The 55273-nt window shown below is 71.9% G+C and carries 52 protein-coding genes and 1 pseudogene (1 of these 53 running past the window's edge); 31 read left to right on the top strand and 22 right to left on the bottom strand.

What is annotated here, in order from left to right; all coding sequences use genetic code 11:
• Positions 1–202: 202 nt before the first annotated feature.
• A complete protein-coding gene (locus tag ACZ7G3_RS04080; RefSeq protein WP_470923094.1) occupies positions 203–1009 on the bottom strand; it encodes an NERD domain-containing protein in 807 nt (268 codons plus the stop codon).
• 227 nt (positions 1010–1236) lie between these two features.
• On the opposite strand from ACZ7G3_RS04080, the gene ACZ7G3_RS04075 reads away from it, so the two are divergent.
• The 5 genes from ACZ7G3_RS04075 (at position 1237) to ACZ7G3_RS04055 (ending at position 6785) form a co-directional block, all read left to right on the top strand.
• Complete coding sequence (locus ACZ7G3_RS04075; protein ID WP_470923093.1) at positions 1237–2016, top strand: hypothetical protein; 780 nt, start codon at positions 1237–1239, stop codon at positions 2014–2016.
• Positions 2017–2084: 68 nt separating this feature from the next.
• Positions 2085–3263: an ATP-binding protein gene (locus ACZ7G3_RS04070; protein ID WP_470923197.1), complete on the top strand. Its 1179-nt coding sequence runs from the start codon at positions 2085–2087 to the stop codon at positions 3261–3263.
• Positions 3264–3417: 154 nt separating this feature from the next.
• Positions 3418–3885 (top strand): SH3 domain-containing protein, encoded by a 468-nt coding sequence (locus ACZ7G3_RS04065; protein WP_470923092.1) that lies wholly within the window; start codon positions 3418–3420, stop codon positions 3883–3885.
• Positions 3886–3928: 43 nt separating this feature from the next.
• Positions 3929–5311: an FtsW/RodA/SpoVE family cell cycle protein gene (locus ACZ7G3_RS04060; protein ID WP_470923091.1), complete on the top strand. Its 1383-nt coding sequence runs from the start codon at positions 3929–3931 to the stop codon at positions 5309–5311.
• Positions 5312–5327: 16 nt separating this feature from the next.
• Positions 5328–6785, top strand: a complete 1458-nt coding sequence (locus tag ACZ7G3_RS04055) for a penicillin-binding transpeptidase domain-containing protein (protein ID WP_470923090.1) — start codon at positions 5328–5330, stop codon at positions 6783–6785.
• 115 nt (positions 6786–6900) lie between these two features.
• Here the strand turns inward: ACZ7G3_RS04055 and ACZ7G3_RS04050 are convergent.
• A pseudogene (locus tag ACZ7G3_RS04050) lies at positions 6901–7502 on the bottom strand (Uma2 family endonuclease).
• A gap of 232 nt (positions 7503–7734) precedes the next feature.
• On the opposite strand from ACZ7G3_RS04050, the gene ACZ7G3_RS04045 reads away from it, so the two are divergent.
• The 4 genes from ACZ7G3_RS04045 (at position 7735) to ACZ7G3_RS04030 (ending at position 11068) form a co-directional block, all read left to right on the top strand.
• Positions 7735–8673, top strand: a complete 939-nt coding sequence (locus tag ACZ7G3_RS04045; protein ID WP_426599796.1) for an AurF N-oxygenase family protein — start codon at positions 7735–7737, stop codon at positions 8671–8673.
• Positions 8674–8709: 36 nt separating this feature from the next.
• Positions 8710–9363 (top strand): TetR/AcrR family transcriptional regulator, encoded by a 654-nt coding sequence (locus ACZ7G3_RS04040; RefSeq protein WP_470923089.1) that lies wholly within the window; start codon positions 8710–8712, stop codon positions 9361–9363.
• Positions 9364–9478: 115 nt separating this feature from the next.
• Positions 9479–9802, top strand: coding sequence for a hypothetical protein (locus ACZ7G3_RS04035; RefSeq protein ID WP_426599798.1), 324 nt, complete (start codon positions 9479–9481; stop codon positions 9800–9802).
• A gap of 105 nt (positions 9803–9907) precedes the next feature.
• Complete coding sequence (locus ACZ7G3_RS04030) at positions 9908–11068, top strand: C40 family peptidase (protein ID WP_470923088.1); 1161 nt, start codon at positions 9908–9910, stop codon at positions 11066–11068.
• Here the strand turns inward: ACZ7G3_RS04030 and ACZ7G3_RS04025 are convergent.
• The 5 genes from ACZ7G3_RS04025 to ACZ7G3_RS04005 are packed head-to-tail and all read right to left on the bottom strand — an operon-like array spanning position 11032 to position 17048.
• Positions 11032–12294, bottom strand: a complete 1263-nt coding sequence (locus ACZ7G3_RS04025; RefSeq protein WP_470923087.1) for a styrene monooxygenase/indole monooxygenase family protein — start codon at positions 12292–12294, stop codon at positions 11032–11034. The genes ACZ7G3_RS04030 and ACZ7G3_RS04025 overlap by 37 nt on opposite strands.
• Before the next feature lie 15 nt (positions 12295–12309).
• Positions 12310–12951, bottom strand: coding sequence for a GTP-binding protein (locus ACZ7G3_RS04020; protein WP_426599801.1), 642 nt, complete (start codon positions 12949–12951; stop codon positions 12310–12312).
• A complete protein-coding gene (locus ACZ7G3_RS04015) occupies positions 12932–13492 on the bottom strand; it encodes a DUF742 domain-containing protein (RefSeq protein ID WP_470923086.1) in 561 nt (186 codons plus the stop codon). The genes ACZ7G3_RS04020 and ACZ7G3_RS04015 overlap by 20 nt, the downstream gene beginning before the upstream one ends.
• Positions 13489–13992, bottom strand: a complete 504-nt coding sequence (locus ACZ7G3_RS04010; protein ID WP_470923085.1) for a roadblock/LC7 domain-containing protein — start codon at positions 13990–13992, stop codon at positions 13489–13491. The genes ACZ7G3_RS04015 and ACZ7G3_RS04010 overlap by 4 nt, the downstream gene beginning before the upstream one ends.
• On the bottom strand, positions 13989–17048 hold the full coding sequence (locus tag ACZ7G3_RS04005; RefSeq protein ID WP_470923084.1) for a sensor histidine kinase: 3060 nt from the start codon (positions 17046–17048) through the stop codon (positions 13989–13991). The genes ACZ7G3_RS04010 and ACZ7G3_RS04005 overlap by 4 nt, the downstream gene beginning before the upstream one ends.
• A gap of 440 nt (positions 17049–17488) precedes the next feature.
• On the opposite strand from ACZ7G3_RS04005, the gene ACZ7G3_RS04000 reads away from it, so the two are divergent.
• On the top strand, positions 17489–18280 hold the full coding sequence (locus ACZ7G3_RS04000; RefSeq protein WP_470923083.1) for a protein phosphatase 2C domain-containing protein: 792 nt from the start codon (positions 17489–17491) through the stop codon (positions 18278–18280).
• A gap of 363 nt (positions 18281–18643) precedes the next feature.
• Here the strand turns inward: ACZ7G3_RS04000 and ACZ7G3_RS03995 are convergent, their stop codons facing one another.
• Positions 18644–19138, bottom strand: a complete 495-nt coding sequence (locus ACZ7G3_RS03995; RefSeq protein ID WP_426522433.1) for a MarR family winged helix-turn-helix transcriptional regulator — start codon at positions 19136–19138, stop codon at positions 18644–18646.
• 241 nt (positions 19139–19379) lie between these two features.
• Between ACZ7G3_RS03995 and ACZ7G3_RS03990 the strand changes: the two genes are divergently transcribed.
• The gene (locus ACZ7G3_RS03990; RefSeq protein ID WP_426599806.1) at positions 19380–20207 is read left to right on the top strand and encodes a lysozyme; all 828 of its coding nucleotides are present in this window, start codon (positions 19380–19382) and stop codon (positions 20205–20207) included.
• A gap of 90 nt (positions 20208–20297) precedes the next feature.
• On the opposite strand, the gene lon is transcribed toward ACZ7G3_RS03990, so the two are convergent.
• Entirely contained in the window at positions 20298–22742 is a 2445-nt protein-coding gene (lon, locus tag ACZ7G3_RS03985) for an endopeptidase La (protein WP_470923082.1), read from the bottom strand.
• Positions 22743–22960: 218 nt separating this feature from the next.
• On the opposite strand from lon, the gene ACZ7G3_RS03980 reads away from it, so the two are divergent.
• The 5 genes from ACZ7G3_RS03980 (at position 22961) to ACZ7G3_RS03960 (ending at position 30220) form a co-directional block, all read left to right on the top strand.
• On the top strand, positions 22961–23683 hold the full coding sequence (locus tag ACZ7G3_RS03980; protein WP_470923081.1) for a spermidine synthase: 723 nt from the start codon (positions 22961–22963) through the stop codon (positions 23681–23683).
• Between the two features lie 122 nt (positions 23684–23805).
• Positions 23806–24546, top strand: coding sequence for a response regulator transcription factor (locus tag ACZ7G3_RS03975; RefSeq protein ID WP_279559812.1), 741 nt, complete (start codon positions 23806–23808; stop codon positions 24544–24546).
• Entirely contained in the window at positions 24543–25667 is a 1125-nt protein-coding gene (locus ACZ7G3_RS03970; protein WP_426599809.1) for a sensor histidine kinase, read from the top strand. The genes ACZ7G3_RS03975 and ACZ7G3_RS03970 overlap by 4 nt, the downstream gene beginning before the upstream one ends.
• A gap of 295 nt (positions 25668–25962) precedes the next feature.
• Entirely contained in the window at positions 25963–29796 is a 3834-nt protein-coding gene (locus ACZ7G3_RS03965; RefSeq protein WP_470923080.1) for a multifunctional oxoglutarate decarboxylase/oxoglutarate dehydrogenase thiamine pyrophosphate-binding subunit/dihydrolipoyllysine-residue succinyltransferase subunit, read from the top strand.
• A gap of 241 nt (positions 29797–30037) precedes the next feature.
• Positions 30038–30220 carry a DUF6104 family protein gene (locus ACZ7G3_RS03960; protein ID WP_005312030.1) on the top strand — a complete coding sequence of 61 codons (183 nt, stop codon included), beginning with the start codon at positions 30038–30040 and terminating at the stop codon, positions 30218–30220.
• A 36-nt stretch (positions 30221–30256) separates the two neighbouring features.
• On the opposite strand, the gene ACZ7G3_RS03955 is transcribed toward ACZ7G3_RS03960, so the two are convergent.
• On the bottom strand, positions 30257–31066 hold the full coding sequence (locus ACZ7G3_RS03955; protein ID WP_470923079.1) for a hypothetical protein: 810 nt from the start codon (positions 31064–31066) through the stop codon (positions 30257–30259).
• A 147-nt stretch (positions 31067–31213) separates the two neighbouring features.
• Here ACZ7G3_RS03955 and ACZ7G3_RS03950 point away from each other — a divergent pair, with 147 nt between their 5' ends.
• Entirely contained in the window at positions 31214–32164 is a 951-nt protein-coding gene (locus tag ACZ7G3_RS03950; protein WP_470923196.1) for a DUF4097 family beta strand repeat-containing protein, read from the top strand.
• Position 32165: 1 nt separating this feature from the next.
• Entirely contained in the window at positions 32166–33233 is a 1068-nt protein-coding gene (locus ACZ7G3_RS03945) for a PadR family transcriptional regulator (RefSeq protein ID WP_470923078.1), read from the top strand.
• A gap of 86 nt (positions 33234–33319) precedes the next feature.
• Here the strand turns inward: ACZ7G3_RS03945 and ACZ7G3_RS03940 are convergent, their stop codons facing one another.
• Both ACZ7G3_RS03940 and ACZ7G3_RS03935 read right to left on the bottom strand, forming a co-directional pair.
• Entirely contained in the window at positions 33320–33883 is a 564-nt protein-coding gene (locus ACZ7G3_RS03940; RefSeq protein WP_470923077.1) for a Clp protease N-terminal domain-containing protein, read from the bottom strand.
• The gene (locus tag ACZ7G3_RS03935; protein ID WP_426600974.1) at positions 33883–34092 is read right to left on the bottom strand and encodes a helix-turn-helix domain-containing protein; all 210 of its coding nucleotides are present in this window, start codon (positions 34090–34092) and stop codon (positions 33883–33885) included. Before ACZ7G3_RS03935 ends, ACZ7G3_RS03940 begins: the two co-directional genes overlap by 1 nt.
• 100 nt (positions 34093–34192) lie before the next feature.
• Here ACZ7G3_RS03935 and ACZ7G3_RS03930 point away from each other — a divergent pair, with 100 nt between their 5' ends.
• Complete coding sequence (locus ACZ7G3_RS03930) at positions 34193–34324, top strand: hypothetical protein (RefSeq protein ID WP_470923076.1); 132 nt, start codon at positions 34193–34195, stop codon at positions 34322–34324.
• On the opposite strand, the gene ACZ7G3_RS03925 is transcribed toward ACZ7G3_RS03930, so the two are convergent.
• On the bottom strand, positions 34311–35276 hold the full coding sequence (locus ACZ7G3_RS03925) for a zinc-binding dehydrogenase (protein WP_426600977.1): 966 nt from the start codon (positions 35274–35276) through the stop codon (positions 34311–34313). The genes ACZ7G3_RS03930 and ACZ7G3_RS03925 overlap by 14 nt on opposite strands.
• A 280-nt stretch (positions 35277–35556) precedes the next feature.
• Positions 35557–36786 carry an NAD(P)-dependent malic enzyme gene (locus ACZ7G3_RS03920; RefSeq protein WP_470923075.1) on the bottom strand — a complete coding sequence of 410 codons (1230 nt, stop codon included), beginning with the start codon at positions 36784–36786 and terminating at the stop codon, positions 35557–35559.
• Between the two features lie 642 nt (positions 36787–37428).
• On the opposite strand from ACZ7G3_RS03920, the gene ACZ7G3_RS03915 reads away from it, so the two are divergent.
• Genes ACZ7G3_RS03915 through ACZ7G3_RS03905 form a run of 3 tightly spaced genes read left to right on the top strand, consistent with a single transcriptional unit; the run spans position 37429 to position 40141 of the window.
• A complete protein-coding gene (locus ACZ7G3_RS03915) occupies positions 37429–38394 on the top strand; it encodes an ABC transporter substrate-binding protein (RefSeq protein ID WP_470923074.1) in 966 nt (321 codons plus the stop codon).
• A gap of 38 nt (positions 38395–38432) precedes the next feature.
• Complete coding sequence (locus ACZ7G3_RS03910; protein ID WP_470923073.1) at positions 38433–39371, top strand: amino acid ABC transporter permease; 939 nt, start codon at positions 38433–38435, stop codon at positions 39369–39371.
• Entirely contained in the window at positions 39368–40141 is a 774-nt protein-coding gene (locus ACZ7G3_RS03905; protein ID WP_426600982.1) for an amino acid ABC transporter ATP-binding protein, read from the top strand. The genes ACZ7G3_RS03910 and ACZ7G3_RS03905 overlap by 4 nt, the downstream gene beginning before the upstream one ends.
• Before the next feature lie 89 nt (positions 40142–40230).
• On the opposite strand, the gene ACZ7G3_RS03900 is transcribed toward ACZ7G3_RS03905, so the two are convergent.
• Positions 40231–41007, bottom strand: coding sequence for a class I SAM-dependent methyltransferase (locus ACZ7G3_RS03900; protein ID WP_470923072.1), 777 nt, complete (start codon positions 41005–41007; stop codon positions 40231–40233).
• Between the two features lie 111 nt (positions 41008–41118).
• Here ACZ7G3_RS03900 and ACZ7G3_RS03895 point away from each other — a divergent pair, with 111 nt between their 5' ends.
• Entirely contained in the window at positions 41119–41742 is a 624-nt protein-coding gene (locus ACZ7G3_RS03895) for a CGNR zinc finger domain-containing protein (RefSeq protein ID WP_426600985.1), read from the top strand.
• On the opposite strand, the gene sodX is transcribed toward ACZ7G3_RS03895, so the two are convergent.
• Positions 41652–42083, bottom strand: a complete 432-nt coding sequence (gene sodX / locus ACZ7G3_RS03890; protein WP_426600987.1) for a nickel-type superoxide dismutase maturation protease — start codon at positions 42081–42083, stop codon at positions 41652–41654. The genes ACZ7G3_RS03895 and sodX overlap by 91 nt on opposite strands.
• 145 nt (positions 42084–42228) lie before the next feature.
• Between sodX and sodN the strand changes: the two genes are divergently transcribed.
• On the top strand, positions 42229–42624 hold the full coding sequence (gene sodN, locus ACZ7G3_RS03885) for a superoxide dismutase, Ni (protein WP_077796552.1): 396 nt from the start codon (positions 42229–42231) through the stop codon (positions 42622–42624).
• 483 nt (positions 42625–43107) lie between these two features.
• On the opposite strand, the gene ACZ7G3_RS03880 is transcribed toward sodN, so the two are convergent.
• From ACZ7G3_RS03880 to ACZ7G3_RS03870, 3 genes are all read right to left on the bottom strand, one after another.
• Entirely contained in the window at positions 43108–43692 is a 585-nt protein-coding gene (locus tag ACZ7G3_RS03880; protein ID WP_470923195.1) for a dihydrofolate reductase family protein, read from the bottom strand.
• A 468-nt stretch (positions 43693–44160) separates the two neighbouring features.
• Positions 44161–45321 (bottom strand): family 2 encapsulin nanocompartment cargo protein polyprenyl transferase, encoded by a 1161-nt coding sequence (locus tag ACZ7G3_RS03875; protein ID WP_470923071.1) that lies wholly within the window; start codon positions 45319–45321, stop codon positions 44161–44163.
• Positions 45322–45408: 87 nt separating this feature from the next.
• Positions 45409–46815, bottom strand: coding sequence for a family 2B encapsulin nanocompartment shell protein (locus ACZ7G3_RS03870; protein ID WP_426600990.1), 1407 nt, complete (start codon positions 46813–46815; stop codon positions 45409–45411).
• Positions 46816–47167: 352 nt separating this feature from the next.
• Here ACZ7G3_RS03870 and ACZ7G3_RS03865 point away from each other — a divergent pair, with 352 nt between their 5' ends.
• A complete protein-coding gene (locus tag ACZ7G3_RS03865; protein ID WP_426601092.1) occupies positions 47168–47746 on the top strand; it encodes an N-acetylmuramoyl-L-alanine amidase in 579 nt (192 codons plus the stop codon).
• A gap of 37 nt (positions 47747–47783) precedes the next feature.
• The gene (locus ACZ7G3_RS03860) at positions 47784–48695 is read left to right on the top strand and encodes a 1-aminocyclopropane-1-carboxylate deaminase/D-cysteine desulfhydrase (protein ID WP_470923070.1); all 912 of its coding nucleotides are present in this window, start codon (positions 47784–47786) and stop codon (positions 48693–48695) included.
• Positions 48696–49044: 349 nt separating this feature from the next.
• On the opposite strand, the gene ACZ7G3_RS03855 is transcribed toward ACZ7G3_RS03860, so the two are convergent.
• Positions 49045–50637 carry a Na+/H+ antiporter gene (locus ACZ7G3_RS03855; protein ID WP_470923069.1) on the bottom strand — a complete coding sequence of 531 codons (1593 nt, stop codon included), beginning with the start codon at positions 50635–50637 and terminating at the stop codon, positions 49045–49047.
• 59 nt (positions 50638–50696) lie between these two features.
• On the opposite strand from ACZ7G3_RS03855, the gene ACZ7G3_RS03850 reads away from it, so the two are divergent.
• From ACZ7G3_RS03850 to ACZ7G3_RS03840, 3 genes are all read left to right on the top strand, one after another.
• On the top strand, positions 50697–50957 hold the full coding sequence (locus tag ACZ7G3_RS03850; RefSeq protein WP_470923068.1) for a UBP-type zinc finger domain-containing protein: 261 nt from the start codon (positions 50697–50699) through the stop codon (positions 50955–50957).
• A 249-nt stretch (positions 50958–51206) separates the two neighbouring features.
• Positions 51207–51620 (top strand): ATP-binding protein, encoded by a 414-nt coding sequence (locus tag ACZ7G3_RS03845; RefSeq protein ID WP_003973726.1) that lies wholly within the window; start codon positions 51207–51209, stop codon positions 51618–51620.
• A complete protein-coding gene (locus ACZ7G3_RS03840; RefSeq protein WP_470923067.1) occupies positions 51617–52702 on the top strand; it encodes an RNA polymerase sigma factor SigF in 1086 nt (361 codons plus the stop codon). Before ACZ7G3_RS03845 ends, ACZ7G3_RS03840 begins: the two co-directional genes overlap by 4 nt.
• A 58-nt stretch (positions 52703–52760) precedes the next feature.
• Here the strand turns inward: ACZ7G3_RS03840 and ACZ7G3_RS03835 are convergent, their stop codons facing one another.
• Positions 52761–53207 (bottom strand): hypothetical protein, encoded by a 447-nt coding sequence (locus ACZ7G3_RS03835; RefSeq protein ID WP_470923066.1) that lies wholly within the window; start codon positions 53205–53207, stop codon positions 52761–52763.
• A 145-nt stretch (positions 53208–53352) separates the two neighbouring features.
• On the opposite strand from ACZ7G3_RS03835, the gene ACZ7G3_RS03830 reads away from it, so the two are divergent.
• Together ACZ7G3_RS03830 and ACZ7G3_RS03825 are read left to right on the top strand one after the other, a co-directional pair.
• Positions 53353–54321 carry a diacylglycerol/lipid kinase family protein gene (locus ACZ7G3_RS03830; protein WP_470923065.1) on the top strand — a complete coding sequence of 323 codons (969 nt, stop codon included), beginning with the start codon at positions 53353–53355 and terminating at the stop codon, positions 54319–54321.
• Positions 54322–54642: 321 nt separating this feature from the next.
• Positions 54643–54900: a WhiB family transcriptional regulator gene (locus tag ACZ7G3_RS03825; protein WP_003973730.1), complete on the top strand. Its 258-nt coding sequence runs from the start codon at positions 54643–54645 to the stop codon at positions 54898–54900.
• 219 nt (positions 54901–55119) lie between these two features.
• Here the strand turns inward: ACZ7G3_RS03825 and ACZ7G3_RS03820 are convergent, their stop codons facing one another.
• A protein-coding gene (locus tag ACZ7G3_RS03820; protein ID WP_426600999.1) for a sensor histidine kinase crosses the window boundary here: on the bottom strand, positions 55120–55273 show its final stretch. It continues 1322 nt past the right edge of the window; only the last 154 of its 1476 coding nucleotides appear in the window; the start codon falls outside the window, past its right edge; its stop codon occupies positions 55120–55122.

Raw genomic sequence — 55273 nt, 5'->3', positions numbered from 1 at the left:
CCACCCACCCGCGACCCGAGACCCCAGCCCCTGCCGCCCACCCTCGACCCGCGACCCCAGCCCCTGCCGCCCACCACCGACCAGCGACCCGCAACCCCAGCCCCGACCGCCCACCCGCAACCCGCGACCCGAGGCCCGCACCCCCAACCCCGACCGCCCGCCCGAGCCCTCCGACCGCCCGGCCCTCGCCCGCGTCGGTCTCTCAGACGCGCGTCCAGGTGGCGCGGTCCCGGGCCATGGCGTGCAGGGCCTCCACGTCCGCCGGTTTGAGCATCCCGCCCAGGCGGGCGAGGTCCGGCAGCTCCGCGTCGGTGAGGACGCGGACCGAGCGGGGCGCGGCCGTGACGGCCACGTGCGCCGGGTCGACGAGGGCGAGGACGGGGTGCACCTCGGCCGTCAGGGCGTGGGAGGCCCGGTCGGCGTCGGCGCGGACCCGGCGCAGCAGCGGGAGCGGTTCGCGGCGGCCCAGCGCGACCAGCGGGTCGGTGATGTGGACGCGCTGCCTGCGGGCGGGCAGCGCGTGGACGGCGTAGAGACCGCCGGGGCCGATCACCAGGTGGTGGACGCGGTCGCCGCCGGGCAGCGGAACGGAGTGCAGGGTGTGCCAGCCGGCGCCGTCGAGGCGGTCGAGGGCCGCTCCCGCAGCCTGCTCGGCCGCCAGCGCCCGGCGACGCGGATCGGATCGCCGCAGCCGGTGGGCGGGGCCGGGGTCGCGTTCCAGGGAGATCAGGAGCGCCTCACCGGGCCGGTTGGGGGCGAGGTCGTCGTCCGGGTGCAGGGAGAGCCGGGCCAGCTCTGCGGGGGTCGGGACGGGAGGCGGGCCGACCGTGACCGGGCCGGTGAGGAAGGGGCCCAGGGCTTCGAGCACCTCGTCCTCGCGGTCCTCTCTCAGCAGGTTGACCCGGGCCGTCTCACGGTCGTACCAGGCGACGTTCCCGCCGTCCGGGAGGCAGACGTACAGCCGTTCCCGGCCGTGCCGCCAGGTCGGTATGACGCGCAGTCCGTTCATGCATCATCACCCCACGACCATGGGAACAGGCGAGGCGCTGCGGGGGCAAGAAGCCGGATACCTCCCGGGGGGGGCGGGCGGCCCCTCGGGGCGGGAACCCGGAAGCGTGGAGTGCCACACGGGCGTTCGGTGGCCCGATGCGTCGACACGCGGGCAAAATGGACGCCCGTACGTCTCGAACAGTACGTACAGGCCGCCAGTGACGATCACCGAACCCCAGGAGTGCAGTGCTCCCGAGCCGCCGTGGGCGCCCCGCCCGCGCCCACACCGCCCTCGCGCTGCTCCTGGCGACCGCGGCGGCCGGTGTGCTGGCCGCCTGCGGTGACTCGGGCGGGCTGCGCAGCGCGGGCGCGACACCGGCCGCGCAGAGCCCGGCCCGGCTCTGGCCCGACCTGACGCCGGCGTCGAGTCCGGCCTACGACATCGGCGAGGTGGACAACGAGGTCGTCAAGGGCGTGGCCGTGCCCGGCGGCGACATCCGCGAGGCGGATCCGGTGGCCGCCGTACGGGCCGAGATCACCGCGCATCCGGACGACTACGAGGGCGACGGGGCGCCGTACCGCGAAACGGCCCGCCGGATGGCGGACTGCGGCGCGGCCGGCGCCGTCGGTGCCGAGGGCGAAGGCGAGGGCGAGGGCGAGGACGGCCGGTGCCCGGTGCTCAGGCCGTACTACCGCGACCTGACCGGCGACGGGCGCCCCGAGATGACCCTGGGGTTCCGCCTGCTGCCCGAGCAGCTGACCGCCGTGCGCGTCTACACGGCCGAGAAGGACCGGCTGGTGCGGGTCATGTCGTACGACGACGCCGTGAGCGCGGTGGAACTGGCCGGGCGGGCGGTGATCGTCCGGTCGCCGTCGGAGGTCGCGGGCTACGAGTACCGGCTGCGGTGGACGTGGGACCCCGACCAGCGGGCCATGCTGCTCACGAGCGACGAGATGCTGCGCACGGACGACGGCGGGAAGCACACGAAGCGTCCGTCCGCGTCCCCGTCGGCGAGCGCCCGGTGAGGTTCTGGTTCGTCCTCCCCCGTTGGGCCGGTCCGCTCGCGGTGAAGGCCGCCGTCTTCATCACCGTGATGTGCTGTGCGCTCGCCGCGCTGCTCGGCGTCCTGGTGCACGTCTCGGTGACCGACCAGACCGTGGGCCAGGCCCGCGACGACGCCCTGTCCCGGCTGGGCGAGGCGACGCGGGCGTACGAGGCCGGGGACCCGCTGCGGCGGGGCGCCGGCGTCGATCCGCCGGGGGTGCCGGAGCGGCTGCGGGAGCTGGCCGCCTCGGGCCGGCGCGGCACGATGGTCACCGAGCACGACGGGCGCCCCACGATGTGGGCGGCGGGCCCCGCCGAGGGCGGCCGGATCCTCGCCGTACGGGTCGACCACACGCAGGGACAGCGCACCATCGACGGCCTGGACGGCGCCATCGTGTGGTCGTCGGCGCTGGCGATCGGGGCGACGCTGCTGGTCGGCGCGTTCGCCGTGACGCGGGTGACGCGCCGGCTGCACGCGACGGCGCGGGTGGCGCGGCGGATCAGCGCGGGCGACCTCGACGCGCGCGTCGACGACCCCCGGGCGAAGGATCCGACGCGCCCGCAGGACGAGGTGGCCTCGGTCGCCGCCGCGCTGGACTCCATGGCGTCGTCGCTGCAGGGCAAGCTGCTCGCCGAGCAGCGGTTCACCGCGGACGTGGCGCACGAGCTGCGCACCCCGCTCACCGGCCTGCACGCGGCGGCCGAGCTGCTGCCGCCGGGCCGCCCGACCGAACTGGTCCAGGACCGGGTGGCGGCCCTGCGCACGCTCACCGAGGACCTGCTGGAGATCTCCCGGCTGGAGAGCGGGCGGGAGCGGCTGGAGGTGGACCCGGAGGCGCTGGGCGCGCTGGCCGGGCGGGTGGTCCGGGGCTCCGGTACCGACACGCGCGTGGACGTCGTACGGGACGCGCGGGTGGAGACGGACCGGCGGCGGCTGGAACGGGTGCTCGGCAACCTCGTCGCGAACGCGCACCGGCACGGGCGGGCGCCGGTGGTACTGACCGTGGACGGGCCGGTGATCACCGTCCGGGACCACGGGGACGGCTATCCGGAGTACCTCCTCGCCCACGGGCCGCAGCGGTTCCGCACCGAGGGCGGGTCGAAGGGGCACGGGCTCGGGCTGACCATCGCCCTGGGGCAGGCGGAGGTGCTCGGCGCCCGGCTGGAGTTCACGAATCCGCCGGGCGGCGGAGCCCTGGCGACCCTGACCCTGCCTCAGCAGCCCTGACCCGCCCCTGGCGACCGGGCGGTTCCCGGCTGTTCCCGGCGGTTCCCGGCTGTTCCCCGATGGCGCAGTGCGGCGGGCGGTTCGTACGGTTCGCTCCTAATGTGGCGGTTAGTCAGCCGAAGATCAGATCCGTTCGCTCCCGGGAGGTACTCCCATGTCCTTGCTGTCCGCGCTGTCCCCGCGCTCACCACTCCTGCGCGGCCTCGCCACCGCCGTCGCCGCCGGCGCGCTCGCCACCGCCGTCGCCGTCACACCCGCCGTCGCGAACGACGAGTGGGGCGGCGGGGACTCCGGTTCCGGCAGCACCACCGCCAACCCCTCCGGAGGGAACGGAGGCGGGAACGGCGGCGACGAGTGGGGCGGCGGGAACGACGGCCGCCAGGAGCAGGGCCGCTACCGGGGCGTCGTCACGGCCGACCGGCTCGCCCTGCGCACCTCACCGGCCCGCGGCGCGGACGTCATCCGGTACGCCCGCCGGGGCGAGACCGTCCACATCTACTGCAAGACCCCCGGCGACAAGGTGAAGGGCAATCCCCTCTGGTACCTCCTCACGGACGGCACCTGGGCCTGGGGCGCGGCCCGCTACATCGACAACATCGGTCCCGCGCCGCGCTGGTGCTGATGCGAGCAACCCCCACACCACTCCATTTGGGTAAGTTCCGGACATGACCAAGGCCGGAACCGGAACCGGAATCACCGTGGCACAGGCGGACACGCCCGCTCCCGTCGCCCGTCTCCCCCGGCGCCGTGGCATCGAACTCGCGCTCATCCTCGTGGCCGTCCTGCTGTCGGTGTTCGGCTACTGCAACGTCGGCCTCGCCCAGCACGGCACCCTCCCGCCCGGCGCCGCCGGTTACGGCGCCGGGCTCGGCGTGCTCGCGCTCCTCGCCCATCTCGCGGTACGGCTGCGCGCCCCGTACGCCGACCCCCTGCTGCTGCCCATCGGCGTGCTGCTCAACGGGCTCGGCCTGGTGCTGATCTACCGGCTCGACCTGGAGACGCCGGGCGACCGGGCGGCCCCCACCCAGCTGGTGTGGTCGACGCTGGGCGTCGGACTGTTCATCGTGGTCGTGCTGCTCCTGCGCGACCACCGCGTCCTGACGCGCTACGCCTACGTGTGCGTCGCCGCCGCGCTCGTCCTGCTCACCGTGCCGATCTTCTTCCCGGCCGTGAACGGCGCCCGCATCTGGATCCGCGTCGAGGGCTTCTCCATCCAGCCCGGCGAGTTCGCGAAGGTGCTCCTCGCGGTCTTCTTCGCCGCCTACCTGGCCGCGAACCGCAGCGCGCTGGCGTACGCGGGGCGTCGCGTGTGGCGGCTCCAGCTGCCCACCGGCCGCGTCCTCGGCCCGATCGTGGCCGTGTGGCTGGTCAGCGTCGGCGTCCTGGTCCTGGAACGCGACCTCGGCACCTCGCTCCTCTTCTTCGGCCTGTTCGTGGTCCTCCTCTACGTCGCCACCGGCCGCACCGGCTGGATCGCCGTCGGCCTGCTGCTGGCCTCGCTGGGCGCGGTCGCCGTGGGCTGGCTGGAACCGCACGTGCACAGCAGGGTGGAGGACTGGCTGCACCCCTTCGCCTCGATCGAGGCCGGGCAGGGGCCCAACCAGCTCGCCCAGTCCCTCTTCGCCTTCGCGGCGGGCGGGGTGACCGGCACCGGCCTCGGCCTCGGGCACTCCGTCCTCATCGGCTTCGCCGTCAAGTCGGACTTCATCCTGGCGACCGCCGGGGAGGAGCTGGGCTTCCTCGGCCTGACCGCGATCTTCCTGCTGTACGCGCTGCTGGTGGAGCGGGGTTACCGGGCCGGCCTCGCCGCGCGCGATCCCTTCGGCCGGCTGCTCGCGGTCGGCCTCTCCTCGATCGTGGCGCTCCAGGTGTTCGTCATCGCGGGCGGGGTGACCGGGCTGATCCCGCTGACCGGCATGGCGATGCCGTTCCTGGCGCAGGGCGGCTCCTCGGTCGTCACCAACTGGGCGATCGTGGCGCTGCTGATCCGGGTCAGCCACGCGGCCCGCAGCCAGGCCGGCCGGGCCGACGGGCGGGCGGCACCGTGAGAGCCGGGGAGCTCCGGTGACCCGGCACATCCGGCACGCCGCCGCCTTCTGCGCGCTGCTGCTGGCCGCGCTGCTGGTGAACGCGGCCCGGGTGCAGATCGTCCAGGCCCCGGAGTACGACGACAACCCGGCCAACCGCCGCCCGGACATCGCCCGCTACCAGCAGCCGCGCGGCGACATCCTGGTCGGCGGCGAGCCGGTCACCGGTTCCCGGGACACCGGGGAGCACCTGCGCTTCGAGAGGACGTACCGGAACGGGCCGATGTACGCGCCGATCACCGGCTTCGCCTCGCAGGCGTACGGCACGACCCTGCTGGAGCACGCCGAGGACGGCCTCCTGTCCGGCGCCGACCCGCTGCTCGCCCCGCTCCCCCTCTGGAACGACGTCACGGGCGTCCACAACCCGGGCGGCGACGTCGTGACGACCATCAACGGGGCCGCGCAGCGGGCCGCGTTCGAGGGGCTCGGCCGGCGCAAGGGGGCGGTGGCCGCGATCGAGCCGTCCACCGGCCGCATCCTGGCGCTCGCCTCCACCCCGTCGTACGACCCCCAGCTGCTGTCGGGGAACAGCAGGGCCGCCACCCGGGCCTGGGACCGGCTGAACGACGACCCGGACAGGCCGATGCTCAACCGGGCCGTGCGCCGGACCTATCCGCCGGGTTCGACCTTCAAGGTGGTCACCGCGGCGGCGGCGCTGGACGCGGGCGCGGTCCGGGACCTCGACGCGCCGACCCGCTCCCCCGACCCGTACACCCTGCCCGGGACGCGGACCCGGCTGACGAACGAAGCCGACGGCTGCCGCGACGCCACGCTGCGCGAGGCGTTCGAGTGGTCCTGCAACACGGTGTTCGCCAAGCTCGGCGTGGACGTGGGCGTGACGGACATGGCGGCGACGGCCGAGGCCTTCGGCTTCAACGACGCCGGGCTGCGCGTCCCGTTCGCCGTCTCGCGGAGCACCTTCGACACCTCGGTGGACCGGGCGCAGCTCGGGCTGTCGTCGATCGGCCAGTACAACACGCGGGCGACTCCCCTGCAGATGGCGATGGTGGCGGCGGCGGTGGCCAACGGCGGTCAGGTGCGGTCGCCGTACCTGGTGGAACGGACCCTGCGGGCGGGCGGCAGCCTGGTCGCGACGGCGGGGTCACGGCCCTCCCGGGAGGCGATGCGGCCGAAGACGGCCGCGCTGCTGAAGGAGCTGATGACCGGGGTCGTGGAGAACGGCACCGGCGCGAACGCCGCGATCCGCGGCGCCACCGTCGGCGGCAAGACCGGCACCGCCCAGCACGGGGTGGGCAACTCGGGCACGCCGTACGCCTGGTTCGTCTCCTGGGCGCAGGGCGACGACGACCTGGAGCCGAAGGTGGCGGTCGCGGTGGTGGTCGAGGGCTCGGCGAAGGACCGCGACGACGTCAGCGGCAGCGGGCTGGCGGCGCCGATCGCGCGGGCGGTGATGGAGGCGGTGCTCGCCTCCTGAGACGGCGGCACCACGGCGCGAACGGCCGTACGCCTTCCCGCCGCGGACGTCGTTCCGGGCAGGGTCGTCGGTGCTGGAAGGCGGATGCGGTGCCGGAGGGGCTGGGCCGCTCGGTCTAGCGGCGGCGGTTGACGGCGGTGAGATCGATGTCGATGGGGAAGGGGACGGCGAGCTCGAGACGGTTGTGGAAAATGCCGGTGGGCACGTACGTCCTGGTCGCCTCGTCGAGTTCGTGGACGTAGACCACGGGGAGACCGTCGTTCTGCTCGATCCGCCAGAAGTGGGTGATGCCCGCTCGTGCGTACTTGCGGGGCTTGGTCTCACGGTCCCGGTCGACCGAGTCCTCCGAGACCACCTCGGCGGCCAGGATGACGTCATCGTGCAGGAGGCGGGTCTGCTTGGGCCCCAGGTCCGCGCCGGCGCGGGCCACCAGCACGTCGGGCTCGGGCCGGTTCCGGTCGTTGAGCGTCACCGTGAACTCTCCCGGTAGACCTCGAGGTCGTCCGGTGCCTGCTCGCAGAGGACCCGGTCCAGCAGACCGACCGTGCGCATATGGAAATCGGTCTGCGGACCCACGAAGACGAGACTCCCGTCGATCAGCTCCGTGTGCGGAGGCAGGTTGGGAAGCTCGTCGAGGTCGTCCGCCAGCCAGCCGCCCTCCGGCGGACGGGGCCACACGTAGTCGTCGTCCAGTCCGTAGTCGCGTGCGGCGCTCATGATCGCTCCCATGTGCCGGAGTCTGGCTGACTCGGCCAGCGTACTCAGAGCGAACGCCCATACGGCGCTCCACCGGGTGATCCCACACCGGGCCTTGACGCCCAGCCCACCTTTACTCCCGGTAAACAAGTCCCGCCCAAGGGATTGACGAGCTTACTGACAGGCAGTCTCATAAGACGAAGCGGTGAGAGTAACCGCGGGTAACCTAACCGTACGACGAGGTGGGACAGCCATGACGACCCTGACGGAAGCCGACGCGCTCGACGGCCTGCGCGACGCACTCGGTCTGCTCAAGGACCGGGAGCAGGTGGCCGAGCGGCTGCTCGCCTCTTCCGCCAAGCACTCCTTCGACCCGGACAAGGAGCTGGACTGGGACGCGCCGTTCGAAGAAGGCAAGTGGTTCTGGCCGCCGGAGCTGGTGTCGCTGTACGACACCCCGATGTGGAAGCGGATGAGCGAGGAGCAGCGCATCGCGCTCTCCCAGCACGAGGCGGCGGCGCTCGCCTCGCTCGGCATCTGGTTCGAGCTGATCCTCATGCAACTGCTGGTGCGGCACATCTACGACAAGGCCGCGACGAGCGCGCACGTGCGCTACGCGCTGACCGAGATCGAGGACGAGTGCCGGCACTCGAAGATGTTCGCCCGGCTCATCACCCGCGGCGGGACACCGTGGTACCCGGTGAGCCCCCTGCACCAGCACCTGGGGCGCCTGTTCAAGACGATCTCCACCACGCCCGGCTCCTTCACCGCCACGCTGCTCGGCGAGGAGGTCCTGGACTGGATGCAGCGGCTGACCTTCCCCGACGAGCGGATCCAGCCGCTGATCCGGGGCGTCACGCGCATCCACGTCGTGGAGGAGGCCCGGCACGTGCGCTACGCCCGTGAGGAGCTGCGCCGCCAGATGGTGACGGCCCCCAAGTGGTCGCAGGAGTTCACCCGGATCACCTCCGGCGAGTTCGCCCGCGTCTTCTCCGTCGCCTTCGTCAACCCCGAGGTCTACACGAACGTCGGCCTGGACAAGCGCGAGGCCCTGGCCCAGGTCAAGGCCAGCGGCCACCGCCGCGAGATCATGCAGACCGGCTCGAAGCGCCTCACGGACTTCCTGGACGACATCGGCGTGCTGCGGGGCGTCGGGCGGCGGCTGTGGAAGTCGTCGGGGCTGCTCGCGTAGCCACCGGACGGGGCCGCGCCGATTAGGCTGCGGCTCATGACCCCGCAGTCCTCCGCCCCCGCCTACCGCCGGCTCAGCGTCGAGGAGCGCCGCGTCCAGCTGCTCGGCGCGGCGCTCACCCTCTTCGCGCACCGGCCACCGGAGGACGTCTCCCTGGACGACGTGGCCGAGCAGGCCGGGGTCTCGCGGCCGCTGGTGTACCGGTACTTCCCGGGCGGCAAGCAGCAGCTGTACGAGGCCGCGCTCAGGTCGGCCGCCGACGAGCTGCGGCTGTGCTTCGACGAGCCCCGCGAGGGCCCGCTGCTCGCCCGGCTGGCCCGCGCCCTGGACCGCTATCTCGCCTTCGTCGACCAGCACGACACCGGCTTCAGCGCCCTGCTGCGCGGCGGCAGCGTGGCCGAGACCTCCCGCACCTCGTCCATCGTGGACGGGGTGCGCCGGGCCGCCGCCGACCACATCATGAGCCACCTGGACGTCGACGAGCCCGGCCCCCGGCTGCGGATGACCGTCCGGATGTGGATCACGGCGGTGGAGGCGGCCTCGCTGATCTGGCTGGACGAGGGCAAGGAGCCGCCCGTCGACGAGCTGCGGGACTGGCTCGTCGAGCAGTTCCTCGCCGTGCTGACGGTCACCGCCCGCCGCGACCCGCAGAGCGCGGCGCTGGTCGAGGCGCTGGCGGCGGACGTCTGACACCGGCGCGCGGACGTCCGACACCGGCGCACGGGCGTCCGACACCGGCGCACGGGCGTCCGACACCGGCGCACGGGCGTCCGACACCGGCGCGCGGATCGCTGACACTGGTGCCGTGAAGAGCGAAGACACCCCCTTCGAGGGTGGCCCCATGGACGGGCGGGTGCTGCCCGTGCTGGTCGGGATGACCGGGCACCCGCCGAAGACCTACCGCATCCCCGTGCCGGACCCGGACGGCGGCCCGCCCACCGTGCTCGTGTACCGGCGGGTGCCCCGGGACTCCCGGGGCGGGTTGCGGTTCGCGCGCTGGAAGTACGCGTACGACCCCGAGGGCAAGAAGGGCTCCGGCCGGAAGTGGCCCTGGTCCAAGCCGGACGCCAGGCCGGACACCGATCCGGACGCCACGCCGGGCGGCAAGCCGGACGACGCCCACGGGTGACCCCGTTGCGCCGAACCGCGCACACTCCGCGAGCGGAGTCCCACGACCCGTCACATGCTCGCCGTGCGGAGCGGACGAGCCGCCCCGCGGCCCGGAGGTGATGGCGTGTCAGGAAGGTTTCTGCGTCTGGTGTGCACGGCGGCGGTGACGGCCGGGATCGTTCTCGCGCCGGTGCCCGCCACGGCCGACCCCGACCCCGGCGAGGCCCGGCGCGACCGTTCCGTGGCCGGGCTGCTGACGGACCTTCAGCGGCTGTACCGGGAGGCGGAGAAGGCCACCGAGACCTACAACGGCACCGAGGAGCGCCTGAAGAAGCAGCGCGCCGAGGTGAGCCGGCTGGAGGCCGCGCTGGCCCGGACCCGGCTGTCCCTGCACGACAGCCGCGGCGCGGCCGGCCGGCTGGCCCGGCAGGAGTACCGCAGCAGCGGCAGTCTCTCCCCCTATCTGCGGCTGCTGCTGGCCCGCGACCCGCGGCACGCGCTCGACCAGGGGCATGTGATCGGCCGGCTGGCCCGGCAGCGGGCCGAGACGGTGGGCCGCCTGGCCGGAGACGAGCGGAAGGCCGGCGAGCTGGCCGAGCGGGCGCGCAAGGCCCTCGACGAGCAACTGGCCCTCGCGGAGCGGCAGGAGCGGCAGCGGGACGAGGTACGCGAAAGGCTGCACGCCGTCGAGGAACTGCTGGCCTCGCTCACCCCCGAGGAGCTGGCCGCGCTGGCGGAGTTCGAGAGCAACGGGATCGCCGAGGCGCAGCAGCGGCTCGTGGAGTCCGGCGCGCTCGGCGACGACGACATGCCCACCGCCGAGGGCGACCGGGCGGTGCGCTTCGCGGTGGAGCAGCTCGGCAAGCCGTACGAGTGGGGCGCGGAGGGTCCCGCGTCGTACGACTGCTCGGGGCTGACCTCCGTGGCCTGGGAGCGTGCCGGGGCTCCGATCCCGCGGACCAGCCAGGAGCAGTGGGCGCGGCTGGAGCACGTGCCGCTGGGTGAGCTGCGGCCCGGTGACCTGGTCGTGTACTTCCCCGAGGCCACCCATGTGGCGATGTACCTCGGCGACGGAATGGTCGTCCAGGCGCCGCGCCCCGGCGCCGAGGTCAAGGTCTCGCCGATCGCCGCCAACCCGGTCCTGGGCGCCGTACGGCCCGACCCCGGCGGGGAGCCGCTGCGGCGGTACACGCCACCGCGGCTTCCCGAGGGGGCGACGGACGGGTCCGACGAGGGGTACGCGGCCGGTTACGCGCCCGCGGCGCCCGAGACCTCCATGAGGTAGCCCTCGGTCTTCGCCGGGTCGTAGAAGAAGTTCTCGAAGTCGGCCGGGTCGTCGAAGCCGTTGGCGAAGCGGTCGGCGACGGGCTGGAGCTGCATGCCGGCGCCGATCAGGTCCAGGACGTGCTCGGGCGGCGGGGCGAGCATGGCGTTCGTCCACTTGGTGACGTGCTGGGCCGTCTCCCAGTAGCGGTCGAAGGTCTGCAGCATCCAGGCCTCGTCGAACTCCTTCTCCCCCTGCTCGAGGATGGAGGCGAGGTAGGAGGCGGCGCACTTGGAGGCGGAGTTGGAGCCCTGGCCGGTGATCGGGTCGTTGGCGACGACCACGTCGGCCACACCGAGGACCAGGCCGCCGCCGGGCAGGCGGCCGACCGGGTTGCGGACGGTGGGGGCGTAGCGGCCGGCCAGGGTGCCGCCGGCGTCGGTCAGTTCGACCTTGGTGGCCCGCGCGTACTCCCAGGGGAGGAATTTCTCCATGAGTTCCAGGGTCAGGGAGAGATGCTCCGCCGGGTCCTTGACGTCCTTGAAGGCGTCCAGCGGGCCGCCGGGTATGCCCTCCCAGAACAGGATGTCGGCGCGGCCCGAGAGCGTGAAGGTCGGCATGATGAACATCTCGCCGACGCCGGGGACCAGGTTGCAGCGGACGGCCTCCGTCTCCGGGTGCTCCGGGCGCGGGCCCATCCCGTGGACGTAGGCGACGGCGAGGGCGCGCTGCGGCTCGCCGTACGGGGAGCGGGAGGCGTCGCGGCCGAACATCTGCACCAGCTCGCCCTTGCCCGCCGAGACGAGGACGAGGTCGTAGGCGCGGGAGAAGTAGTCCAGGTCGCCGACGGCCGCGCCGTGGATGACGAGCTGGCCGCCGCGCTGGGCGAAGGTGTCCATCCAGCCGGCCATCTTCACCCGCTGGTCGACCGACTGCGCGAAGCCGTCGAGGTGGCCCAGCCAGTCGATCGCGCGCTGCGAGGGGCCCGGGTCGAAGGAGCCGGGGGCCGCCACCGAGACGCCGAGTCCTTCGATCTTCGGGGCCTGGGACTCCCAGAAGTTCAGCTGGAGATCGCGCTCGTGCTGGAGTGCCGTGTGGAACATGCACTGCGTCGACATGACCCGGCCGGTGCGGATCTCGTCCGCGGTCCGGTTGGACATCAGGGTGACCTCGTAGCCGTGCGACTGGAGGCCGAGGGCGAGCTGGAGACCGGACTGGCCGGCTCCGACGACGAGTATCTTCCGCATGCGGTGTTCCGTCTCCTACTCGGGGGTTTCGTCGAGCGCGTGGCCCACGAGGGACAAAAGGGTCTCGATGGCCGAGATCCGGCGGCGCGCGTCCATGATCATTACGGGTATGTGCGCGGGGATCGCCAACGCCTCCCGCACGTCCTCCGCCTCGAACAGCTCGCTGCCGTCGAAGTGGTTCACGGCGACGACGTACGGCAGTCCGCAGCTCTCGAAGTAGTCGAGCGCCGGGAAGCAGTCCTTCAGGCGGCGGGTGTCGGCCATCACGACGGCGCCGATCGCGCCGCGCACCAGGTCGTCCCACATGAACCAGAACCGCTGCTGGCCCGGCGTGCCGAACAGGTAGAGCACCAGGTCGTCGTCGAGCGTGATGCGGCCGAAGTCCATGGCCACGGTGGTGGTGAGCTTGCCCGGGGTGGCGGTGAGGTCGTCGGTCTCCTCGCTCGCCTCGGTCATCAGCGCCTCGGTCTGCAGGGGCGTGATCTCCGAGACGGTGGTGACCAGAGTGGTCTTGCCGACGCCGAAACCGCCGGCCACCACGATCTTCGTGGCTATGGGTGCCCGGGTGCGGTCCGTCTGCCAGGGCTGCACGGGCTCGTCCGTGTCGACGAGTGAGGAGACGCCGTAGGCGGCAGCGTCAGAGACGACGGAGTCCACTGAGCACCCTTTCGAGCAGAGCGCGGTCCGGGCGGCCCGTGCCGTGGCCGGTCCCGGTGCCGTACACACGGATCTTTCCCTGGTCCGCGAGGTCGCTGATGAGCACGCGGACCACGCCGAGCGGCATCTTCAGCAGCGCGGCGATCTCGGCCACCGTACGCATACGGCGGCACAGTTCGACGATGGCCCGCATCTCCGGCATCACGCGGGAGGTGAGGCTTCCTCCCCCACTGCCGAACGCGTGGGAGGTGCCCCCAGTCAGTTCCTTGCGCTCCTGGGCGGCTTCGAGCGCGGCGGTGCCGGCCGTGGCGCCGACGAACGTCTCGACGAGCAGGACGTGGCCGAAGCGGGTCCGGCCGCCGGTGAGCGAGTAGGGCCGTACCCGGGCGGGCTTGCGGTCGGCGCCGCGCACGGGGAGGGCCTTGGGGGGCTTCGGGTTCTTCGAGTTCTGCGGGAGCTTCGGGTCCTGCGAGTTCCGCGGGAGCTTGGGGTTCTTCGGACTCTGCGGGTTCTGCGGGTTCCTGCCGGGGCCCTTGCTCATCGGACACTCCCCGCCGACTCGGACTCCAGGGATTTCCGGAGCTCACTGCGGAGTTCGGGAGTCAGGACGTGACCGGCGCGGCCGACGAAGAGCGCCATGTGGTAGGCGATGACGCTCATGTCGGCGTCCGCGGAGCCGTGCACGCCGAGCAGCGAGCCGTCACTGATCGACATCACGAACAGGCTGCCCTCGTCCATGGCGACCATCGTGTGCTTCACCTTGCCGAAGTCCACCATCCGGGCGGCGCCGACGGTCAGGCTGCCGACGCCGGAGACGACGGTGGCGAGGTCGGCGGCCGAACCGCGCGGGCTGGTGCGGCGCACGGTCTGGAGCTCGCGGGCCGCGTCGATGCGTTCCTGGTCGGAGGAGAGCAGGAGCAGGCCGTCGGAGGAGACCACCGCGACCGAGAGGATGCCGGGCACCTCCTCGACCAGGTTGGTCAGCAGCCAGTGCAGATTGCGAGCTTCATGACTGAGTCCGAAGGTACTGGGAGCGGTCAACTGCTTGCCTCCTCGACAGTGCCCCCCGTGGCTTCCTCGGTTGTCCCTGTTGCGGCGTCCGGCGCCTGGTTCCGTCCGGTCCGGTCGGTGATCTCCGCCTCGGCGTCGCGGCGACCGGCCTCCGCCCCCCGGCGGAATCCTCCCAGGCGGCGGCGGAGCGCGTCGGCGTCCACCGAGCCCGCCGTGCGCGGCCCGGGGACCGCCACGGGTGTGCTGATCCTGGGGGTCCGCTTGGGCAGGCCCTTGTCGGTGACGGGCTCGTCCGGTTCGGCGTCGTCGGTGTTCCCGGCGCCCTCGGCCCGGGCGGTGTCCTCGGCCCGCATGGTGCCCTCGGCCCGCGTGGTGTCCTCGTCCGGCGCGCGGTCGTGGGCGTCGGGGCCGATGGCGTAGGGGTCGGGGTCGGGTGTGGACTCCGGTTCGGGTGTCCGGGCCGCCTCCGCCCGTGCCTGCGCCTGCGCCTGGGTCGGCAGCAGGAGGGCCATCGTGGTGTCGTCGGGGAGGTCGCGTCCGGGGACGGCCCCGGCCTCGGGGGCCTCCGCCGCCTCGGGAGCCTTCGCCTCGTCGGTCTCCGTCTTCCGGGCGGGCTCCGGGTCGGCCGCGTCGGCCAAGGCATCGCGGTCATCGGGCGCCTCGGGCGCTTCGGGCTCACCGGACGCCTCGGGGCGAGTGTCCTCCGCCTTTTCGGCTTCGGCCACGCCCGTCCCGTCGGTCCCGTCGGTCCCGTCGTTCCCCTCGGTCCCGTCCGTCCCCTCCGGCTCGTCGGCCTCCGCGCGTCGTACGGACTGTTCCGCCGAGGCGACGAGCGGGTCCGTGTCCTTCTCCACACGGCCGCGCAGGACGTTGGAGTTGGCCTCCGCGTCCGCGCCCGGCAGGGAGAAGGTCCCCGTGCCCTCGGAGGTCGGCAGGGTCGGGACGAGCGCCGCCGGCGGTGCCTCGGCGAGCAGGGTGTCCGGCAGGACCACGACGGCCGCGACACCGCCCTGCTTCTGCTCCCGCAGCCGCACGCGCGCCCCGTGCCGGTGGGCGAGCCGGGCCACCACGTACAGGCCCAGCCCGCAACCGTCCTCGCCCTCCTGGTCGTAGGGCGCGTCGGGGTCGAAGTCGGTGAGGCGGGCGTTGAGGCGCTCGAGGCGCTCGGTGGCCATGCCGATGCCCTCGTCCTGGACGGAGAGCATCACCTCGCCGTTCTCCAGCAGCCAGCCGGAGATCTCGACGGGCAGGTCCGGCGGCGAGAAGGAGGTGGCGTTCTCCAACAGCTCGGCCAGCAGGTGGGAGAGGTCGTCGGCCGCGAACCCGGCCACGTGCGCGTGCGGCGGCAGCGCGGCGATGCGGACGCGCTCGTACCGCTCGATCTCGCTGACCGCGGCGCGGACCACGTCGACCAGCGGCACCGGTCCGGCACTGTGCTGGACGTGCTCGGTGCCGGCGAGGACGAGGAGGTTCTCGCTGTACCGGCGCATGACGGTGGCGAAGTGGTCGAGCTTGAACAGGGTGGAGAGGCGCTCCGGGTCCTGCTCGCGCTCCTCGAGGCTTTCGATGACCGCGAGCTGCCGCTCGACCAGGCCGAGGGTGCGCAGCGCGAGGTTCACGAAGGCCCCGCCGATGCTCTTGCGCACCACGTCCAGCTGGGCGGCCGACTCGGCGAGTTCGGCGCGCAGTTCCTCGCGGGCGTCGGCCATCTTCTGCCGTTGGCCGACGAGGTGCTTGCGGTCGGCCTCGAGTGTGTTGACGCGGTCGGCGAGCGTGACGGCGTGCGCGTGCAGGGCGTTGACGGAGCGGACGACCTGGGCGAACTCGTCGTTGCGGCCGGTGAAGGTGACGGCCTCCTCGGCCGTCGGGTCCTGCGCGCCGGCCAGCCGGGCCGAGCCGCGGCGCAGCACCGAGAGCGGGCGGGTGAGGGTGCGGGCCATGGCGGTGGCGATGCCGACGGCCAGCAGGATCAGCGCGCCGAGGGCGGCGATCCGGATCTCCAGCGCGGTGACGTCGTCGTCGCGCAACTGCTCCAGGTCCGTGGTGCGCTTCTCGTAGAGGGCGGACTCGGCGCCGCGCATGGCGTCGACGCGGGCGGAGAGCGCGGCGTCCAGCCTCTTGGTGCTGGTCCGGAGGTCGTTGTCGGAGAGCGTCGGCTCGTTCGTGAGGCCGGCGAGGTACTTCTCGGCGGAGTTGATCTCCGGGCCGGCGACCGTGGAGTCGAAGCTGTCCCGCGCCTCCTTGGGCGCGCCCTCGCGGAAGTCGGCGAGGGCCGCGTCGGAGCGCACCCGGGCCTGCTGGGCGGCGGCGGCGAGCGCGTCGCGCTGCTCGGCGTCGGCGTCCGAGGACGTGGTCGTCTCGGTCGGCAGACCCGTGATCGGGTCGATGACGGTCTCGGTACTGCTCGGCACGTTCAGGGCGGCGAGCAGCAGGCCGCGGGTGGCGGAGGCCTGCTGGACCGCGGTGTCCAGTTCGGCGAGGGCGTACGCCCCGGCGCCCGCGCGGGGCGGCATCCGCTCGGCCAGCTCCTCGGCCAGCGCGTGGAGTTCGGCGATCGCCTCCGAGTACGCCTCGTGCGCCTGCAGAGCGGTGCTCTTGCCGGTGAGCGCCGCCCGGCGCAGTGCCGCGACGGCGTCGAGGTCCTCACGCAGGGAGGCGGGCGTGTCGGTGTCGGCGCGCAGTTCCTCCACCTGCCGGTCGACGCGGGCGCTGCGCTGCTCGGAGGGCGCCTTGGACTTCGGGCGGCCGGCCGCGATGTAGGGGGTGACCTCGTCGCGCTCGTCGGCCAGGGAGTGGGCGAGGGTCAGCGCGCCCTGGGTCCGCTCGGCGAGCGTCACCAGTTCCTGGGAGTCGTGCAGGTGGCCGGAGGCGGCCACGACCGACGGTGCTCCGGCTCCGGCGACGGCGGCGGCCACGACCGCCGCGGCGACGATGAGGCGGTTGCGTACGTGGGTCGGACGCCCCTTGCCGACGGGGGCCTGGGGCGGCGCCGGGGTGGAGGTACCGGGGGTGCGCTCCGCGCTCCCCGCGGGGGCCGTCTGCTTGCCTGTGCGACGAGGCCGCGTCTTCTGCACCGGTGCTCGCATTCCTGACTCGTGTACCCGTGGGCCCGGGTGGCGCTCCGTCAACTGGCCGGTCGGCGCGTGCGCCCTCCGCCACGCTCTGGGCTGTCCCCAGGCCGCCGACTGCGCGTCGGACGGGGTGACCGCGTGAGCGGGGCAGGCCCCCCACCGGTTCCCGACCCTCCCAGTGCCGGTGGGCGGTGGGCGTGCATCATCCGACCCGCCACCCGAAGGAGTGAACCTCGGACGGGAGTTGGTGGGCAAGTTCCCCCGGCTCGCCCGACACGCGCGCGCGGCGCGCCGGTTGGACGTCCGGGACGGGCGGTGGCACTATGTGCCGCCGCGCATTGCCGGAGTACGGAATTCCACCCTAAATCCGGCGACTGACCTGCGCCGCTGCGTCGATCCCCGGGAACTTGCCCACCTCTTGCGGACACGGTGAAGGGGTCGTGCAGACTGGCCGGATGCGCACGGAACTCGTCTCGGAACCCGGCCTCGCCGACCACCCCAACGAGGACTTCGCGAGCGTCGGACTACCGGCCTCGGGGCAAGGCGGGTCACTCGTCGTACTGGACGGCGTGACACCGCCGCGGACCGGAACGGGCTGTCTGCACTCCGTGCCCTGGTTCACCGGGCGCCTCGGCGGAGCCCTGACCGAACTGACCGTTTCACTCCCGGATGTTCCCCTCGCCGAAGCCCTGTCGCGTGCCATCGCACGTACTTCGGCGGCACACGCGGAAACCTGTGACCTTTCTCACCCGCGGACTCCGCAGGCAACCGTGGTCCTGGCCCGCTGGTCCCCCGCCGCCGTCGAGTACCTGGTCCTGTCCGACTCGGCCCTGCTGGTGGAGGCCCCCGACGGCGGGGTCGCGGCGGTCCTGGACGACCGGCTGGCCCGGCTGCCCCACTCGGCTCTCGCGACGGACGCGCTGGTGGACGCGGGCTTCCGCAACAAGGAGGGCGGCTTCTTCACGGCCGCGGCCGACCCGGCGGTGGCGGCGCGGGCGGTGACGGGGGTGCTGCCGCGCGGGGAGGTGCGGACACTGGCGGCGCTGACGGACGGAGCAGCGCGGTGGGTGGAGACGTTCCGGGAGGGCGACTGGACGGACTGCCTCGCGCTGGTGCGCAAGCAGGGCGCCCAGGCACTGGTGGACCGGGTACGGGAGCTGGAACGCGCGGACGCTGCGGGGTGCCGGGAGTTCCTCGGGCGCGGCAAGGCTCACGACGACGCGACGGTGGTGTACGCGGAGCTCTGAACACCGGGGGTTCGGGGCTCCGGCTCCGCTTCTCGCCGGGGACCGCGGCTCGGCTTCTCCGCCGGGGACCGCGGCTCGGCTTCTCCCGCCAGGGACCCGGGTCCTGCTTCTCCATCGGGGACCGCGGCACCTGCTTCTCCGCCAGGGACCCCGGCCCTGCTTCTCCCGCCGGGGACCGGGGACTTCGGTCCTGCTTCTCCGCCGGGGACCGCGGCTCAGCTTCTCCCGCCGGGACCCTCGGCCCTGCTTCTCCCGCCGGGGACCGGGGGCCTTCGGTCCTGCTTCTCGCCAGGGGCTTCAGGCCCTGCTTCCCGCCGGGGCTTCAGGCCCTGCAGGCCCTGCTGCTCGCCGAGGGCCGCGGCCCTACTTCTCCATCCCCCGGTTCAGTTCGTGCAGCAGCCGGGCGAGTTCCGTCACCTCACGCGGGTCCCAGCCGGCGAGCCGCCCGGCGTACCGCGCGCGGCGGGCCTCCCGCACCCGGCTGACGCGGGCCTGGCCCTCCGGGGTCAGGGTGACCAGCCAGGCGCGGCCGTCGGCGGGGTCGGGCTCCCGGGCGACGAGGCCGAGGTCCTCCAGGGCGCGCAGCTGGCGGGACATCGTCGCCTTGCCGACGCCGATGTAGGCGGCGAGCTCCGTGGCCCGCTGCCCGCCGCACTCGCCGAGCCGTACGAGGAGGCCGTACGCGGACGACTCCAGGTCGGGGTGGACCTCCCGGGCCATCTCGCCCTGGCTGGCGCGGGCCCGCCGGAGCAGGACCGTCAACTCCCGCTCCAGCGCCAGGAACTCCGGTTGGTTCACACCACTGCCGGACACTTCGGCTTCGACTCCTCGACCGCCGCCGTTCCCGTCTTCGTGCACGTCAGCCCCTGCCTCGATTTTCCCGGTCCTGAAAGTTTCCGCCACGGGCGGTCATCACCGCAGCTCGGCAAGTATTTCGCAGGCTTAGACCACCGGAAGCTGCCGGTCCCTCTTCCCACCCCCGTTCTACGTGCGTAGCGTCTCCTGCGGAACCCCGGATGGCATGCTCACGCCACTCGCGGGATCCTCTCCCCACCCACGCATCCCCCACCGAGCACCACCGAGCCATCGGAGGCACGTCATGCCCGTGCACAGATCCGGATCGGCCCGCGGGCGGCGCTTCGCCGTCACCGGGGTCCTGCTCGCCGCGTTCTCCCTGCTGTTCACCCTCCCCGCACACTCCTCGTCGGCCGCCGACACCCCGCCGCGCGGCTCCGCCCACATGGGCATGGGCGTCCTGGAGCACGACGGGCGGCACGGCACACCGGTGCCGGGCGGCGCCACCCAGACGGAGGGCGTCGACGTCTCCAGCCACCAGGGCAACGTCCCCTGGTCGACCCTGTGGAACAGCGGGGTCAAGTGGGCCTACGTCAAGGCCACCGAGGGGACGTACTACGAGAACCCCTACTTCGCCCAGCAGTACAACGGCTCGTACAACGTCGGCATGATCCGCGGCGCGTACCACTTCGCCACGCCGGACACGACGAGCGGCGCCGCCCAGGCCAACTTCTTCGTCGACAACGGCGGCGGCTGGTCCCGCGACGGCAAGACGCTGCCGGGCGCGCTGGACATCGAGTGGAACCCGTACGGGGCCACCTGCTACGGCAAGACGCAGAGTCAGATGGTCTCCTGGATCCGGGACTTCCTGAACACCTACAAGGCCCGCACCGGCCGCGACGCCGTGATCTACACGGCCACCAGCTGGTGGACCCAGTGCACGGGCAACTACGGCGGTTTCGCGGTGAACAACCCGCTGTGGGTCGCCCGGTACGCCTCCACCGTGGGCACACTGCCGGCCGGCTGGGGCTACTACACGATGTGGCAGTACACCTCGTCCGGGCCGACGGTCGGGGACCACAACAAGTTCAACGGGGCCCTGGACCGGGTCCGGGCGCTCGCGAACGGCTGACGCTCCCGGCGCGTACGGCGAAGGCCCGGACTCCGCGCGGAGTCCGGGCCCTTCCCTTCACTCATCCGGCCACGCGTCCTCCCCCCGTGCTCAAAGCCTGGGAGGCACCCCCATCGCCGCGACCGGAACCTCCGGCTCCGCACCGCTCGTCGCCGGTGCGAGGGCCAGCTCGAGGACCTGGCGGACGTCGGAGACGGCGTGGACGTCGAGCTTGTCCAGTACCTCCGCCGGGACGTCGTCCAGGTCGGGCTCGTTGCGCTTGGGGATGATCACCGTGGTGATGCCCGCCCGGTGCGCCGCGAGCAGCTTCTGCTTGACGCCGCCGATCGGCAGCACGCGGCCGGTCAGCGAGACCTCGCCGGTCATCGCCACGTCGGTGCGCACCAGCCGGCCGGAGAGCAGCGAGGCCAGCGCCGTCGTCATCGTGATGCCGGCGCTCGGGCCGTCCTTGGGGACCGCGCCCGCCGGGAAGTGGATGTGCACGCCCCGGTCCTTCAGGTCGGCCACCGGCAGCTCCAGCTCGGCGCCGCGGCTGCGCAGGAAGCTCAGCGCGATCCGCGCCGACTCCTTCATCACGTCGCCCAGCTGACCGGTCAGGGTCAGGCCCGACGCGCCCGTCTCCGGGTCGGCCAGCGACGCCTCGACGTACAGGACGTCGCCGCCCGCGCCGGTGACCGCGAGGCCCGTGGCCACGCCCGGCACCGAGGTGCGCCGCTCGGCCGGTTCCTGGGCGGACTCGGGCACGTGGTGCGGCCGGCCGATCAGGGCGCGCAGTTCGCCGTCGGTGACGGTGAAGGGCAGCTCGCGTTCGCCCAGTTCGTGCTGGGCCGCCACCTTGCGCAGCAGCCGGGCGATGGACCGCTCCAGGGTGCGTACGCCCGCCTCGCGGGTGTACTCGGCGGCCAGCTTGCGCAGCGCGCCCTCGTCGACCGTGACCTCGTCCTTGTCGAGCCCGGCGCGCTCCAGCTGGCGCGGGAGCAGGTGGTCGCGGGCGATGACGATCTTCTCGTCCTCGGTGTAGCCGTCGAGGCGGACCAGCTCCATGCGGTCGAGCAGGGCCTCCGGGATGGCTTCGAGGACGTTGGCCGTCGCGAGGAACACGACGTCGGACAGGTCGAGCTCGACCTCCAGGTAGTGGTCCCGGAAGGTGTGGTTCTGGGCGGGGTCGAGGACTTCGAGCAGGGCGGCGGCCGGGTCGCCCCGGAAGTCCGAGCCCACCTTGTCGATCTCGTCGAGGAGCACGACCGGGTTCATCGACCCGGCCTCCTTGATCGCCCGCACGATCCGGCCGGGCAGGGCGCCGACATACGTACGCCGGTGGCCGCGGATCTCCGCCTCGTCGCGGACGCCGCCGAGGGCGACGCGGACGAACTTGCGGCCCATCGCGTGGGCGACGGACTCGCCGAGGCTGGTCTTCCCGACCCCGGGCGGGCCGACGAGGGCGAGTACGGCACCGCCGCGCCTCCCGCCGACGACGCCGAGCCCCCGGTCGACGCGCCGCTTGCGCACCGCCAGGTACTCGGTGATCCGCTCCTTGACGTCGTCGAGGCCCGCGTGCTCGGCGTCCAGTACGGCCTGGGCGCCCCGGATGTCGTAGGCGTCCTCGGTGCGGACGGTCCACGGCAGTTCGAGGACGGTGTCGAGCCAGGTGCGGATCCAGGAGCCCTCGGGCGACTGGTCGGAGGACCGCTCCAGCTTGTCGACCTCCTTGAGCGCGGCCTCGCGGACCTTCTCCGGCAGGTCGGCGGCCTCGACGCGGGCGCGGTAGTCGTCGGACTCCTCGCCCTCCTGCTCGCCGTTGATCTCGCGCAGTTCCTTGCGCACGGCCTCGAGCTGACGGCGCAGCAGGAACTCCCGCTGCTGCTTGTCGACGCCCTCCTGGACGTCCTTGGCGATGGTCTCGGCGACGTCCTGCTCGGCCAGGTGGTCGCGCAGCTGCTGGGTGGCGAGCCTGAGGCGGGCGACCGGCTCGGCGGTCTCCAGGAGCCGGAGCTTCTGCTCGGTGGTGAGGAAGGGCGAGTAGCCGGAGTTGTCGGCGAGCGCGGAGACGTCGTCGATGGCCTGCACCCGGTCCACGACCTGCCAGGCGCCGCGCTTGCGCAGCCAGGCGGTGGCGAGTGCCTTGTACTCCTTCACCAGTTCGGTGACCTGGCCGGGCAGGGGGTCGGGCACGGTGTCGTCGACGCGGGTGCCCTCGACCCACAGGGCGGCCCCGGGTCCGGTGGTGCCGGCGCCGATCTTCACGCGGTCCCGTCCGCGGATCAGGGCGCCCGGGTCGCCGTCGGCCAGCCGGCCGACCTGCTCGATCGTGCCGAGGACGCCGGTCGTGGCGTAGGTGCCGTCGACGCGCGGGACGAGCAGGACCCGGGGCTTGCCCGGCTCGGACCTGGCGGCGGCCTGGGCGGCCTCCACCGCGGCCCGTACCTCGGCGTCGCTCAGGTCCAGGGGGACGACCATCCCGGGCAGCACCACTTCGTCGTCGAGCGGCAGCACGGGCAGGGTGAACGGTGTGAAGGCGTCGGACTCAGCAGCCATGATCTCCCCTTCGGCATTCAAGTTGAGTTACACCGACTCAATGAAAGCGAGTCCTTGATTGTTCCCCCCAGCGTGTTCGCTCTGAGCGATCAAGAAGCGGAGGTTCCTCGTCCGCTCAGCCCCTCCGGTCCCCGCAGGCGAGAGCGCGGCCGGACCCCACGGCATTCCCCCTGCCAGGCGGCCGGGCCCCACGGCATTCCCCCTGCCAGGATGGGTCGATGCCCATCACTTCCCATGACTCCCACGACCACGGCATCCCCGAAGTGCTGGACCGTCGCGAGGGCCCGCACGGCGAGGTCGTCCTGCGCCGGCACGGGGCACTGCTGCAGATCATCGCGAACGGCTGCTTCCTGATGGACACCTCGGACGGGCACTCGGAGCGGCGGCTGGTGGACGCGGCGGCCGACGCGCTCGCCGCCTCCGACGCCCTCGCCGGCCGTGCCGTGCGGAACGCTCCGCACCTGCTCATCGGGGGACTCGGCGTCGGTTTCTCACTCGCACACGCGGCCGCCGACCCGCGCTGGGGCCGGATCGCGGTCGTCGAACGCGAGCGCGCCGTCATCGACTGGCACCGGGGCGGCCCGCTGGCCCCGCTGTCCGCCGAGGCACTGGCCGACCCCCGCACCGAGATCGTGGAAGCGGATCTGGTGCGGTACGTCAATGAGACTTCCGACACGTACGACGCCCTCTGCCTCGACATCGACAACGGCCCCGGCTGGACCGTCACCGAGGGCAACGACGGGCTCTACGCACCGCCCGGACTGGCGGGCTGCGCACGGGTGTTGAGGCCCGGCGGAGTGCTCGCCGTATGGTCCGCGCAGCCCTCTCCGGAATTCGAAGAAACCTTGCGTAATGCCGGGTTCCAGCAGGTGCGTACCGAAGAGATCCCCGTTGCCCGGGGCGTTCCGGACGTCGTCCACCTCGGCGTCGGACCTGGATAGCAAAGGCGCGGTGAATCCCCGTACGCTGCTGACCTGACGCGGTCGTTCAAGCGTCGATCGCAGTCATGCGCAGACGAGGAATCACCCCACTGATTCCGGTAAGCACACCTCAGGGGCGGGCGATGGAGCAGACACAGACCTCCCACAACGGCACGGCGACGGCTACCCCGGGCGCCCAGCGCCGGGTGCTGGTGGTCGAGGACGACCAGACGATCGTGGACGCCATCGCGACCCGCCTGCGCGCCGAGGGGTTCCTGGTGCAAACGGCGGGCGACGGTCCGGCCGCCGTCGACACGGCCGAGGCGTGGCAGCCCGACCTGCTGATCCTCGACATCATGCTGCCCGGCTTCGACGGCCTGGAGGTCTGCCGTCGTGTGCAGGCCGCGCGGCCGGTGCCGGTGCTGATGCTCACCGCGCGCGACGACGAGACGGACATGCTGGTCGGGCTCGGCGTGGGCGCCGACGACTACATGACCAAGCCGTTCTCGATGCGCGAGCTGGCCGCGCGCGTGCACGTGCTGCTGCGCCGGGTGGAGCGGGCCGTCGTGGCCGCCTCGACGCCGCGCAGCGGCATCCTGCGCCTCGGCGAGCTGGAGATCGACCACGCGCAGCGCCGGGTACGGGTGCGCAGCGAGGACGTCCACCTCACCCCCACCGAGTTCGACCTGCTGGTCTGCCTGGCGAACACCCCGCGCGCGGTGCTCTCCCGGGAGCAGCTGCTGGCCGAGGTGTGGGACTGGGCGGACGCCTCCGGCACCCGGACCGTGGACAGCCACATCAAGGCGCTGCGCCGCAAGATCGGGGCCGAGCGGATCCGTACGGTGCACGGCGTGGGGTACGCGCTGGAGACACCGACGCCATGAGCGGAGGGCGGGAGGCCGCACGGAGGAGCCCCGGCCCCCGGAGCACCGGGGAACCCTGGGGCGGCGTACGCCCGTTCTCGATCAAGACCAAGCTGGGTGCGCTGGTCGTCACGTCGGTGCTGATCACCACCGGTCTCTCGGTGATCGCGGTGCACACCAAGACGGAGCTGCGCTTCATCACGGTCTTCTCGATGATCGCCACCCTGCTGATCACCCAGTTCGTGGCGCACTCGCTGACCGCGCCGCTGGACGAGATGAACGCCGTGGCCCGGTCCATCTCGCACGGCGACTACACGCGCCGGGTCCGCGAGAACCGCCGTGACGAGCTGGGCGACCTCGCCGTCACCATCAACCGCATGGCCGACGACCTGGAGGCCCAGGACCGGCAGCGCAAGGAGCTGGTGGCGAACGTCTCGCACGAGCTGCGCACCCCCATCGCGGGCCTGCGCGCGGTTCTGGAGAACATCGTCGACGGGGTCACCGAGGCCGATCCGGAGACCATGCGGACGGCGCTCGGACAGACGGAGCGGCTCGGCCGGCTGGTGGAGACGCTGCTGGACCTCTCCCGCCTGGACAACGGCGTCATACCGCTGCGCAAGCGGCGCTTCGAGGTGTGGCCCTACCTGTCCGGCGTGCTGAAGGAGGCCAACATGGTCGCCTCGGCGCGCGCGGGCATCGCGTCCGGGTCCGGCAGCCACAGCCGCACCGACGTCCATCTGGCACTCGACGTCTTCCCGCCGGAGCTGACCGCGCACGCCGACCCCGAGCGCATCCACCAGGTCGTCGCCAACCTCATCGACAACGCGGTCAAGCACAGCCCGCCGCACGGCCGGGTGACGGTCAGGGCGCGGCGCGGGGACCTTCCGGAGTCGCTGGAGCTGGAGGTACTGGACGAGGGCCCCGGCATTCCGCGCTCGGAGTGGCGCCGGGTGTTCGAGCGGTTCAACCGTGGTTCGGTGTCCCGGCCGCACGGTCCGGGCAGCGACGGCGGCACCGGGCTGGGCCTGGCGATCGCGCGCTGGGCGGTGGATCTGCACGGCGGCCGGATCGGAGTGGCCGAATCCGAGCGGGGCTGCCGCATCCTGATCACCCTTCCGGGTCTTCCCACGGCATCGAGTTGACGTAGGGTTCGAAGCGGAGCGCCAAGATCCACTGACGTCCGCGCTGGCGGACACGTGTGATCAGGCGCAGACCAGGTACAGACCCGCGTCCTCTCGGCGCCGGGTCCCGGTCTCCCCTTCCCACGCGCAGCAGAACCTCGCTTGTTTCCCGCCATTTCCAGCACCGAAACACGGTCTGCGATGTGACTTACGCGACGATGAACGGGCCCGGTCTGACCTTCCGGGCGCGGGAGGCGTAGCCTTGATTCCCGCTGTCCACCATCTTGTGAAGAAGCGGAAGAGGGCGGTTCTCGCCGTGTCGCCACAGTCCCCCAGTAACTCGAGCATCTCGACCGACACCGACCAAGCGGGCAACGCGGGCAAGAACCCCGCGGCCGCGTTCGGTGCCAATGAGTGGCTCGTCGACGAGATCTATCAGCAGTACCTCCAGGACCCGAACTCCGTGGACCGAGCCTGGTGGGACTTCTTCGCCGACTACAAGCCGGGCGCGGCCGCGGCCCAGGCCGCCTCCGGTGCCGCGGGCGCGGACTCCGGCAGCGCGCCGCAGGCCGCCCCCGCACCGCAGGCGCAGGCTCCCGCCCCGGCCCAGGCCCAGACGGCCGCCCAGCCCGCCGCCGCGGCCCCGAAGCCGGCCGCGCAGCCTGCCGCTGCCGCCCCGGCGGCTCCTGCGGCTCCTGCGGCGAAGCCGGCCCCGGCCCAGCCCGCCGCCAAGCCGCAGACGAAGGCCGCCGCGCCCGCCAAGGAGGCCACCCCCTCCCCGGAGGGCCCCGAGCTGGTGACCCTGCGCGGCCCCGCCGCCGCGGTCGCGAAGAACATGAACGCCTCGCTGGAGCTGCCCACGGCCACGTCCGTGCGCGCGGTCCCGGTGAAGCTGCTGTTCGACAACCGCATCGTCATCAACAACCACCTCAAGCGCGCCCGGGGCGGGAAGATCTCCTTCACGCACCTGATCGGCTACGCGATGGTGCAGGCCATCAAGGCCATGCCGGCCATGAACTACGCGTTCGGCGAGAAGGACGGCAAGCCGACGCTCATCAAGCCGGCGCACGTCAACCTCGGCCTCGCCATCGACCTGGTCAAGCCCAACGGCGACCGCCAGCTGGTCGTCGCGGCGATCAAGAAGGCCGAGACCATGAACTTCTTCGAGTTCTGGCAGGCCTACGAGGACATCGTCCGCCGCGCCCGCGACGGCAAGCTGACGATGGACGACTTCACCGGCGTCACGGTCTCCCTGACCAACCCCGGCGGCCTCGGCACCGTCCACTCGGTGCCGCGCCTGATGCCCGGCCAGGCCGTCATCATGGGCGTCGGCTCGATGGACTACCCGGCGGAGTTCCAGGGCACCAGCCAGGACACGCTGAACAAGCTCGGCATCTCGAAGGTCATGACGCTCACGTCGACCTACGACCACCGGGTCATCCAGGGCGCCGCCTCCGGCGAGTTCCTGCGCCAGGTCGCCAACCTGCTCCTCGGCGAGAACGGCTTCTACGACGAGATCTTCGAGGCGCTGCGCATCCCCTACGAGCCGGTCCGCTGGCTCAAGGACATCGACGCCTCGCACGACGACGACGTCACCAAGGCCGCCCGCGTCTTCGAGCTGATCCACTCTTACCGGGTCCGCGGCCACGTCATGGCCGACACCGACCCGCTGGAGTACCAGCAGCGCAAGCACCCCGACCTGGACATCACCGAGCACGGGCTCACCCTGTGGGACCTGGAGCGCGAGTTCGCGGTCGGCGGCTTCGCCGGCAAGTCCCTGATGAAGCTGCGCGACATCCTCGGCGTGCTCCGCGACTCGTACTGCCGCACCACCGGCGTCGAGTTCATGCACATCCAGGACCCGAAGCAGCGCAAGTGGATCCAGGACCGCATCGAGCGCTCGCACACCAAGCCGGAGCGCGAGGAGCAGCTCCGCATCCTGCGCCGCCTGAACGCCGCCGAGGCGTTCGAGACGTTCCTGCAGACCAAGTACGTCGGCCAGAAGCGGTTCTCCCTGGAGGGCGGCGAGTCCGTCATCCCGCTGCTGGACGCGGTCATCGACTCGGCGGCCGAGTCCCGCCTGGACGAGGTCGTCATCGGCATGGCCCACCGCGGCCGGCTGAACGTGCTGGCCAACGTCGTCGGCAAGTCGTACGCGCAGATCTTCCGCGAGTTCGAGGGCAACCTCGACCCGAAGTCGATGCACGGCTCCGGTGACGTGAAGTACCACCTGGGCGCCGAGGGCACCTTCACCGGCCTGGACGGCGAGCAGATCAAGGTCTCGCTGGTGGCCAACCCCTCGCACCTGGAGGCGGTCGACCCGATCGTCGAGGGCGTCGCCCGCGCCAAGCAGGACATCATCAACAAGGGCGGCACCGACTTCACGGTCCTGCCCATCGCGGTCCACGGCGACGCGGCCTTCGCGGGCCAGGGCGTGGTGGCCGAGACCCTGAACATGTCGCAGCTGCGCGGCTACCGCACCGGCGGCACGGTCCACGTCGTCATCAACAACCAGGTCGGCTTCACCGCCGCCCCGGAGTCGTCGCGTTCCTCCATGTACGCGACGGACGTGGCCCGCATGATCGAGGCCCCGATCTTCCACGTGAACGGCGACGACCCGGAGGCCTGCGTCCGCGTGGCGCGGCTGGCCTTCGAGTTCCGCCAGGCGTTCAACAAGGACGTGGTGATCGACCTCATCTGCTACCGCCGCCGCGGTCACAACGAGACCGACAACCCGGCCTTCACCCAGCCGCTGATGTACGACCTGATCGACAAGAAGCGCTCGGTGCGCAAGCTGTACACCGAGTCCCTCATCGGTCGCGGCGACATCACCCTGGAAGAGGCCGAGCAGGCGCTGCAGGACTACCAGGGCCAGCTGGAGAAGGTCTTCACCGAGGTCCGCGAGGCGGCCTCCCAGCCGTCCGCCGCGGAGCCCTCGGACCCGCAGGCCGAGTTCCCGGTCGCCGTGAACACCGCGGTCACCGCCGAGACCGTCAAGCGGATCGCCGAGTCCCAGGTCAACATCCCCGACCACGTCACCGTGCACCCGCGGCTGCTGCCGCAGCTGCAGCGCCGCGCGGCCATGGTCGAGGACGGCACGATCGACTGGGGCATGGGCGAGACCCTCGCCGTCGGCTCGCTGCTCCTGGAGGGCGTCCCGGTCCGGCTGTCCGGCCAGGACTCGCAGCGCGGCACCTTCGGCCAGCGCCACGCGGTGCTCATCAACCGCGAGACGGGCGACGAGTTCACGCCGCTGCTGTACCTGGCCGAGGACCAGGCCCGGTACAACGTCTACAACTCCCTGCTCTCCGAGTACGCGGTGATGGGCTTCGAGTACGGGTACTCGCTGGCCCGCCCCGACGCGCTGGTGATGTGGGAGGCGCAGTTCGGCGACTTCGTCAACGGCGCGCAGACGGTCGTGGACGAGTTCATCTCGTCGGCCGAGCAGAAGTGGAACCAGACCTCCGGCGTCACGCTCCTCCTGCCGCACGGCTACGAGGGCCAGGGCCCGGACCACTCCTCGGCCCGCCCGGAGCGGTTCCTGCAGCTCTGCGCGCAGAACAACATGACGGTCGCGATGCCGACCCTGCCGTCGAACTACTTCCACCTCCTGCGGTGGCAGGTGCACAACCCGCACCACAAGCCGCTGGTCGTCTTCACCCCGAAGTCGATGCTGCGCCTCAAGGCCGCCGCGTCGAAGGCGGAGGAGTTCACGACGGGCCAGTTCCGCCCGGTCATCGGCGACGACTCGGTCGAGGCGGCCGCGGTCAAGAAGGTCGTCTTCTGCGCCGGCAAGGTCTACTACGACCTCGACGCCGAGCGGAAGAAGCGCGGCGTGACGGACACGGCCATCATCCGCATCGAGCGCCTGTACCCGCTGCCGGGTGCCGAGCTCCAGGCGGAGATCGCCAAGTACCCGAACGCCGAGAAGTACCTGTGGGCCCAGGAGGAGCCGGCGAACCAGGGTGCCTGGCCGTTCATCGCGCTCAACCTGATCGACCACCTGGACCTGGCGGTCGGCGCCGACGTCCCGCACGGCGAGCGCCTGCGGCGCATCTCGCGCCCGCACGGCTCGTCCCCGGCCGTGGGTTCCGCGAAGCGGCACCAGGCCGAGCAGGAGCAGCTGGTGCGTGAGGTGTTCGAGGCCTGAGCCTCCGGACGACCGGCCTGACGCCGAAGGGCCCGGCCCCCGGGAAACCGGGGCCGGGCCCTTCGGCGTGCGTACTCGTCCGGCGGCCGGGACGGTGCGGGCGCGGGTACGTACGCGTACCGGCGGCCGGGACCATGCCGGCGCGGGTACGGGGCGCGCCTATCCTGGGACCAGCGGTTCCCACGGAACCCCACCCTGTTCGACTCAGTCGGTCCAGCCGACCCATCCGACGGAGAGCACGTTGTACTTCACCGACCGCGGCATCGAGGAACTGGAGAAGCGGCGCGGCGAGGAGGAGGTCACCTTCGAGTGGCTCGCCGAGCAGCTGCGGACCTTCGTCGATCTCAACCCGGACTTCGAGGTGCCGGTGGAGCGGCTGGCGACCTGGCTGGCGCGGCTGGACGACGAGGACGACGAGGAGTAGTCCCCCAGGGGGTGCGCCGCCGCGTCCCGGAGGCTGTCAGGGACGCCGTGTCAGCCCGTACGCCACCCCCAGCGCGCCGTGCGCGACCAGCAGTACCCCCGCCGTGGTCCAGCCTCCGCTGCGGCGCCACAGACCCCAGGCGGTGAGGGGCAGGCCGGCCGCCATCTGGGCCAGGGCCAGGGCGCGGGCTCCGGGGCCGCCCACCCAGGGCATCCAGGGGGCAAGGCGGCTTTCGCCGGCGGTCGGGCGCCGCCCGGCGGCCCCGGTCCGCCGGACGCCGGGCAGGGCTCGGGCGGCGGCGCCGAGGCGGTCGGCGGGCTCGCCGGGGTCGAGTCCGGCGGGGAGGGCGACTCCCGCGCGGGTGAGGACCGCGAGCAGGCCGCGCAGCCTGGTACGGGCGTCGGCCTCGGGATCGGGCCCGGTCAGCCGGTCCAGCGACTGCACGTCCAGTACGGGATCCAGGCCGAGGCGGTGGGCGAAGGTGCGCATCGCCTCGTCCTCGCCGGCCGGGGTGCCGTCCGCGAGCCACACGTAGCCGACGGGGCGGCGGAAGCCGGACGCGAGGGTGTAGCCGGCCCGGTCGGCGTCCCACCACAGGGCGAGTACGGGCCAGGGGGCGCCGACGGCGAGCGCGGCCGCCCAGCCGGTGAGCACGCGCTCGACCGGTTCGCCGCCGTGCCGCCAGGGCCCGCCCTCCGGGACGAGCACACTCCACTTCTCGCCGGCCCGGAGCAGCGGCATGCGCTCGCCCAGCAGCGGAGCGACGGCGGTGACGGAGTCCGGCTCGGCGCGGCACAGCAGCAGGGCACCGGCAGCGGAGGCGGATGCGGACTCTTCCGTCGACATGTTCACAAGCTAGGGCAAACCCGCCCGATCCCGCCCTCCCGGCCGAGCGCAGATCACCGGAACGGGTCTCTTGACTTTCCCTGCGCGCGATATATCGTGAATTACGGAGGACGCGATATGGCGCGTTCGGTCGAGGAGGTCTGCACCATGTCCGAGTGGTCCGTCGCGGAGCCCGGGAAACTCACCTTCGACGAGTCCGTGAGCGAGCTCCAGGTACGCATCGTCAATGGAACAGTGAACGTCGTGGGCACGGACGAAGGTTCCGCCCGCCTGGAGGTCTCCGAGATGGAGGGGCCACCCCTGATCGTGACCCACCAGGACGGCATACTCACCGTGGCCTACGAGGACCTGCCCTGGAAGGGCTTCCTCAAGTGGCTCGACCGCAAGGGCTGGCGCCGCAGCGCGGTGGTCTCCCTGGCCGTGCCGACCGGCACCCGCGTGGAGGTGGGCGTGGTCAGCGCCACGGCCGTGGTCTCCGGACTCGACGGGCGCGCCGAGGTCCGGGGCGTCGCCGGGGACACCACGCTGGTGAGCCTCGCGGGCCCGGTCCGCGCGGATACCGTCTCCGGAAATGTGGAGGCCCAGGCCCTCAGCGGCGACCTGCGCTTCAACTCCGTCTCCGGCGACCTGACGGTGGTGGAGGCGGGCTCCTCCGTCCGGGCGGACTCCGTGAGCGGTTCGATGATCGTGGACCTGGATCCGGCCGGCGGCCCCACCGACATCAGCCTGACCAGCGTCTCGGGCGAGATCGCCATCCGGCTGCCCCAGCCCGCCGACGCCCGGGTGGAGGCGAACACCGCCAGCGGCACGGTCTCCAGCGCCTTCGAGGACCTCCGGGTGGGCGGCCAGTGGGGTGCCAAGCGGATCACCGGCCGGCTCGGCGCGGGCAACGGCCGGCTGAAGGCCACGACGATCTCCGGCTCGATCGCCCTGCTGCGCCGCCCGGCAGGGGAGGACACAGCGGGGGACCGCGAGCCCGTGGACACCGGCCCGGCGGGCGACGCGCAGGACGACTCGGGGGACAATTCCGCTTCCGGCCGGGACCGCGGCGCCACCGGCGCCCCGGCCGACGGCACGACCGAAAAGAAGGTGCTCTGACATGTCCCCCGTCTTCGCGCACGGCCGCCTCCGCCTCTACCTCCTCAAGCTGCTGGACGAGGCCCCGCGTCACGGCTACGAGGTGATCCGGCTCCTCGAAGAGCGCTTCCAGGGTCTGTACGCTCCGTCGGCCGGCACGGTGTACCCGCGCCTGGCCAAGCTGGAGGCCGAGGGCCTGGTCACCCACACCACCGAGGGCGGCCGCAAGGTGTACGCCATCACCGACGCCGGCCGCGCCGAACTGTCCGACCGCAGTGGCGAACTGGCCGACCTGGAGCTGGAGATCCGGGAGTCCGTCGCCGAGCTCGCCGCCGAGATCCGGGCCGACGTGCGCGGCGCCGCCGGTGATCTGCGCCGGGAGATGCGGGCCGCGGCCAGCGCCGCCCGCGGGGGCACCGGCTCGGCGGCGCACGGCGAGGGCACCGGCTCCGCCGCCGGCACCGCGGACACCGACGACAAGGAGGCCTGGCGCGCCGCCAAGGAGGAGATGCGGCGCGTCAAGCAGGAGTGGAAGGAGCAGGCCCGCCGCGCCAAGGACGAGAGCCGCCGCGCCCGCGAGGAGGCCCAGCGGGCCCGGCATCAGGCCAAGGAGGCCCAGGAGCGGGCCCGGGCTCAGGCGCAGGAGGAGGTGCAGCGCATCGCCCAGCGGGTCCAGGAGCAGGTCCAGGACCACTTCTCGCGGGGCGACTGGCCGACCGGGCTGCGCGAGGGCCTGAGCGAACTGGCCAAGGAGGTCGGCGACTTCGGCAAGGACTTCGGGAAGGAGTTCGGAAAGGACTGGGGCTTCGGCCGCACCGACACCGGGCCGAGCACCCACCGGCCCGAGTACTCCGCGGCCCGCGAGGACTTCCCGGCCGGCTACGCCCCGTCCTGGGCGCACGAGGACGCCGCGGAGTCCACCGGTGACCCCGCCCGCGACCTGGACCGGCTGCTCGACCGCTTCCGGGACGACATCCGCGACGCGGCCCGGGACCACGGCGTCACGGCCGACCAGCTCCGCGACGCCCGCCTCCAGTTGTCGACGGCCGCGGCGCACATCGGGGCGGTGCTGCGGGCACCGAAGGCCTGAGCACCGGCACCGGCTCCTGCGGCGCATGTCCCCGGCGCGGCTCCCCGGCACACCGCCGAAGGCGCCTCGCCGGGACGCCGCGCACGTCAGGCGCAGGCCTCCCCCGCACCGCCGCCCAGCACCCTGGTCAGCGACTCATGGGTCACCCCGTGGTCGGCGAGCACCTCGGCGGGTACGCCGGGGCGGACGGTGAGGGCGAGGAGGATGTGCTCGTCCCCGATGTGCCGGTCGCGCCGGGCGACGGCAGCCCGCAGGGCCTGCTCCAGCACCTCCTTGGCGCCCTTGCTGAAACTGCGGTGCCCGGACCACCAACGCCTGTCCCTCCGGTCGCCGGACATCGCGCCGACGCCATGGGCCTCCTCCACCCGGGCGACGATCTCGGAGACGTCGATCCCCAGCCCGGCGAGGGCGTCGGTCTCGGCCCGGGTCAGCCCGGCACGTCGCCGCGCCTCCGCCAGGGCCTGCCGTACCTCCTCCTCGCGTTCTCCGACCCCGAGCGCCGACAGGGCGAAGGAGGCCCGGCTGCCCTCACGGTCCAGCAGGGCGAGCAGCAGGTGCTCGGTGTCGACGGTCTGCGCCCGTGCTTCTTCGGCGTGCTCGACCGCCCCCTGCACCACGGCCCGGGCGTCCTTCGTGAATCGCTCGAACATCAATGCCTCCCATGCTTCTTGTGCACGGCCTGCCTGCTGACCCCGAGTTCCGTGGCGATCTCCTGCCACGACCATCCCTGGTTGCGCGCGCTGCGCACCTGCACCGCTTCCAGCTGCTCCAGCAGCATCCGCAGTGCGGCGACGGCCCGCAGCCCGACCCGGGGGTCACGATCACCCGCCCGCGCGGCGAGATCCGTTGCTTCGCTCATGGTGTCAATGTAGGTTGACAGGACCCACTCGTCAACCCTGGTTGACACTCCGGGGTGGTTCGGGGAACGCGAACGGCGGACCCGGAAGACCGGGCCCGCCGTGGACGAGCTGAATGATCCGATCGCCCTGCGCGACCCGAACGATCCGCACGACCTGATCGACCTGATCGACCTGATCGATCCGATCGGTCTGCGTGACAGGGAGAAAAGCTTGCAGGTCAGGAACCGCTGAGCACGATCTTGCCGAACTGCCCTCCGGAGGCCATCCGCTCGAATCCCTCGCGGGCCCGGTCCATCGGAAGCACCTCGTCGATGACGGGACGTACACCGGTCGCGGCGCAGAAGGACAGCAGGTCCTCCAGCTCGTCCTTGGTGCCCATCGTGGAGCCGACGATCTTGAGTTCCAGGAAGAAGACCCGGGTCAGCTCGGCGTGGGAGGGCCGGTCGCCGCTGGTGGCGCCGGAGATGACGAGCGTGCCGCCCGGCCGCAGCGACTTCACCGAGTGGGACCAGGTGGCGGCGCCCACGGTCTCGATGACGGCGTCGACCCGCTGCGGCAGCCGCGCGCCCGGCTCGACGGCCTCCACGGCACCCAGCTCCAGGGCCCGCTTCCGCTTGGCCTCGTCCCGGCTGGTGGCGAAGACCCGCAGCCCCGCCGCCTTGCCCAGCACGATCGCGGCCGTGGCGACCCCACCACCGGCGCCCTGCACCAGCACCGAGTCACCCGGGCGCACCCCGGCGTTGGTGAACAGCATCCGGTACGCCGTCAGCCAGGCGGTCGGCAGGCAGGCGGCCTCCTCGAAGGAGAGCTCCTTCGGCTTGGGCAGGACGTTCCAGGTCGGCACGGCGACCTGCTCGGCGAACGTCCCCGGGTAGCGCTCCGTGAGGATCGAGCGTGGCTCCTTCGGGCCGACGCCGTGGCCGGTCTGGCCGATCACGGAGTGCAGGACGACCTCGTTGCCGTCCTCGTCGACACCCGCGGCGTCACAGCCGAGGATCATCGGGAGCCGGTCCTCGGGGAGGCCGACGCCGCGCAGGGACCACAGGTCGTGGTGGTTGAGGGAGGCGGCCCTGACATCGACGACGCTCCAGCCGGGACGGGCCTCGGGAGCGGGGCGCTCTCCCAACTCCAGTCCGGTCAGCGGTTGGTCGCGGTCGATTCGGGCGGCGTAGACAGCGAACATGACCTTGACGATAGGTTCCCGACCCGCAGACCGGAACCACGACGCCCTGTGACACACGCCCTCTTGCCCCCGCGCAGCTGCGGGCAGTCGTGCCGCTGGGGCGGCACGGGTGGGCGGTGGGGGCACCTCCCGCTCGAGCGCAGCCGAGAGTGGGGGAGGCACCCCGCAGCGCCGGGCCGCGCCACCCACCCCCGCCCCACACCGACGCCGCCCCACCGGCAAAAGCGAACGGCCCCGTCCACCAAGGACGAGGCCGTGCACCACACGCGGCATCACACCGTCACCGGCGCGCGACCCCCTCCGCCCGAGCCGCCGCCGCCACCGCCGCCGTCACGGCCGGCGCGACGCGCTCGTCGAACGGGGACGGGATGACGTAGTCCGCGGCGAGGTCGTCGCCCACCACGGAGGCCAGCGCCTCGGCCGCCGCGAGCTTCATGCCCTCGGTGATCCGGGACGCCCGCACCTGCAGCGCGCCCGCGAAGATGCCCGGGAACGCCAGCACGTTGTTGATCTGGTTCGGGAAGTCCGAGCGCCCCGTCGCGACGACCGCCGCGTACTTGTGGGCGACCTCCGGGTGCACCTCGGGGTTCGGGTTGGCCATCGCGAAGACGAAGGCGCCCTTCGCCATCGAGGCGACCGCCGGCTCCGGCACCGTACCGCCGGAGACGCCGATGAAGACGTCGGCGCCCGACAGGGCGGCCTCCAGCGAGCCGGACAGCCCCGCCTTGTTGGTGAAGGAGGCCAGCTCCCGCTTGACCGGGGTCAGGTCCTCCCGGTCCGCCGAGACGACGCCCTTGCGGTCCGCGACCGCGACGTCCCCGATGCCGGCCTCCACCAGCATCTTGGCGATGGCGACACCGGCCGCGCCCGCGCCCGAGATCACCGCCCGCAGCTCGCCCAGGGTCCGCCCGCTCAGCCGAGCGGCGTTGCGCAGGGCCGCGAGCGTCACGACCGCCGTGCCGTGCTGGTCGTCGTGGAAGACCGGGATGTCGAGGCGCTCCTGGAGCTTGCGCTCGATCTCGAAGCACCGCGGCGCCGAGATGTCCTCCAGGTTCACGCCGCCGAAGGACGGCGCGAGCCGCACCACCGTCTCGACGATCTCGTCGGCGTCCGTGCAGTTCAGCGCGATCGGAACCGCGTCCACACCGCCGAACTGCTTGAACAGGATCGCCTTCCCTTCCATCACCGGAAGGGAGGCCTCGGGCCCGATGTCCCCGAGTCCCAGAACCGCCGTACCGTCCGTCACGACCGCCACGACCGACGACTTCCACGTGTAGTCGTGGACGAGGTCGGGCTGCTCGGCGATCGCGCTGCACACTTTCGCGACGCCGGGCGTGTACGCCAGGGACAGGTCGTCCTTGTCACGGACCGGCACGGTGGCCTGCACGGCCATCTTGCCGCCGCGGTGCAGCGCGAACGCGGGGTCGAAGGAGTCGAGGGGCTCCGTGCCCGCCTCCTGCTCCGTACTGGCGTCGCTGTCGCTGCGAGGATTGACGATCTCCGCTGCCACTTTGTCTTACCCCTTAAGAGTTCATGGTTTGAGGGTTTGTCCACTCCTGGTGAGGAATGGGCGGGCACCGCGCAGGACGCCGGCCGACTGGGCCACAGGGAGGCCTGCGCGACGGGCGCGCCGCACACGCGCCCTGAGCCCCTGATGAGGGGTGTAAAGAACCTTCTTACCCGACGGACGCCCCCCGCGACGAGTCCGATAAGCGCAAGCTCACATGTCGGACCCCGAACGCCGCATGCCGGTGACATGACTCATAGCCAGGGATCCGGACAACTTCTCGGCATCCCTTGACAGGCATGGAGAACAGGTCCTCAAAGGCCGCACATACGCGCGAACCGCGTCTGCATATCGAGGAATGCCGAAGATCTTCCGGCCGGAAGGGAGGATTCCCGTAAAGGTTCGGTCGTGATGTACCGACCTGGTGCGGTTCGGGGGGTCACCCGTTATCCGATTTTGACATGACGTCCCCCCTGAACGGCCGAGTCCGAATGGCAAGATGCCGTAATCACACGAGGTCGCGACACTCGAAGGCGTGTGCTCTCGTCGACCCGCCGCGCCTGCCGATGTCCCGGCCGGCGTCCCGCTCCACCGGAACTCCACCGTCACCATCGGCATCTCCCTTCATCCGCCGGAGGAACCACCATGACCGCAAGCTCCACCCGTCGTACGACCGCCGCGCACTCCCGGACAGCAGCGGTCGGTGCGATCGCGGTCGCAGGCGCCCTGCTGCTCACCGGATGCGGCGACCAGACCAAGGACAACGACTCCGGCAGCGAGAGCCCGGCGAAGAGCACCGCCCCGCTGGCCGACAAGCTGCCGCAGTCCATACGCGACAAGGGCGTCATCAAGGTCGGTTCCGACATCGCCTACGCTCCGGTCGAATTCAAGGACGACTCCGGCAAGGTCGTCGGTATCGACCCGGACCTGGCCGAGGCCATGGGCAAGCAGCTCGGGGTGAAGTTCGAGTTCCAGAACGCCACGTTCGACACCCTCGTCGGCGGCCTCGCCTCCAAGCGGTACGACATCGCCATGTCGGCCATGACCGACACCAAGCAGCGCCAGGAGGGCATCGACGCCGACACAGGCAAGAAGGTCGGCGCGGGCGTCGACTTCGTCGACTACTTCACCGCGGGCGTCTCGCTCTACACCAACAAGGGCGACGACCAGGGGATCAAGACCTGGGACGACCTGTGCGGCAAGACCATGGCCGTGCAGCGCAACACCTTCTCCCACGACCTCGCCAAGGAGCAGGCGACCAAGTGCGAGAAGGACGGCAAGAAGACCCTGAAGATCGAGGACTTCGGCACCAACCCCGAGGCCGAGACCCGGATGCGCTCCAAGGGAGCCGACGTCGTCTCCGCCGACTTCCCGATCGCCGCCTACTCCGTGAAGAACTCCGGCGGCGGCAAGTACTTCGAGATCGTCGGCGAGCAGGTCGAGGCGGGCCCCTACGGCATCGCCGTCGCCAAGGGCAACACCGAGCTCCGTGACGCGCTGCAGGCCGCGGTCCAGGCGCTCATCGACAACGGCGAGTACAAGAAGATCATCGACAAGTGGGGCGTCGCGGACGGCGCGATCACCGAGGCCAAGATCAACGGCGGTTCCTGAACCGGCCCGGTTCGACTCGGCTCTGAAAGGCTCCACCCGTGACTGTTGACGTCAGCAAGACGGGCGGTCCCGACGCGACGCCCCCCGCCGGGCCGGAGGCCATCAAGGCCATCCCGGTCCGGCACCCGGGGCGGTACGTGTCCGCGGCCGTCGCACTCGCCCTCCTGGGCGCGGTCGTCTACGCCTTCGCGCGAGGCAACATCAACTGGGGCGCGATCCCCGAGTACTTCTTCGACGACCGCATCCTCAAGGGTGTCTGGAACACCCTGCTGCTCACGGTGCTGTCGATGGCGATCGGCATCGCCGGCGGCATCCTGCTCGCCGTGATGCGCCTGTCGAAGAACCCGGTGACCTCGTCCATCGCCTGGTTCTACATCTGGTTCTTCCGCGGCACCCCGGTCCTGGTCCAGCTCTTCGTCTGGTTCAACCTCGGCCTGGTGTTCGAGTACATCAACCTGGGTCCGATCTACAAGGACTACTGGTCCTCGTTCATGACGCCGCTGCTGACGGCGCTGCTCGGTCTGGGGCTCAACGAGGCCGCGTACATGGCCGAGATCTGCCGTGCCGGTCTGCTCTCGGTCGACGAGGGCCAGACGGAGGCGTCGCACGCGCTCGGCATGAGCCAGCCGAAGACGCTGCGCCGGATCGTGATCCCGCAGGCGATGCGCGTCATCGTGCCGCCCACGGGCAACGAGGTCATCAACATGCTGAAGACCACCTCGCTGGTCTCGGCGGTGCAGTTCGCCGACCTCTTCAAGCAGGCCCAGGATATCGGGCAGGGCGCGGGCTCGACGGTGGAGATGTACTTCCTCGCCGCCGCCTGGTACCTGATCATGACCTCGATCCTGAGCGTCGGGCAGTACTACGTCGAGCGGTACTACGCCCGCGGTTCCAGCCGCACCCTGCCGCCGACGCCGTTGCAGCGCTTCAAGGCGGCCGTCCTGCCCACCCGCCGCCCGAAGGGAGTCACGGCATGACGCAGTCCTCCCCCGCCATGGTCAAGGCCGAGGGCGTCCACAAGTCCTTCGGTGCCGTGGAGGTCCTCAAGGGCATCGACCTGGAGGTGAAGTCCGGCGAGGTGTTCTGCCTCATCGGCCCCTCCGGCTCCGGCAAGTCCACCTTCCTCAGGTGTATCAACCACCTCGAGAAGATCAACGCCGGGCGTCTGTACGTCGACGGCGAGCTGGTCGGCTACCGCCAGAAGGGCGACAAGCTCTACGAGCTGAGGGACAGCGAGGTCGCCCTCAAGCGCCGGGACATCGGCATGGTCTTCCAGCGCTTCAACCTGTTCCCGCACATGACGGCCGTGGAGAACGTCATGGAGGCGCCGGTACAGGTCAAGGGCGTGAGCAAGGCGCAGGCCAGGGAGCGGGCACGGCAGCTCCTGGAGCGCGTTGGCCTGGGCGACAAGGCGGGCAACTACCCCTCGCAGCTCTCCGGCGGCCAGCAGCAGCGGGTGGCGATCGCCCGGGCCCTGGCGATGGACCCGAAGCTGATGCTGTTCGACGAGCCGACCTCGGCCCTGGACCCGGAGCTGGTCGGCGACGTCCTCGACGTCATGCGCGACCTCGCCGAGTCCGGCATGACGATGGTCGTCGTCACCCATGAGATGGGCTTCGCCCGTGAGGTCGGCGACAGCCTGGTCTTCATGGACGGCGGCGTGGTGGTCGAGTCGGGCAACCCGCGCGACGTCCTGACGGACCCGCAGCACGAGCGGACGAAGGCGTTCCTGTCCAAGGTCCTCTGAACGCCCGCAGGCACGCCGAGGGGGCGGTACGTATCTCTGTACCGCCCCCTTCGGGCTGCGTCCGGACCCGGACCCGGACCGCCGCCGCGTTACTTGAGCGCCAGCAGCAGCGTGTCCGACGGCGAGCACCAGACCGGCCGCGCCTCGCCGAAGCCCTTCTCGCGCAGCACGCGCGCGTGCCACGCCGCCGAGGGCGTGTCGCCGTCGGCGTGCTCACCGTAGATCTCGAAGCGTCGGGCGGTGGGCCCGGCGAGCACCGGGTCCTTGGCGGCGAGCTGCCACCACTCGGCCCAGTCCAGCGCTCCCTGCGACTTGGCGGCCTCCATCCGCGCGTGCCGCTGGGCGCGCTCGGCCGCGTTGATCCTGGGGGTCGTCTCGTCGATCATGTGGTCCGCGTTCATGAAGACACCACCGTCGCGGACCAGTTCCGCGATCCGACCGTAGAGGGCCGCGAGGGGTTCGGCGTGGAGCCAGTGCAGGGCCGTGGCGGTCAGGACGGCGTCGTAGGAGTCGTACGGCAGCCCCGCCGTCCAGTCGGGGTCCTTGAGGTCGGCGCTGACCAGGGAGACCCGCTCGTCGCCCGCGAAGGTGCCCTCGGCGATGGCGAGGAGCGCGGGGTCGAGGTCCACGCCGGTGCTGGTGGCCTCCGGGAACCGGGCGAGCAGCCGGGCCGTGATGGTCCCGGTGCCGCAGGCGAGGTCGAGCACGCGCGGCGCGGGACCGACCAGGGCCTCGACCATGTCCAGCATGGTCCGGAAGCGTTCCTCGCGGTCCGGCATGTACCACTCCTGCTGCCGGTCCCAGCTGACCTGCCAGGCCTGCCAGTCGGCGCCGGTCGTGGTGGTGGTGATGTCCGCGTCCGTCATCGGGCCCCTCCGTCGTGTGCGTGACGCAATACCCTGGTAATACCCTGGAACCACGATCAGCTGTTACCCGACCGCAGGCACGACCATAGAGCCCCTCCGTAAGGACTACAAGTGGAACTGGCCTATTACTCGGATTACGCCGTACGTCTCGTCAACACCGAGGAACCGGCCCGGGGACAGGACTCCCTGACCTCGGTCGAGGCCGTCCGCGAGCTCTTCGGCGCCAACCAGTCGGCGGCCCGGCGCGCCACGGACGCGGACGTGACCCGGTTCCGGTCGGTGCGGGGGCGGCTGCGGGCGGTCTTCGAGGCGGCCGACGGCGGCGACGAGACCCTCGCCGTGGACCTCCTGAACTCCCTCCTGCTGGAGTTCCCGGTGAGCCCGCAGATCTCCGGCCACGACCACCGCGACGACGACGGCAGCCCGCTGTGGCACATGCACCTGGCGGACCACCCGTCCAACGCGACCGCCGGTTTCGCCGCCCTCGCGGCGATGGGCCTGGCCTTCCACCTCACCGAGTACGGCGTGGACCGCCTGGGCCTGTGCGAGGCGGCCCCCTGCCGCAACGCCTACCTGGACACCTCCACCAACCGCTCCCGGCGCTACTGCTCCGACCGCTGCGCCACCCGTGCCAACGTGGCGGCCTACCGCGCCCGCAAACGCCTGGAGGCGGACCGGGCCACCGGCCTGAGCGCCGACAGCGCCCAGCGGACCACCGCGAGCGGCGAGCGCTGACCCGGCCGACGCGGCCGGTACCGCGCCCGCGCCCTGCCGAGCACCAGCTCCTCCGGGACAACCCCGTAGTCGGTGCTGTCACCGCCCGCGAACGCGTTGTCCCCGAGCACCCACCAGCCGGCCCCGCGCCGCTCGACGGCCCGCTTGACCACGAGCAGGTCCTGCTGGAAGGGATGCCGCAGCACCACCACGTCACCCGGCCGGACCCTGGCCCCCCAGTGCACCAGGAGCACGTCCCCGTGGTGCAGCGTGGGCACCATCGACGGCCCGGTCACCTCGGCCGGCCCGAAGGGCAGGGCCCCTCTGGCGCGTTCGGTCTCCTGCGACAGCTGCTCCGGCATGACCCGGCACCTCCCCGGTCTTTCCTCCACCAGTCTCAGTCTGACCCCGGACTTTTGTCCTAAGCCCACGGGGGCACTCGCGAAAACGCGCCTCCCAGGGAGTAATGTCCCCCCTGAGAAGACGATCACGAGGAAGGAACGCTGCATGCTTTCCCGCCTGTTTGCCCCCAAGGTCACGGTCAGCGCCCACTGCGACCTGCCCTGCGGCGTGTACGACCCGGCCCAGGCCCGCATCGAGGCGGAGTCGGTGAAGGCCGTCCAGGAGAAGATGGCCGGCAACGACGACCCGCACTTCCAGGCCCGCGCCACGGTCATCAAGGAGCAGCGCGCCGAGCTCGCGAAGCACCACGTCTCCGTGCTGTGGAGCGACTACTTCAAGCCCCCGCACTTCGAGAAGTACCCGGAGCTGCACCAGCTGGTCAACGACACCCTGAAGGCCCTGTCGGCGGCCAAGGCCTCGACCGACCCGGCGACCGGCCAGAAGGCCCTGGACTACATCGCCCAGATCGACAAGATCTTCTGGGAGACCAAGAAGGCCTGATCCTGGACGACCCCGTTCGGCCCGGTTCCCTCGGGTCGCACGGTCTTGGTCTTCCGGCCCGCACCCGTTCCGCGGTACGCCGAGCACGGCGTCCATGACGGAACGGGTGCGGTCTGTCTTCCAGGGTCGCGCGCCTGGGCGTGGGCCCGCGGCGTGAGCTGCCGCCCCTCACACCCGCCCGAGGCGGGAGAGCGGTCCCCGGTGGGCCCGTCCCGTCCGGCGCGGGCCCGTCCAGACACAGCAGGCGGCCACGGCGAGCGCGAGTGCCGCCGCACCGGGCGCGGACGGCGCGGCGTTCGTCACGGCGAGCCGGCCGGCACCGCGACGAATCCCGTCGGCCGCGCTTCACCGGACTGTTCCTGCGCCACGATCGAGTCAGGTCGCGTTCCGCAGCCTCTCCTCGGTCTCCCTGCCGAGCGGAAGGACCGCGGCCGGATCGCTGCCGCCGGCCCCGCCTCTCGCCCTGAAGCCGAACGCGCTCGCTCAGCCCTTCCTGCTGTACGTCCTGACCGTGACGCCGTTGCCGAAGGCCCGCACCCCCTCCTGGACGAACTCGGAGACCTGGAAGCCGGAGCCGAACATCGGCATGCCCGTGCCCAGCACCACCGGGTACGTCTTGATGACCAGTTCGTCGATCTCGTCGATCAGCTCGCCGGCGACGGCCGAGCCGCCGCACAGGTAGATGCCGAAGGCACTGTCCTCGGCCTTCAGCGCGCGGATCCTGCCGACCAGGCCGTCCTGGATGATCTCGACGTTCGGGTCGGGCGACTCCGCGAGCGTGCGCGAGGCGACGTACTCGCGCAGATGGGCGTAGGGGCTGGTGATGCCCTCCTTCAGGGCCAGGTCGTAGCTGGCCCGGCCCTGGACGATCGTGTCGAACCGCTTGTTCGGCAGGTCGTCGATCCCGAGGGGCCGGCGGCCGTGGGTCGGCAGCGTCTCGGGATACTCCGACGTCAGGAACGCGAGGAACTCCTCGTCGACGAACGGGACCATGAAGGACGCGTCGCCGTCCGGACCGCCGATGAAGCCGTCGATCGAACAGGCGATGAAGTACGTGAGCTTGCGCAAAGTGGTCTCCTCCGTCTCAACCACTTCAGTTATAGTGCTTCACGCGTAGTGGTTCAAGGGGTTTTGGTCTTCCGGCCGGGGAACCATCTCGTCGGGGAGAACCCGGATGCTCGCCGGACCGTCCTGGAAGGCCTCGTCCGGCGACCGGACGGCCGGCACCCGGTCGCCCTCCCCCGCCCTCCGGATCACCATGCCCATGTCCCGCCCGACTCGTCGGCTCACCATCGCCCGCGTACAGGGCGGTTGAGCCCGGTCGTCGAGCACTGGCGGAAGGCAGGAGGCGCGCCCGGCCGTACACCGTAAAGGGGCGGGCCCCGCACACCGTGGGGAAGTGCGGGACCCGCCGAACCGGAGCCCGCGGCGGTGCGGCCGTACGTCGGTCAGGTCCGTACGGTCCTGCACGGGCTCCGGGGTCTTGCGTCACCGGCCAGGCGCTTCCCGGGTGCCGGGCCTGCCGGAGGGGCGCGGTCAGGTGCTGCGCCGGGTCACGAACTCGGCCAGCGCGAGCAGCCCGCCCGCGGCCTCCGGGTCGGGCACCGCACGGGCCAGTTCCTGCATGGCCCTCGCCATCCGGTCGGCCGCCTGGGCCTGCGCCCAGTCCCGGCCGCCCGCCCGCTCCACGGCCAGTGCGGTGCGCTCCAGGTCCTCCCTGTCCTCGTCGTACGGCGCCGTGTACAGCTCGGCGAGTTCGCCGGCGGCCGGGGTGCCGGAGGTGAGGGCGGCGACCACCGGCAGTGACTTCTTGCGGGCGGCCAGGTCCGCGCCGGCCGGCTTGCCGGTACGGCGCGGATCGCCCCATATGCCGATGACGTCGTCGATGAGCTGGAAGGCGAGGCCCGCCTCGCGGCCGAAGGCGTCCAGGGCCTCGACGTCCTCCTCGGCGGCACCGGAGTACAGCGCGCCGAGAGCACAGGCACATCCCAGTAGGGCGCCCGTCTTGGCCTCGGCCATGGCGAGCGTCTCGTCGAGGGTGACGTCGCCCGGGGCGCGCCGCTCCATCGCCGTGTCCGCGTGCTGGCCCTCGCACAGCTCCATGACGCAGTCGGCGAGCCGGGTGGCCGCCGCCGCGGACGCCGGGTGCGGGTCCGCGGCGAGCAGCCGCAGGGCCAGCGCCTGGAGGGCGTCCCCCGCGAGGATCGCGTCGGCGTCCCCGAACACGGTCCACGCGGTCGGCCGGTGGCGCCGGGTGGCGTCGCGGTCCATCACGTCGTCGTGCAGCAACGTGAAGTTGTGGACCAGTTCCACCGCCGCCGCGGCCCGCACCGCCCCCGCCCTGGCCTCCGCGCCGCCGAGCGCGGCGGCCGAGGTGAGCACGAGCGCGGGGCGGATCGCCTTGCCCGCGTTGTCCGCCGCGGGTGTACCGTCCGCGTGCTCCCAGCCGAAGTGGTACAGCGCGACCCGGCGCATCGAGGCGGGCAGTGACATGATGGCGGACCGCAGTTCGGGGTCGACCGCCACCCGGGACTCCCGCAGCAGCCCCGCGGCCTCGTGCCCCTCGGACCCCGCCGCCCCCCGTCCGTCGGGTGTCGCCCCCGGCTCCTTCTCCCGCTGCGTGCCGGTGGGCTCGCGCCTTTCCAGCGTCCTGGTGGGGCGAAGCGTCTCGGTGACGCCGTGCCGAGCCTCTGTCATGGACTCACCTCCCCCATACGCCCGCCTCCGTACCCCCGGGGTGTACCCGCCAGGAAGGGCGGCAACACGGCGTTCGGGAGACTGGCGTCACTGCCAGCGGCCGATCTCGACGTTCTCCAGGACGCCCAGCGCGTCCGGCACGAGGACCGCGGCCGAGTAGTAGGCCGTGACCAGGTACTTGATGATGGCCTGCTCGTTGATGCCCATGAAGCGCACCGACAGACTCGGCTCGATCTCGTCCGGGAGGCCGGTGGCGCGCAGGCCGATGACGCCCTGGTCCTGCTCGCCGGTACGCATCGCGATGATCGAGGACGTGCGGGCCTCGGTGACCGGGATCTTGTTGCACGGGTAGATCGGCACACCACGCCAGGTCGGGATGCGGTTGCCGGCGATGTCGATCGTCTCGGGGACCAGCCCGCGCTTGTTGAGCTCACGGCCGATGGCGGCGATCGCACGCGGGTGGGCGAGGAGCAGCTTGGTGCCGCGCCGACGGCTGAGCAGCTCGTCCAGGTCGTCCGGGCCGGGTACGCCGTCGTGCGGCTGGATCCGCTGGTCGTACTCGCAGTTGTGCAGCAGGCCGAACTCGCGGTTGTTGACCAGCTCGTGCTCCTGACGCTCCTTCAGCGCCTCGACGGTCAGCCGGAGCTGTTGCTCGGTCTGGTTCATCGGCTGGTTGTAGAGGTCGGCCACGCGTGAGTGGATGCGCAGCACGGTCTGGGCGACGCTCAGCTCGTACTCACGGGGCCGGGCCTCGTAGTCGACGAAGGTGTGCGGGATGTCCGGCTCGCCGCTGTGGCCGGCGGAGAGGTCGATGGCCTTCTCGCCGAGCTTGTTGGTGCGCTGCTGGGGGATCGAGCGCCGCTCCTCGAGGTGCGTGCGCAGGGAGTCCGCGCGCTCCGCGATCTGCTCCACCTGCTGGCGGGGCAGCACCAGCACCGTGCAGGCGGTGACCGTGCGGGCGGTGTACTCCCAGATGGCGTCCCCGTCGAGCAGCGCCTGGTCGCCGAAGTAGGCGCCGTCGGCGAGGACGCCGAGCACCGCGTCGTCGCCGTAGGGGCCGGTGCCGACCTTCTCCACCTTGCCGTGCGCCAGCAGGTAGACCTCGTCGGCCCGGCCGCCGAACGAGGCGATCACCTCACCGGGGCCGAACTCCCGCTGCTCACAGCGCTGCGCGAGTTCCGAGAGCACTTCCTGGTCCTCGTACGACCGCAGGGCCGGCAGCTCGCCCAGCTCGGCGGGGATGACCTCGACGCGGTCGCCGGTCTTCACGAACGTCACCCGGCCGTCGCCGATGGCGAAGGTCATGCGCCGGTTCACCCGGTACGTGCCGCCCTGGACGTCCACCCACGGGAGCGTGCGCAGCAGCCAGCGGGAGCTGATCTCCTGCATCTGCGGAACGGACTTGGTGGTGGTGGCCAGGTTCCGCGCGGCCGCCGTGCCGAGACTCTGCTGCGGCCTGGTCTGCTCGGTGCGGACCTCTTCGCCTACCGACATAAGGAATTGCCCTCCCCGGTCGTGCCGGACGGCTGTGCCCGGCATCGTTGTGCGTGCATCACCCTTCCGCACGGAGCGCGCCGGTGCTATTACCCGAACGAGCGGGAATGGATCACCGCCGACCGGGGCAGATACGGGGTTTGTTCGACGTCTCGTGTCTCACCGTCTCGGCTTCTCGGCGTCTTGTCCCGTCTCCGTTCGAAACGATTGGCCGGGACAAGGTTGTCCGGATCGGATCGCACACGGATCGAACAAGTACTAGGGAGCACTCCGTTTCGGTACAAGCACGGTACGAGGCGGTCGCGACGGGCGGTCGTCGCTGAGCGCGAAGGAGTCGGCCGTGGCCTCACCCATGTCCGCGAGCAGTTTCCTCAAGGCACTGAAGGCAGAGGGCCTCACCGTCGTCCAGGTCGGCGACTGGCGGGACCACAACCGCAACCACAAGGGCCCCTGGGGGCCCGTGCACGGCGTGATGATCCACCACACGGTCACCAAGGGCAGCAAACGGACCGTGGAGATCTGCCGCAAGGGCTACGAGGGCCTGCCGGGGCCACTGTGCCACGGGGTCATCACCAAGGACGGCAAGGTCCACCTGGTCGGGTACGGCCGGGCCAATCACGCCGGGCTCGGCGACGACGAGGTCCTGCGCGCGGTGATCGCGGAGAAGGGCCTGCCCCGGGACAACGAGGCGAACACCGACGGCAACCGCCACTTCTACGGCTTCGAGTGCGAGAACCTGGGTGACGGCGACGATCCCTGGCCGGCGGCGCAACTGGAGGCGATCGAGCGGGCCGCCGCCGCGGTCTGCCGCCACCACGGGTGGAACGAACGATCCGTCATCGGCCACCTCGAATGGCAGCCGGGGAAGGTCGACCCGCGGGGGTTCACTATGGCGTCGATGCGGGAGCGGATCCGCGACCGGCTGAAGTGATCCGTGCGCCGCGCGCGGCGGGCGTGACAATGGCGGAGTGAACGGCACCGACACCGCCTCCGGCCCCGCCTCCCTGCGCCCCCGCCTGCCCTCACCGTTGCAGGAGACCGCCGACGGGCGGTTCGAGCGTCACGGTGTCCGGTTGCTGCTGAAGCGGGACGATCTGATCCATCCCGAGCTGGTCGGCAACAAATGGCGCAAACTCGCGCCGATTCTCGCCACGGTGGACGGCCGTACCGTCGTCACGTTCGGCGGCGCCTACTCCAACCACCTGCGTGCCACAGCCGCCGCCGGCCGATTGCTCGGTCTTTCCACGGTGGGCGTGGTGCGCGGTCAGGAGCTGGCCGGCCGGCCGCTCAACCCCTCCCTGTCCCGGTGTGCGGCCGACGGCATGCGGCTGCACTTCGTCGACCGCTCGACGTACCGCCGCAAGACCGAACCGGAGGTTCTGGCCGCCCTCCTGCGCTCGGTGGACGCCGAGGACGCGGTCGTCGTCCCCGAGGGCGGCAGCAACGCGGAGGCCGTGCGCGGCTGCCGGGCCCTCGGCACGGAACTGGGCGAACACGCCGACGTGGTCGCGCTCGCCTGCGGCACCGGCGGCACGCTCGCCGGTCTGGCCGCCGGCCTCCCCCCGGGCCGCCGGGTGCTCGGGATACCGGTGCTCAAGGGCGGCTTCCTGGCCGACGACATACGACGGCTCCAGGACCTCGCGTTCGGCGGGCCCCGCGGCTCCTGGGACCTCGACGACCGCTTCCACGGCGGCGGCTACGCCCGCACCACTCCCGAGCTCGACTCCTTCGCCGAGGACTTCGAGCGCCGCCACGACCTCCCCCTGGAGCGCGTCTACGTCGCCAAGATGCTCCACGCCCTGCTCGTCCTCACCCAGGAGGGCGCCTTCCCCCGTGGGACGACCCTGACGGCGGTCGTCACCGGCCGCCCCTTTCCCTGAGCGGCCCCCGTCGGACGGACGTCACGGCGCCCGCCGCGCCCGGCCTCGCGAGCACCGGGATCCGGAGGTCTCCGCGGCCGCCCCGGCGCCTGCCCCGGCCTGCCCGGCGCATCCCGCGCCGTGCGGGTCCGGCGGTCCGGACCCCCGCCCACGCTGCCCGGCCCGCGACGTGTCCGGGCGGGGCAGGGCCGGCCTCTGGGCCGCCCACCCGGGCGCGGCCCGGAGAGCCGGGGATCCCCTCCCGTGTCCGGCGGCGCACGCCCGCGTGGCGTCCCGTCACGCGGGCCGCGTCGGGCCGCCCGCCCCGTCGGCCGCACGACGCACCGCCGGTCGGCCGGCGGGCGGGCCCCTACGCCGCCTCCCGGTACGCCGCCGCCTCCTCCAGGTCCAGCCGCCGCAGCAGGGTACGCAGCATCTCGTCGTCGATGTAGCGGCCGTCCCGCAGCCGGACGAAGACCTCCCGCTCGGCGCTGATCATCTCCCGGGACAGCCGTCGGTAGGTGTCGTCGACGGTCTCGCCGGTGACGGGGTTGGCCTGCCCGAGCCGCTCCCAGACGGCGTTGCGGCGACGCTCCAGGACCGTTCGGAGGCGGTCGGCCAGCGGGGCCGGCAGGGCGTTGCGCTCGTCGGCGAGGAGCTCGTCCAGGCGCTGCTCGGCCGCGCGGGAGGCCTGCGCCTGGGCGTTGGCCTCCGCCAGGGTCTCCGCCTGTACGTCGTGCGCGGGGAACTTCAGCAGGCGGATCAGCGGCGGCAGGGTGACGCCCTGGACGACGAGCGTGCCGATGACCGTGGTGAAGGTGAGGAACAGGATGAGGTTGCGCTCGGGAAACGGCTCGCCGCCGTGCACGGTGAGCGGGATGGAGAAGGCGATCGCCAACGAGACCACGCCCCGCATCCCGGCCCAGCCGATCACGAACGGCCCCCTCCAGGAGAGGTCCCCTTCACGCGCGCGGACACGTGCCGACAGCCGCGGCAGGAAGGTCGCCGGATACACCCACACGAATCTCGCCACGGCGACCACCACGAAGACGGCGACCGCGTACCAGGCGGCGTCGGCACCCTCGTACTCCCCGAGCCCGTCCAGGACGACGGGCAGCTGGAGTCCGATCAGGGCGAACACGGCGGACTCCAGGACGAACGCGACCATCTTCCACACCGCGTCCTCCTGGAGACGGGTGGCGAAATCGACCTCCCACGCGCGGTGGCCCAGATAGAGCGCGACCACCACCACCGCGAGCACCCCGGAGGCGTGCACCTGCTCGGCGACCGCGTAGGCGACGAACGGGATCAGCAGGGAGAGCGTGTTCTGCAGCAACGCCTCCTTCAGGTGCGTGCGCAGCCAGTGGAGCGGCACCATCAGCACCAGCCCGACACCGACCCCGCCGACGGCCGCGATCAGGAACTCCGCGATCCCGCCGGCCCACGTGGCACCCTCACCGACCGCCGCGGCGAGCGCCACCCGGAAAGCGGTGATCGCGGTGGCGTCGTTCACCAGGGACTCCCCCTGGAGGATCGTGGTGATCCGGGAGGGCAGCCCCACGCGCCGCGCGACCGCCGTGGCCGCGACGGCGTCCGGCGGTGCCACCACCGCGCCGAGCACCAGGGCCGCGGTCAGCGGCAGGCCGGGCACGATCAGATACGCGGCGCAGCCGACCACGAAGGTGGCGAAGAGCACGTAGCCCACGGACAGCAGCGCCACGGGCCGGATCTGAGCCCTCAGGCCGAGGTAGGAGCTGTCGGTGGCCGCCGTGTGGAGCAGCGGGGGCAGCAGCAGCGGCAGGACGATGTGCGGGTCGAGGGTGTAGTCGGGCACTCCGGGGACGTAGCTCACCGCCAGGCCCGCCGCGACCAGCAGCAGCGGCGGCGGCACCGGCACGCGCCGCCCCGCCGCGGCGACCGCGGCGCTGCCCGCCACCAGCAACAGCAGCGGCATCACGTCCATCGTCCTCGCCCGCCCTCTTTCCGCGCGGCTCTCCGCACACCCGACGTAACCTGGCAATCATGAAACAGTGCACGCACGCCGACGCGCTGCCGCACCCGGAACCGCAGCCGCGGAGCGAGACCTGCCCGGAGTGTGTGGCCGAGGGCACGGATCCGGTGCAGCTGAGGCTGTGCCTCGTCTGCGGTCACGTCGGCTGCTGCGACTCCTCGCCGAGGCAGCACGCGACGGCGCATCACAAGGACACCGGCCACCCGGTGATGCGCACCTTCGAGCCCGGTGAGAACTGGCGCTGGTGCTTCGTCGACCACGTCCTCGTGTGACCTCTCCGCAGGACGGTTCGACCGTCTGACGCCTGGGTACGTCAACCCGGCGCGCGCTCTTCCGATTTGGGCCCGCCGAACCCCTAGCCACTGTGCGTGTTCATGTGTTTACTATGAGTGACAGCAAGGGGTTGGGGTCTCGGGGACAGGAAAGTTCGGAGCGCGATAACGTCACCGCTGAACCACGTATCGCGTTACCCCGAGGGGCGACCTCGGCCCTGTAACGCTTGTACCACCTTGGAGGTGAGGGTGTCCCAGATCGCAGGCGAGCCCGCGACCCAGGACTTCGTCGAAGTCCGGCTGCCGGCCGCGGGTGCCTACCTGTCGGTGCTGCGTACGGCGACGGCCGGCCTCGCAGCCCGTTTGGACTTCACCCTCGACGAGATCGAGGACCTGCGCATCGCAGTCGACGAGGCCTGCGCGATCCTGCTTCAGCAGGCCGTGCCCGGCTCGGTGCTCAGTTGCGTCTTCCGCCTCGTCGACGACTCACTCGAGGTCACCGTCTCGGCGCCGACCACGGACGGCCACGCCCCCTCGCGGGACACCTTCGCCTGGACCGTGCTGTCCGCTCTCGCCGGCAAGGTCTCCTCCGCCGTGGACGAGGACAAAACCGTTTCGATCAGCCTCTACAAACAGCGCGGCGCGGGACCCGGGCCGACGTGAGGAACGGGGACGGGCCGGTGCGGGACGAAGAGCGCGGCACAGGGGAGCTGCCGGCCGAGGGCACACGTTCTGAGAACGAGGCCCGACGCATGGCGGACGGCATCGACGGCATTCCCGAGCAGGCCCGGCCACATCCGGAGGACGAGACCTCGCCCGGGGCCGTCGCCCCGGGCGAGGTGCCGCGGACGGGGGACACCCCCGTCCGGCCCGTCCGAGCGGAGGCGCGGGCTCGGGAAAGGGCAACGGGCGGGACGATGAGCGAGCACGAGCGACACTCCGAGGACGGCGCGCCGGGCGCACGAGGCGCGCAGGGCACGCGGCACGACCCGACGGACCGCAGCGGGGCGCGCCTCCTGTTCACCGAACTGCGCACCCTGACGAAGGACAGCCCCGAGTACGCGGAACTGCGCAACCGGCTGGTCCGCATGCACCTGCCGCTCGTCGAGCACCTCGCGCGCCGCTTCCGCAACCGCGGTGAGCCCCTGGACGACCTCACCCAGGTCGCCACCATCGGACTGATCAAGTCGGTCGACCGCTTCGACCCCGACCGCGGTGTGGAGTTCTCCACGTACGCGACGCCGACGGTCGTCGGCGAGATCAAGCGGCACTTCCGGGACAAGGGCTGGGCGGTGCGCGTCCCGCGCCGGCTGCAGGAGCTGCGGCTGTCCCTGACCACGGCCACGGCGGAGCTCTCGCAGCTGCACGGCCGCTCCCCCACCGTCCACGAACTCGCCGAGAAGCTGGCGATCTCGGAGGAGGAGGTCCTGGAAGGCCTGGAATCGGCCAACGCCTACTCCACGCTGTCCCTGGACGTCCCGGACACCGACGACGAGTCCCCGGCGGTCGCGGACACGCTGGGCGCCGAGGACGAGGCCCTGGAGGGTGTCGAGTACCGGGAGTCACTCAAGCCGCTGCTGGAGGACCTGCCTCCGCGGGAGAAACGGATCCTGCTGCTGCGCTTCTTCGGCAACATGACCCAGTCGCAGATCGCGCAGGAGGTCGGCATCTCGCAGATGCACGTGTCGCGGCTGCTGGCGCGCACGCTGGCACAGCTGCGGGAGAAACTCCTGGTCGAGGAGTAGCCGCAGGCGCCCGGTCACCGCCGGGCTGTCGTCGGGCCCGGTCGCCACCGGACAGCGGTTACTTCTCGGCGCTCCTGGGTCCCCGTATGCCAAGGGCCTGGGTGGTCGCGGGGTTCACGAGCAGCACCAGCGCCGTGACGGCCACGACGCCGAGCACGATGCCCGCCGGGATGGCCACGCTGTCGGCCTGCAGCAGGTTGTAGGCCACCGGCAGTGCCATGATCTGTGTGACGACGGCGGGCCCACGGCTCCAGCCCCGCCGGCCGATCAGCCCACGGGCGGCGAGCAGCGGCAGCAGGGCGAGGACGATCAGGGTGACGCCGCCGGTGATGGCCGAGGTCCGGTCGTCGGGGTGGCCGGTAAGACCTCCCACCAGCATCCAGGCGCCCCCTGCGACGAGTGCCAGCCCCTCCAGTGCGGCGAGCGAGGCCGCGGCGGTCAGCCGGCCGGGACGGGGGCCCGCCTCTTCGGCGGCTTCGGGGGTGGGTTTCTGCTCACTGCTCACCCCTGAAGGGTAGCCCTCGGCACGCCGGCGCCCGTGGGCGCGTCCGGCGCAACGCGCACAATCCGGCGTATCACGCGCACCCCGCGCCCGCGGCGTTCTCACCTCGGACTGGGCCGGGTACCCCCCAGTAGGTACCCTGCAGACCATGCGTGCACTTCTCGTGGTCAATCCGGCGGCAACCACCACGAGTGCGCGTACGCGCGACGTGCTGATCCACGCCCTCGCGAGCGAGATGAAGCTCGAGGCGGTCACCACCGAGTACCGCGGCCACGCGCGCGACCTCGGCCGGCAGGCGGCACAGAGCGAGGACATCGACCTGGTGGTGGCGCTCGGCGGCGACGGCACGGTGAACGAGGTCGTCAACGGTCTGCTGCACGCCGGCCCCGACCCGGAGCACCTGCCCGGTCTCGCGGTGGTCCCCGGCGGTTCCACCAACGTCTTCGCCCGCGCGCTGGGTCTGCCCAACCACGCGGTGGAGGCGACCGGCGCCCTGCTGGACGCACTGCGCCAGGGCAGCGAGCGGACCGTCGGACTGGGCCTGGCCTCGGGCGCGCCCGGCTCGGAGGACGCGGCGGCCCCGGCCCGCTGGTTCACCTTCAACGCCGGGCTGGGCTTCGACGCCGGCGTGGTAGGCCGGGTCGAGCAGCACCGCGAGCGCGGCAAGAAGTCGACACACGCCCTCTACGTCCGCCAGGTGATGCGCGCGCTCATCGGCGAGCCGCACCGCCGCAGCGGAACGATCACCCTGGAGCGGGCCGGCGAGGATCCGGTCACCGATCTGGTGCTGTCCATAGTTTCGAACACGTGCCCCTGGACGTTCCTCGGCAATCGCCCGATCTACGCCTCGCCCAAGGCCTCGTTCGACACCGGGCTCGACGTCTTCGGCCTCAGCCGCCTGTCGACGGCGGCGGTTGCCCGGTATGGCACCCAGTTGCTCACTTCGTCCCCCGAGCGCGGCCCCCGGGGCCGGCACGCCGTCTCCCTGCACGACATGACCGAGTTCACCTTGCATTCGAAGGTGCCACTCCCCCTCCAGATGGACGGTGACCACCTGGGGCTGCGCACAAGCGTGACGTTCACAGGCGTTCGCCGTGCACTGCGTGTGATTGTGTGAGCAGAAGGGGCGAAAGTCCTTTCACTCGAACGTTTAGACCAGGATCCACCCCATGGAAGTACGGCTGTGACCTAGTCGACACCGCAGAATCTAAAAAAACTTTCCGGAAGGGGTTGTATCCGCCGCCGAGGTTTGCGAGTCTCTTCTTGGCGATCGGGACGGCCCGCAACATCGGCCTCCACAGATCACCGGAACCCCTCTTCAAACCACAGGACCACGCCCGGGCAACCTGGCGATGGGCCCTTCCCTTGTTGAGGGATTCGTGAAAGCGTTCACATTCACAAGCATCCCTGCATGTAATACCAAGGAGAGGTAGCAGCCATGGACTGGCGTCACCGCGCCGTTTGCCGCGAGGAAGACCCCGAGCTCTTCTTCCCCATCGGCAACACCGGTCCCGCGCTGCTGCAGATCGAGGAAGCCAAGGCCGTCTGCCGTCGCTGCCCCGTCATGGAGCAGTGCCTGCAGTGGGCGCTCGAGTCCGGCCAGGACTCCGGCGTCTGGGGTGGTCTCAGCGAGGACGAGCGCCGCGCAATGAAGCGCCGTGCCGCCCGTAACCGGGCTCGTCAGGCCTCCGCCTGACCCCACCCCTGCTGACAGCCTGAGCTTGGTGGCGCGTGTGCCTGACGGCATTACTCCGTAGACAGCGAGTACGCAACCCCCCGCTCCCGAGCCGCAGCGCGCAGTACCCCGATGCGATCGCACGAGCACTGGCCTCGGACCTTCACCGGTCCGGGGCTTTTTGCTGTCCGGCCCGTCGGCTGCTTCTCCGCGGGCCGGCCGCTCCCCCGCCGGCGCCGGCTACTTCTCCGTGGTCACCGGGATGTCCAGGATCACCCGGGTGCCGCGCTCCGGCGCCGGGACCATGTCGAAGGCTCCGCCCAGCTCGCCCTCCACCAAGGTGCGGACGATCTGCAGGCCGAGGTTGCCGGAGCGGTGCGGGTCGAAGTCCGCG

This window comes from Streptomyces sp. NPDC037271 (assembly GCF_055603605.1).
The sequence above is the reverse complement of the archived record's forward strand: the minus strand, read 5'-3'. Positions and strand labels throughout refer to the sequence as shown.

What these genes read in the sequence shown, in the direction of transcription:
- ACZ7G3_RS04080 (WP_470923094.1), bottom strand. Translation starts at nt 1,009, where the DNA reads ATGAACGGACTGCGCGTCATACCGACCTGGCGGCACGGCCGGGAACGG.
- ACZ7G3_RS04070 (WP_470923197.1), top strand. Translation starts at nt 2,085, where the DNA reads ATGTGCTGTGCGCTCGCCGCGCTGCTCGGCGTCCTGGTGCACGTCTCG.
- ACZ7G3_RS04065 (WP_470923092.1), top strand. Translation starts at nt 3,418, where the DNA reads ATGTCCTTGCTGTCCGCGCTGTCCCCGCGCTCACCACTCCTGCGCGGC.
- ACZ7G3_RS04060 (WP_470923091.1), top strand. Translation starts at nt 3,929, where the DNA reads ATGACCAAGGCCGGAACCGGAACCGGAATCACCGTGGCACAGGCGGAC.
- ACZ7G3_RS04045 (WP_426599796.1), top strand. Translation starts at nt 7,735, where the DNA reads ATGACGACCCTGACGGAAGCCGACGCGCTCGACGGCCTGCGCGACGCA.
- ACZ7G3_RS04040 (WP_470923089.1), top strand. Translation starts at nt 8,710, where the DNA reads ATGACCCCGCAGTCCTCCGCCCCCGCCTACCGCCGGCTCAGCGTCGAG.
- ACZ7G3_RS04025 (WP_470923087.1), bottom strand. Translation starts at nt 12,294, where the DNA reads ATGCGGAAGATACTCGTCGTCGGAGCCGGCCAGTCCGGTCTCCAGCTC.
- ACZ7G3_RS04015 (WP_470923086.1), bottom strand. Translation starts at nt 13,492, where the DNA reads ATGAGCAAGGGCCCCGGCAGGAACCCGCAGAACCCGCAGAGTCCGAAG.
- ACZ7G3_RS04005 (WP_470923084.1), bottom strand. Translation starts at nt 17,048, where the DNA reads ATGCGAGCACCGGTGCAGAAGACGCGGCCTCGTCGCACAGGCAAGCAG.
- ACZ7G3_RS04000 (WP_470923083.1), top strand. Translation starts at nt 17,489, where the DNA reads ATGCGCACGGAACTCGTCTCGGAACCCGGCCTCGCCGACCACCCCAAC.
- ACZ7G3_RS03990 (WP_426599806.1), top strand. Translation starts at nt 19,380, where the DNA reads ATGCCCGTGCACAGATCCGGATCGGCCCGCGGGCGGCGCTTCGCCGTC.
- lon (WP_470923082.1), bottom strand. Translation starts at nt 22,742, where the DNA reads ATGGCTGCTGAGTCCGACGCCTTCACACCGTTCACCCTGCCCGTGCTG.
- ACZ7G3_RS03980 (WP_470923081.1), top strand. Translation starts at nt 22,961, where the DNA reads ATGCCCATCACTTCCCATGACTCCCACGACCACGGCATCCCCGAAGTG.
- ACZ7G3_RS03975 (WP_279559812.1), top strand. Translation starts at nt 23,806, where the DNA reads ATGGAGCAGACACAGACCTCCCACAACGGCACGGCGACGGCTACCCCG.
- ACZ7G3_RS03970 (WP_426599809.1), top strand. Translation starts at nt 24,543, where the DNA reads ATGAGCGGAGGGCGGGAGGCCGCACGGAGGAGCCCCGGCCCCCGGAGC.
- ACZ7G3_RS03955 (WP_470923079.1), bottom strand. Translation starts at nt 31,066, where the DNA reads ATGTCGACGGAAGAGTCCGCATCCGCCTCCGCTGCCGGTGCCCTGCTG.
- ACZ7G3_RS03950 (WP_470923196.1), top strand. Translation starts at nt 31,214, where the DNA reads ATGTCCGAGTGGTCCGTCGCGGAGCCCGGGAAACTCACCTTCGACGAG.
- ACZ7G3_RS03945 (WP_470923078.1), top strand. Translation starts at nt 32,166, where the DNA reads ATGTCCCCCGTCTTCGCGCACGGCCGCCTCCGCCTCTACCTCCTCAAG.
- ACZ7G3_RS03940 (WP_470923077.1), bottom strand. Translation starts at nt 33,883, where the DNA reads ATGTTCGAGCGATTCACGAAGGACGCCCGGGCCGTGGTGCAGGGGGCG.
- ACZ7G3_RS03935 (WP_426600974.1), bottom strand. Translation starts at nt 34,092, where the DNA reads ATGAGCGAAGCAACGGATCTCGCCGCGCGGGCGGGTGATCGTGACCCC.
- ACZ7G3_RS03925 (WP_426600977.1), bottom strand. Translation starts at nt 35,276, where the DNA reads ATGTTCGCTGTCTACGCCGCCCGAATCGACCGCGACCAACCGCTGACC.
- ACZ7G3_RS03915 (WP_470923074.1), top strand. Translation starts at nt 37,429, where the DNA reads ATGACCGCAAGCTCCACCCGTCGTACGACCGCCGCGCACTCCCGGACA.
- ACZ7G3_RS03905 (WP_426600982.1), top strand. Translation starts at nt 39,368, where the DNA reads ATGACGCAGTCCTCCCCCGCCATGGTCAAGGCCGAGGGCGTCCACAAG.
- ACZ7G3_RS03900 (WP_470923072.1), bottom strand. Translation starts at nt 41,007, where the DNA reads ATGACGGACGCGGACATCACCACCACCACGACCGGCGCCGACTGGCAG.
- sodX (WP_426600987.1), bottom strand. Translation starts at nt 42,083, where the DNA reads ATGCCGGAGCAGCTGTCGCAGGAGACCGAACGCGCCAGAGGGGCCCTG.
- sodN (WP_077796552.1), top strand. Translation starts at nt 42,229, where the DNA reads ATGCTTTCCCGCCTGTTTGCCCCCAAGGTCACGGTCAGCGCCCACTGC.
- ACZ7G3_RS03875 (WP_470923071.1), bottom strand. Translation starts at nt 45,321, where the DNA reads ATGACAGAGGCTCGGCACGGCGTCACCGAGACGCTTCGCCCCACCAGG.
- ACZ7G3_RS03870 (WP_426600990.1), bottom strand. Translation starts at nt 46,815, where the DNA reads ATGTCGGTAGGCGAAGAGGTCCGCACCGAGCAGACCAGGCCGCAGCAG.
- ACZ7G3_RS03865 (WP_426601092.1), top strand. Translation starts at nt 47,168, where the DNA reads ATGTCCGCGAGCAGTTTCCTCAAGGCACTGAAGGCAGAGGGCCTCACC.
- ACZ7G3_RS03855 (WP_470923069.1), bottom strand. Translation starts at nt 50,637, where the DNA reads ATGGACGTGATGCCGCTGCTGTTGCTGGTGGCGGGCAGCGCCGCGGTC.
- ACZ7G3_RS03850 (WP_470923068.1), top strand. Translation starts at nt 50,697, where the DNA reads ATGAAACAGTGCACGCACGCCGACGCGCTGCCGCACCCGGAACCGCAG.
- ACZ7G3_RS03830 (WP_470923065.1), top strand. Translation starts at nt 53,353, where the DNA reads ATGCGTGCACTTCTCGTGGTCAATCCGGCGGCAACCACCACGAGTGCG.
- ACZ7G3_RS03825 (WP_003973730.1), top strand. Translation starts at nt 54,643, where the DNA reads ATGGACTGGCGTCACCGCGCCGTTTGCCGCGAGGAAGACCCCGAGCTC.